The sequence below is a fragment of the Algibacter miyuki genome, from assembly GCF_030409805.1.
GTDB classification, from domain to species: domain Bacteria; phylum Bacteroidota; class Bacteroidia; order Flavobacteriales; family Flavobacteriaceae; genus Algibacter; species Algibacter miyuki.
This window is the reverse complement of record NZ_JAUFQP010000007.1, coordinates 461,373-519,043: the sequence shown is the minus strand read 5'-3', so window position 1 is coordinate 519,043 and position 57,671 is coordinate 461,373. Positions and strand designations below refer to the sequence as shown.

Sequence of the window (57,671 nt, the reverse complement as noted above, 5' to 3'; positions counted from 1 at the left end):
CGAAATAATACTTAGGTTTTCCTTTTTCTTATCGAAATATTGAATGAAAGCGGTAATGTCGGAACCTTTTCTCTGAGAAAAATCTAAAACCAAATCCAGATAAAACTGCACGTATGCATTTGATGTTTTTACTAAATTGAAATTTCGCACAATAGTTTCGGCTAAATCGTAAAGCGGAAGTTGTAACAAATGATCAGCATCAATAAAAATATGAAACGCTTCAAAACTTTTGAAAAACTCCGTAATATTTAGCTTAATATGATTGATAAAAAACGCATGCTTATCTTCAATATTAAATAGTTTGGCTAAATAGGTTAAAATTGAAATTTTAAGCTCGTCGTTTTTTGGTTGCATAAGTAAACCCAGCACATCATTAACAAATACGACTTCGGGTGCATTGTTGATAAGAAGGGTTTCCGAAGAAATAATGGGAATGTTTTGCTGACTTAAATAATTGGCCACCGCTACGCCTTCTTTTTTCTTGCGGACTAAAACACAAATATCTTCCAGTTTATAGCCGTTTGTTAAGCAATTCTGAATAATTTCATAAACTTTTTCGGTGAATTTCTCATTTCTATCGTCATCTTTTTCAATGTCTAAAAATGATAATTCCACATAACCTTCCTGTTTTTTTGTAACGTTTTGTGCCGCGTTTTGATATAAGTGTTGATAATCTTCTTTTTTGAAAATTTGATTTGAAAGAAATTGAAAAAAGCTATTATTAAAATCTACCACTTCTTTAAAACTTCGGAAGTTGGACGGCAAGTTTTCAACATGTTGCTCAATTGGGAACGGATGCGTTTTTTTATTGAATAAATCGATAAATTGCTCGGCCTTACCACCGCGCCAACGATAAATAGCTTGTTTCGCATCGCCAACGAGCATAGTGGTTCCGCTTTCTGAGGCAACAGAGTTTTCTAATAACGGAATTAAATTTTGCCACTGGCTTTCCGAAGTATCCTGAAATTCATCAATAAAGTAATGATTAAATTTTTCGCCAATACGCTCGTAAATAAATGGTGTAGGCTGGTTTTTAATTTCTTTACTGATAATGCTGTTAAATTCTGAAATCAGCATTTTGTTTTGATCTTCTTTCAGTAAAGTCAACTCGGTGTTGATTACGTTTAAAACAGAAAGAGGTGTAATGTTTCTGTAAAAAGCTTTCAGAAATTTATGATTAAATAGCGCTTGTTTGGTTTCGTTAAAAACAAAAAATATTTGTGGCTGCAAGCTATCAATGGTTCCGGCTGTTTCTGCGGTAACACGTTTTGGATATAATGTGCCGCTTTCTATATTATCTTGCCACTTAGTTTCAAAACCAACATTGAAATTTTGATTAGCAAGTTTTTCAAAATGTTTTGGTAAATAGGCTCCCGTAAAATCTTTAAACTCTAATCCCGATGTTTCAAACTGCGCTAAAAGTTGTTTGGCTTTTTCAACAATAATTTCCTCTTCCGAAGCAATACTTTTTTTTAACTGAATTTTTAAACCTTTAAAATCTTCTAAAGTTTTATCTTTTAGGGTATTTATAAAAGGAATATCATTTTCGTTAACCAACAGTTTGGCAATTTTATTAAAATCGAAGGCTACATCCCAGCTTTTATCGTCGTCAGCCTTTTCAATAGCAAAATCAACCAAAACTTTGGTGAGCATAGGTTCGGTTCCGGCCTTAGAAATTAGGCTATCTACAGCTTCGGTTAAAAGTGAGTCTTGGTCGAGTTCTACTTCAAAATTTAAAGGGAGTTTTAAATCGTGAGCAAAAGTTCTAATGAGTTTATGCGTAAAACCATCAATGGTGGAAATATCGAAGGCTGCATAATTATGGATAATGCTTTCTAATAGAAAAATGGCTTTTTGGTGAAGTTGGTCTGGGCGTAATTCTAATTCGTCGCAAATAGCAGTAAACATGGGATTGTTTTCATGTAAAATCTGTGCGTCGGAAAATTGTTTTAACGTATCAATAATACGTCCTTTCATTTCTGCAACTGCCTTGTTTGTAAACGTAATAGCCAAAATATTCTTAAATAAATAAGGTTTATTTGAGCTGAATAATATTTTTAAATACGCTTTTACTAAGGTGAAGGTTTTACCGCTACCGGCCGAGGCATTGTAAATAGTGAAAGGTGCGTTGGTTTGCATACAATTGAATTTGGATACAATATAAAAACTATCAATGGTTTGATAACAATATATTATTTTTAATTACACCGTTTTATCCGTAAATTTGAATTAAATTAAATATTAATTAAATAAAAAATAGAAATTATGGCTTTTGAATTACCAGAATTGGGATACGCTTACGACGCTTTAGAACCACATATTGATGCACGTACTATGGAAATACACCACGGTAAACATCACCAAGGATATACAAATAACTTAAATAACGCTATTGCTGGAACAGAATTAGAAGGAAAATCTATTGAAGATATTCTTGCTAATTTAGACATGGAAAATGGTGCTGTTAGAAATAATGGAGGTGGATTTTTTAACCACTCATTATTTTGGAGTGTTATGAACCCTGAAGGAAAAGGATATTTATCTGGAGAATTAAAAGATGCTATTGAAGCTTCTTATGGTTCTGTAGATGCTTTTAAAGATGCTTTTGCTAAAGCTGCTGCCACACGTTTCGGTTCAGGTTGGGCATGGTTATGTGTACATAAAGGTGGGAAAGTTGAAATTTGTTCAACACCAAACCAAGATAACCCATTAATGCCGGGTGTAACTTGCGGTGGAACTCCAATTTTAGGATTGGATGTTTGGGAACATGCATATTACTTAAACTACCAAAACAGACGTCCAGATTACATCAACGCATTTTTTAGCGTAATTAACTGGAATGAAGTTGAAAAACGTTATGCTGAAGCGAAATAATTAGCGCTTAAAGTATAAAGTAATATAACTTATAAAGTCGTCTAGGAACTTGTTTTCTAGACGACTTTTTTTTGCTTTAAACTGAAATGTAACGGTTGGTTTTTAGGTGAATAGCCAATGTGTTATTACTCATTAGATGATAATAAAAGTATGAATCGTAGATAATGAGATATTGATTTTTAAAGTTGAAACAGAAAAGAAATAAGGCTGTTTTTTGATGCTGAAAATAAGATGGAATATTGTTGGGAGTTACTTAAAAGAAAAGTAGTAATTTATATAAAATGAAAAAGGCGGACAGATGTCCACCTTTTTGCCCCAAATCTACCATGAACTTAACCTACTTATGTTATGGTGAGGCAAATATATACTTGTTAAAGGTCTTGTTGAAATATTTCAGTTAAACTACTCATATATTGGTTTAAGCGGTGTTGTTGCTTGTTTCAGTGGGTTTTGTTGTACGATGGAGCGTTGAGTTTATTCCATAAAAAAAGGTGAACAGATGTTCACCTTTTTTTGCCCCAAATCTACCATGAACTTAACCTACTTATGTTATGGTGACACTAAAATATACGTATTTGTTATAAATAAATTATATAATAGACAAAATACATTTTTTTTGGTTAAAGTACATTTTTATCAGTTAAAAGCTCGTATTCTGTTGATTTTGAATTTAATATGCACGTTCATTATTACCTTCGTAAAAATTGATAAACGCACGGTTAACAACACGGTTTCCACCATCTGTTGGATAATCGCCAGTAAAGTACCAGTCACCTAAATGTTCTGGGCAGGCTTTATGTAAATTTTCTACAGATTGAAAGATAATTTTTACTTCAGCAGTGATACTTTCATCACTTAACAATTCTGATATTTTGTCTGATAATTGCTCGTCTGTAAATTGCTCGTATATTTCTTTTACAAAATTTTGAACATGCTTATCATCTAAATCTGTTTGTTTGATACATTTATGATAAACTTCTTCTACAATATGGTATTGGTTAGTGTCTTTTAATAACGCTAAAGCAGCCTGGAAAGCAACGAGGCTCTCTAGGTTGGCCATATCAATACCATAACAATCTGGATAACGAATTTGTGGTGCCGATGAAACCACGATAATCTTTTTAGGATTTAAACGGTCTAGCATTTTTAAGATACTTTTCTTTAAAGTGGTACCTCGTACAATACTATCGTCTATAATTACCAGGTTATCTGTAGGCTTAATAACGCCGTAAGTTACGTCGTAAACGTGTGCTACTAAATCGTCTCGGCTACTGTCCTCAGTAATAAAGGTTCTTAGTTTAACGTCTTTAATGGCTATTTTTTCAACACGCGCACGTTCTGATAAAATTTCGGTTACTTTTTCTGCTGAAATAGAACGTTGGCCATTTAAAATAGCATCTGTTTTCTTTTGATTAATGAAATCTTCCGCAGTTTCAATCATGCCGAAAAACGACGTTTCAGCAGTATTTGGAATAAAAGAGAATACTGTGTTTTTTGTATCGTTATCAATCGCTTTTAAAACCTTTGGCATTAATAATCTACCAAGCATTTTTCGTTCTTGATAAATTTCAGCATCACTTCCTCTAGAGAAATAGATACGCTCGAAAGAACAAGATTTACGCTCTAATGGAGGTAATATTTGTTTTAGTCTAACCTCACCAGATTTTTTAGTAATAATGGCTTGTCCTGGTTCTAGTTCCTTAACATCTTCAAACTTAACATTAAAGACGGTTTGAATCACCGGGCGTTCCGAAGCAACTACAACAATTTCATCATCTTTATAATAATATGCTGGTCTAATACCTGCTGGATCACGTAAAACGAAGGCATCACCATGACCAATTAAGCCAGCCATAGCATAACCACCATCCCAGTTTTTGGCGGCACGTTTTAGTATTTTTCCAACCTTTAAACGTTTTGCAATAAGTGGTGATGCATTTTGCTTATTGTACCCTTCCTTTTTTAAATCGCGGTATATTTTACTAACGGCATCATCAAGAAAATGACCGATTTTTTCCATTATAGTAATGGTGTCGGTATATTCTTTTGGGTGTTGCCCAAGTTCAATTAAATTTCCGAAGAGTTCTTTAACATTCGTCATATTAAAGTTACCGGCCATAATAAGGTTGCGGTGCATCCAGTTGTTTTGTCTTAAAAACGGGTGTACACTTTCAACGCTATTCTTTCCGAAGGTTCCGTAACGTACGTGTCCTAATAAAACTTCACCTATATAAGGGATGTTCTTTTTTTGAGCAGCAACATCGTCCATGTATTCTGGATGTTCTTCAAACTCTTTGTTTACGCGATCGTTTATTTGTGCAAAAATATCCTGAATAGGTTGTTGCGCAATTGAGCGAACACGACTAATGTAACGTTCTCCGGGTTTTGTATCTAATTTAATGCTTGCAAGTCCAGCACCGTCTTGACCACGGTTGTGCTGTTTTTCCATCATTAGGTACATTTTATTTACACCGTAAAATGCGCTACCGTATTTTTCTTTGTAAAACTCTAGTGGCTTTAATAGTCTAATAACAGCTATTCCACATTCGTGTTTTAAGGCATCACTCATATTTTTAATATTTTCGCTTTATTAAAATGCTACAAAGTAATTTTTGTTTCATTTTTGATTGGCTAATTATAAATTGCTTTTTTTTAAAATTCTCATCTGATAACTATCAGGTTTTGTGAGAATAACAAAGGGTGTTCAATTAAAAACGCGCCCAAATTATGGGCGCGTTAGTTTATGTTAATTCTATTTCAAATTGCGTTAAATGTTTAAACTGCATCAGTCGTTTTTGCACTTCGCTATGCGATAGATTTTCCATGCGCTCGGTGCCAAACTTCTCAACACAAAACGATGCTAGGGCAGAACCGTAAATTACTGCGTTTTTCATATTTTCAAAAGATACGTCGCCTGTTTTTGCTAAATATCCTGCAAAACCACCTGCAAAGGTATCTCCAGCTCCGGTTGGATCAAAAACTTCAGCTAGAGGTAAAGCCGGTGCGTAAAACATTTGCTCATTATGGAACAATAGTGCGCCATGCTCTCCTTTTTTAATAACCACATATTTTGGGCCCATTTCATGAATTTTTTTCGCAGCAACAACTAGCGAGTATTCGCCGGTTAATTGTCTTGCTTCTTCATCGTTTATGGTAATCACATCAATACGTTTTATAACGTTTTTTAGATCTTCTAATGCGATGTCCATCCAGAAATTCATAGTATCTAAAACTACTAATTTTGGTGTCGTCGTCATTTGATCTAAAACACTTGATTGGACGAGTGGATGTAAGTTTCCTAACATTACCACTTCTGCATCTTTATAATCTTCTGGTACAACTGGGTTGAAATGCTCTAAAGTATTTAGTTCTGTTATTAAAGTGTCGCGAGAATTCATATCGTTATGATATTTTCCGCTCCAAAAAAACGTTTTACCTTCCTTAACAATTTCGATGCCAGAAATGTCGATGTTTTTGCTAGAAAGTAAGTCTAAATATTTTTGTTCAAAATCGCCGCCAACAATAGAAACAATGGCAGAATCTACATTGAAATTAGATGCAGATAGGCCAATATAAGTACCTGCTCCACCTAAAATTTTATCGGTTTTACCGAATGGTGTTTCAATAGCATCATAAGCTACTGTACCAACTATTACTAATTTACCCATGAAAGTTCTTGATAATTTTCTGCAAATATAGGTCATTTATATGCGCAATCCATAAAATTTTTAAGATTGAATGCATTAAGTGCTTTGTTGTTTTTTGTAGATAAAGTTGTAGTGGTAGCCTGTAAATTTCTGCTTTCTGTTAAAGAGAAAAAGGAAGGTTTTATTGGTTTTTAAATGTGATATTAGGTTTTACTTCCGTCCAAAATCGGCAGGAATTTCGCCCCAAGCTTTAGTTTCCCATTTTACAATTACGGTATTATAGCTATTGTTTTTTAACCAATCTACAGCACGATCTACTAAATCGAAAACGGGTTTGTTTTTTGCGTTGCGTTCTAATTTGGTGTTACATATTTTTTTTCGAACCCAACTCATGGCAGTTCGGGAATCGGTATATAAAATACGGTCGCTATTGTTTTTTTTAAGAATTGCTAAGCCATGCACAAGTGCTAAAAATTCACCTATATTATTAGTGCCTTCCGGAAAAGGGCCCTGTATAAAGATCTGCTTTTTTGTTTTGGTATCTACGCCGCGGTATTCCATAATACCCGGGTTTCCACTAGAAGCGGCATCTACCGAAATGGAATTATAATTAGGTTGTCCTATTTTTTTTAGTTGCTCGTGCGAGAGTTCACTTTTAAAACCTTTGCTTTTTCCAATATAATCAAAATAATTACCTTCAAAGGCGGCTTCTGCGGCTTCTAAAGAGGTGAACGATTTGTATTGTGCTCCATCAAAATTGGTTATTTGCTTTTTGCAGTCGTTCCACTTTTTAAAAACGCCTGTTTTTTTACCTTTCCAAACGGTGTAGAATTTCTTTTTTGTAGACATACTTTGGTATTTCCCTGTAAAGGAAAATGTTTAATTTAAGAATCTGTGTTTAAAAGCGCATCCACAACCTTTGGGAAATGCTCCATTTCTAAGGTGTGTATTTTTGCAGCAACATCCTCAGCGGTATCCTCGGCACTCACATCGCATTTTACTTGGAAAATAATAGCGCCTTCATCATAATGTTCATTAACATAATGGATGGTTATTCCGGTTTCTTTTTCTTTATTATTAACTATAGCTTGGTGAACATTCATACCATACATGCCTTTTCCTCCATAATTTGGTAATAATGCAGGGTGTACATTAATCACCTTGTTAGGGAAAACGTTGAGTATGTTTTCGGGGAATTTCCATAAAAAACCGGCTAAAATAATTAAATCTGGCTTTGCGGCTTTTAATATATTAAGGACGTCGTCGGTCTCTGAGAGTGCTATTTTATTGAAAGATAGCGCGCTAACTTTTAGTTTTTTTGCCCGATCTAAAACTTTGGCATGCGGATTGTTAGTTAGTACCTGAATAACAGAAGCATTTTCTCTGTTGTGAAAAAACTTTATTAGATTTTCAGCATTAGTACCACTTCCGGACGCAAAAATTACAATTCGTTTCATCTGTTGGTTTTATTATAAAATTAATGTCAGGTGTAATTCGAAATTCAAAATTACAACAATGTTCAGCAAAACTATCAAGCCATTCATTTTACAGACATTTTTGTTTGTGTTTATTCAAGCAAAAAAAAGAATAAATATTAACAATTAGAAGGTAAAAACTAAATACTTAAAGTATTTTTACTAAATTACCGACACATTTTTAGAGTAAAGGTGTGTTTTAAAAATAAAGTTTTTTATTTTTGCCAACTAATTAAAACTTAAAAATTAAAAAATTATGTCAGACATTGCATCAAGAGTAAAAGCGATTATCGTTGATAAATTAGGAGTAGACGAGAATGAAGTTGTAACTGAAGCTAGCTTCACAAACGATTTAGGAGCAGACTCTTTAGATACTGTAGAATTAATAATGGAATTCGAAAAAGAATTCGATATCCAAATTCCAGACGATCAAGCTGAAAACATCGCAACAGTAGGTCAAGCTATATCATACATCGAAGCAGCAAAATAAGCAGATAACTTTATGGAATTAAAGCGAGTTGTAGTCACAGGATTAGGTGCTTTAACACCAATTGGCAATACCAAAGATGAATTTTGGGACGGTTTAATTAGTGGTAAGAGTGGTGCTGCGCCTATAACATATTATGATGCCGAAAAGTTTAAAACGAAATTCGCTTGCGAATTGAAAAACTTTACTGTTACCGATTTTATGGACAGAAAAGAAGCACGAAAAATGGACCGATTTGCACAATATGCTATGGTAGCAGCAGATGAAGCCATTTTAGATGCTAAATTGAATCTAGATGAGGTTGACAAATTACGAGTAGGCGTTATATGGGGAGCAGGCATTGGTGGATTGGAAACCTTCCAAAACGAAGTATTAAACTTTGCGGCGGGAGACGGAACACCACGTTTTAACCCTTTCTTTATTCCTAAAATGATTGCGGATATTGCACCGGGTAACATCTCTATAAAACATGGTTTTATGGGGCCAAACTATACAACGGTTTCGGCATGCGCATCTTCGGCTAACGCTATGTTTGATGCTTTAAACATGATTCGTTTAGGGCATTGTGATGTAATTGTTACAGGCGGAAGTGAAGCGGCAGTAACTATTGCTGGTATGGGAGGGTTTAATGCTATGCACGCACTATCAACTAGAAATGAAAGTCCAGAAACAGCCTCACGTCCATTTGATGGAACACGTGATGGATTTGTTTTAGGAGAAGGTGCTGGCGCACTAATTCTAGAAGAATATGAGCATGCAAAAGCAAGAGGCGCAAAAATTTATGCGGAGTTTGTTGGAGGAGGATTATCTTCTGACGCACACCACATGACAGCGCCGCATCCAGATGGTATTGGTGTTGTAGCGGTTATGAAAAATTGCTTAGAAAATGCAGGTCTAAAACCTGAAGATGTAGACCATATTAATACACATGGAACATCGACACCTTTAGGAGACGTCGCAGAGTTAAAAGCAATTTCAGAGATCTTTGGAAGTCACGCTAAAAACATAAATATTAATTCAACAAAATCTATGACTGGGCACTTATTAGGTGCAGCAGGCGCTATCGAAGCAATATCGGTTATTTTGGCTATGCAGCACAGTATTGTGCCGCCTACCATTAACCACACAACGGTAGATGAAAACATAGATCCTGAATTAAATTTAACCTTAAACAAGGCACAAAAGCGTGAGGTAAAAGTAGGAATGAGTAATACGTTTGGATTTGGCGGTCACAACGCTTGTGTATTATTCAAGACAATAGATTAAATCCCGAATGAAATACATTCGTAACATATTTAATTCCCGTTTTAAACGCAACGGGAATTTTTTTATGCAAATAAATAAGATTCTTGGATTTAAACCTAAGAATATAAAGTTCTTCAAAAAAGCATTTACACACCGCTCCATGAACATAAAAGATAGCGAAGGCAATGCTATTAATTATGAACGTTTGGAGTTTTTAGGTGATGCTATGCTAAGCGCGGTAATTGCGTCGCACCTTTATATTGAAGTGCCAAGTGGAGATGAAGGCTACCTTACTAAAATGCGATCTAAAATAGTAAGTAGAGAGCATTTAAACGAGTTAGGAAAAGATTTAGAACTCATTAGTTTAGTTGAAAGTAAAATTCCGAAAGGTCAATTTGGAGACAACATTCATGGTAATTTATTTGAGGCTTTAGTTGGTGCTATCTTCTTGGATCGAGGTTATAAGTACTGCGAAAAATTTATTTACACGCGGATTATCTTACCTCATGTTGATATTGCAACCTTAGAAGGCAAAGTTATTAGTTACAAAAGTTTACTTATAGAGTGGTGCCAAAAAGAAAAAAAGAATTTCGGGTATAATGTTTATGAAGATACCGGGAATGACGATGTTAGGCATTTTTCTGTAAAACTATCTATAGATAATAAAGTGGTTTCAAAGGCGCGCGCAACTTCAAAGAAAAAGGCTGAAGAAAAAGCTTCAAAACGTGCTTTTTTCGTCTTTCAAAATAAGATTTCTAAGTCTGTTTAGACTAATTTTACACATTCGATAAAAAACGAGTACTATAACGTTTTAGTGGCTATTCTTGTTAAGATTCACTAAAAGATGTCTCTAGTGATTGTTATAAATATTATATTTACAAATATTAAAAGTAAGTTATGGCTGTGCATAAACTGATACTTGATGATGTTTTTGACGATATTTCATATTCGTTAATCGCAATTCATTGTACGCTTGAGGACTATCGTTTGGCCTATCTTATTAATAAATATTTAAAAACAAGGCTTGCTCGTAGATCAAAAGATTTAGATTTTGATAACGGACAGTCGGCTTATTCAATATTTGAATGGGAAGATGAAAAGCAACTTACAACCTGGAGTTTAGTTTCAAACACTTGCAAAACAGAGAGTTTTCAGCAAGCAACCTTTGAATCTTTATTCGAAAACCAAGAAAAAATAACAAGAATAACTCATTTGATACCAGAGTATAAGCGCGTTAACTATTTTTTGAAAATAGAAAACGAGTTCAGTTTAAGTAAAGAAAAATATATTTTAGATAGTATATTGGAGATTCCTCAAATTGCAACAGCTTACAGCGTTGATGCGAATGATTTAAAATCAAAAGACAATTTAATATTTAGCTAATGTCAACAAGAAAAAAAACCAAAATAGTAGCAACCCTAGGCCCCGCTACAAGCACAAAAGAAGTATTAAAGGGCATGCTTGAAGAAGGTGTTAATGTATTTAGAATTAACTTTTCTCATGCCGATTATAAAGATGTTGCAGAACGTATCACTATGATACGTGAATTGAACGAAGAGTTCGGTTTTACAGCTGCAATTTTAGCCGATTTACAAGGACCAAAACTTCGTGTAGGAGTTATGGAAGATGATGTATTTGTAAACCCAGGTGATGAAATTATTTTTGCTACAGGAGAACGTTTTGTTGGAAATAAAGAGCGTGTTTACATGACTTATGATAGATTTCCACAAGATGCTAAACCTGGAGAACGAGTACTTTTAGATGATGGAAAACTACTTTTTGAAGTGGTTTCTACAAATGGGGAAAATGAGGTTTTAACCAAAGTTGTTCAAGGTGGCCCATTAAAATCTAAAAAAGGTGTAAACCTTCCGAATACAAACATATCTCAACCTGCACTTACAGAGAAAGATATTGAAGATGCTATTTTCGCTATTAGCCAAGATGTAGATTGGATGGCCTTGTCATTCGTGCGTCATGCAGAAGATTTAATGCAGTTACGTGATTTAATTGCAAAACATAGTGCACATAAAATTCCTATTATAGCAAAAATTGAAAAGCCAGAAGCTGTAGAGAATATCGATAAAATTGTTACGCATTGTGATGGTATTATGGTAGCTCGTGGTGATTTAGGTGTTGAGGTTCCTGCTGAAGAAGTACCGTTAATCCAAAAGCAATTGGTGTTACGTGCTAAAAAAGCTAGAATTCCAGTTATTATTGCGACGCAAATGATGGAAACTATGATTGATAGTTTAACGCCAACAAGAGCTGAAGTAAATGATGTTGCCAATTCTGTTATGGACGGTGCTGATGCTGTAATGCTTTCTGGTGAAACTTCAGTTGGTAAATATCCAGTACAAGTTATTAGACAAATGAGCAACATTTTAAAGAATGTTGAAGATTCTGAATTAATTAAAGTACCACAATTACCACCACATATTAGAACCAATAGATATATTACAAAAGCGATTTGTTATCATGCAGCCCTTATGGCAAATGAAATTGACGCGAGTGCAATTTCTACGTTAACAAATAGTGGTTATACAGCATTTCAAATTTCTGCTTGGAGACCATCATGTCATATATTAGTATTTACTTCTAATAAACGTATTTTAACGCGTTTGAGTTTACTTTGGGGTGTTCGTGCATTTTATTACGATAAGTTTGTTAGTACTGATGAAACTATCGAAGACGTGAATGCTATTGCATGTAAGCAAGGGTATTTAGAAGTTGGAGATATGGTAATTAGTTTAGCGGCTATGCCAATTCAAGATAAAGGTATGGTAAACTCTTTAAGAGTTTCAGAAATTACAACATGTAATCTTTAATAGAATATACCAGTTATAAAAGTTTTATATATTAAAAAAGCTCCAATAGATTTAAATCTATTGGAGCTTTTTTTGTTAGGATTGGTATTTATTGGTTGTTATTAGAATGTTCCAATAAAGTGACTTCCTGTTGCATTTTTTAATTGAGCACCTTTAGTAACATTCCCAGTTTCGGTATCAACAACATAAATATTTCCGTCTTGGCCAATTGGCGCTACGGTTAAATATACTTCGTTTTCATAGATAGCAAAACCTTGGTATTGGTATAAATATAAATCTTCGCTTGAAGGAATGGCATCCAGTTTTGTTGCTGTTTTAGCGTTTAAATCAACTAAAGCAAAAAAGCCTTGTGTTTTATTTGCTGGTCCTGTTGCAGATCCTGCATGTTCGTAAGCTACAACTGCTTTTCCATTTGAAGCTGGTCTCCAAGCAACAATATAAGCGTCTTCTACACCTAAAGCATCGTCTAAGCTAAATACATAAGAATTATCATATTCATTATTTGAACCAATTTTTAAGATATGAGAACCGTTTGGATCGCCTTGATTAGCTTGGTAAACGCTACCGTTATATTCAAAAGAATTAATACTACGGTAACCATTGGTGTTTCCGTAACCAACTGTAGAAGTAATAACTTTTGGATTTGATAATGTAGGGTAATCTAATACAATAGTTTTAGAACCTAAAATATCATAACCACTATCACTTAATGCAGTGGTAGGGTCAACTTTACTTAAACGACCACTAATATATAATTTATCACCGGCAGCATTTAAAGTTGGCATATCAATTCTAGAGAAGTAATAACCTGCAGCTTCTTCTTCTGCGCTTAAAGGGATACTAAGCTCTTTAAAATTGTTAACTGAAGAATTTACTAAATCGAAGGAAACCACACCTATGGTAGCTTCTGTACGGATATAAGTATCATCGGTTACATCTTCTGGAGTGTCGTTATCATCAATTTGGTGCTCTGTTGATACATACACAGCAGACCCTGTTTGGTCTCCATCAAATAATTTTATCCATCTTGGAGCAGTTCCAACATAAGGTACTATACTTAGTTCAGACCCTGTTTGTATAAAATTTTGACCACCTCCTACAGTATATTTAGTATAGTTACCACCAGTATCTCCTGCATAACTAATGTTAAATATGGTGTTACCATCTTCTGAAGCTTGTAATCTAGCCGTTCTGTTAGAAGGTGCTACAAAACCATTATTGAAAACATCTACTACTATTTCTGGGTCTTTTGCATCGTCATTACTAATAGCGTATATTAATGTACCTCCGTTACCATCTCCTGGGTCTGTTCCCATTCTAGCGCCAGTAACTGTTATCCATCTTTCAGACTGTTCGGGTATTTCTATGTCAACACCATTGTCGTCGTCGCTGCTACAAGCTGTCATTAAACCAATGGTTGTAAATAAGGCAAGTGTTTTTAAAGTTAAAAAATTTCGTTTCATATCAAGTTGTGTTTATTGTATTTGTATTAAAAAATTAAAATTTATTTATTGTATAATTTAGTTTTAAGTAAAACGCTCTCCCCGGTTTTTGTATTGATTGGTTATCGTAAGCCGCTTTGTTAAAGATGTTTTTAGCATCGAAACTCACCACAAAATTTTCCTTTGGGAAGGTATAACTCAGTCCTAAATCTTGGATAAATTGAGTGGGTACTAAAAAGGCATCAAGACCAGAAACATTGGTGCCTTGACTCATGATATAAGAGAATTCTTCTGTGAAATAGGTGTTGTAAAATAAGTTTAAACGAGATTCTTTTTGAAGAAAGTTCTTAATAGAATACCGTAAACCAGAATTCATGGTAAATAATGGTGTATTAGGTATATCAACGATATTACCAGCTCTGTTTTTAGACTCTAATGTTAACCGCGAAAAATTAAAATTAAACCCTAAGTTGTTATTGTAACTGTAGTTTATTTCTGCTTCAACACCTTTTGATGTTGTGCCTTCATCAAAATTATCATAATGAACAAGTTCGTCACTACTCTCTATAATTCTATCGGCATTTGAAGCAAAACCAATTAAGTTTTCAATGTTTCGAGTGAAAAAATTGGTTGAAATAGTGAAAGCATGTTTTTCAATATGAAATTTACCGAATCGGAACCCGAAATTGTAATTATCGCTAACTTCAGCTTGAACATCTAAATTAGCTTCAACATTACCAGCAACATCACCAAAAACTTCAGTTTCATTAGGTAATCGGACAGCCTTTTCTGCGGAAGTTAATAGAATAATTTTTGGAACAATCGCATAAGAAGCCGCAAAGCCATATCCGTTAAAGTCTGTATCGCTTTTAAAAACTTCATCTATAACTTCAGTGTTGTCATTATTAAACACAGGCATTGTATTTAATACGTTTTGACGGTAGTGTTTCCCGAAAATATTAAGCTTTAGTTTGTTTTCAAAAGTATTTAGTTCATAACTTAAGGAGTAAATATTCTTATATAAATCACTAGTTTGTTTAAAAGTGTTTTCTAAAAGCGATTTCATTTCATCACTATCTTCTCTATCAAGACCACTATATATGTGGTTTACTAATACTTTATGATTGTTGTTAATTTTATAAGACAGTCCAGTTCTTATTGAAGCCACATTTCTTTTTGTAGTATTTAAAGTTGGCCCACCTTCTTGTTGAGAACCCCAAGTATAGTCAAGAAATTCTCCATCAAAACCAACTAACCGTTCTCCTTTCCAAGTATAAGCGGCAGCTACAGTATCGTTAACTACCGTGGTTCTCTTTCCGTATAAACCAGTTACATTTACATCGAAACCTTCAGTAAAAAGATCCTTTTTTTGGTATGTTAAATTAGCTAGTTTGGCATCTGTTTCGCTAAATCGTCCTTTATAAGGATGCAGCGTCATAAAAGCCCCATGTTGAATTTCCTTGTAATCCTCAGAACCTGTAAAGCCTATTAAAAATTGGTCGGCCCACTTTACATCGGTATAACCAATTTGTGCCATGCCACCTGTAGACTTGTAAGCATCGTAAAATCTTCTAGCTGTAATGGGAGTTTGACGTCCATTTTGGGCGATATCCATAACTTGGCCACCCCAAACCTTATAATCATTATCAGAATAATTATGAAATGCAGATGCTTTTACGGTAAAACCAGATTTTTCAAAACGATACAAACCATTTAAACTTGTTTGTATGGTATTAAAAGAGCCATAAGAAACCGAGGCGTTAAAATGAGTTTTTGTTCCTTTATGTAGTACAACATTAATAGCCCCACCCAAAGCATCGTCTGCCAAATGTCCTGGAATTACCCCTTTGTAAACTTCAATATTTTTAATCATTGACGGCGGGATACTGTTTAAGCTAAAAGAAGACCCATACATTGAAATAGGAATGCCGTCAATAAAAATACGAACAGAGCCACCAGACAGTCCATTTAAAGTGTATTGTACATGCGAGCCTAAACCACCGTTTTGGCGAATTTTAACACCAACAGTGGTGTTTAGTAATTCGTTAGTTTGAATATTTCTAAGGCTAGCTTCTTTAGTTTCTACAATGTTTACAGCAAAACCTTGGGTTTCTTTTTTGACTTTTTCTGTTTTTCCATTAACACGAATCTCCTGTAAATCTTGTTGTTTTGTGAATGCTAAAATCGCAGTAACCACTTTTTTATTGGAATCGAGTGTAACGTTAATCGTTTTTACTTTAGCGTCTAGAGAATGAAATTGAATGCTGTAAGTTCCGTAAGGCACATTTTTGAAGTAAAACTCACCATTTACGCCAGAGTTGGTTTCTTTTTTTATAGATGTGCCATTAAGCATAATGTAAGCCCCTAAAACAACTTCGTTATTGTCGAACTTTACGTTACCATAGATATCTCCGTTTTGGGTAAAAGCTGAAAAGCTTAAAGTGAACAATAAAAAGGATACCAATGTTTTAACTGAAACCATGAATAATTTTTTAACAAAATTAATCTTATTTGTATTCAGTCCAAATAAGAACAAGGGATTTATTGATAATTTATCGTATCAATAGTTATTGTGATTATTGTTAAATTTTAAAGGGCTAAAATTATTGATTTATTAGAATTTTACGGTTATTCTTAATCAATCTAAATAAGAATACCGTGATGTTTTGAAGGATTTGAAGAAGAATTCTATAGGAAAGTACCAGAAAACTTATTATAAAAGTTAAAATTTAGCTTTTTTGGATGCAGCCTTTAGGGAAATTAGAATCCGAATTTAAGCTGTACACTAACACTTTTTTGATCTGGAACTTTTTTGGTTTCAGTATTTAAATTAGAAAGTGAAATACCTAATAAACGTACCGAATTTGTCATTTTTTCCTGATACAATAAATCTTTTGCCGTATCTAAAATAAGGTGCTTATCACTAATAAAATAAGGCAAGGTTTTACTTCGGGTTTGCAGGGTAAAGTCGCTATATTTTATTTTTAAAGTAATGGTTTTTCCAGAGACCTTGTTTTTTGTTAGTCGTTTAGAGATTTCTTCAGCAATGAGTTCTAATTTTTCCATCATAAAAACTTCCGAAGATAAATTTTCGCTAAAGGTTTGTTCGGCGGCCAAACTTTTTCTAATGCGGTTGGGTTTCACCTCACTGTTATGAATGCCGCGAACCACATTGTAATAGTAACGACCCGATTTACCAAAATGCGTATCTAAAAATTCGAGCGACTTTCCTTTTAAGTCCAACCCTGTAAAAATGCCTTTTTGATACATTTTTTCGGCTGTAACTTTACCAACGCCATAAAACTTTCTAATTTCTAAGGTTTCCAAAAACGGAATCACCTCTTCAGGATTCACTGTTTTTTGTCCGTTAGGCTTGTTGTAATCACTAGCTACTTTGGCTACAAATTTATTAATGGATATTCCTGCGGAAGCGGTTAAACCAACTTCCTTATAAATGCGTTCTCTAATTTCTTCGGCAATTTTCGAGGCGCTTGGGTTGCCTTTTTTATTCACCGTAACATCGAGGTAAGCTTCATCTAAAGAAAGTGGTTCCACCAAATCGGTATAATCTAGAAAAATACTTCTAATTTTTTTCGAAATGGAGGTGTAGCGTTCAAAATCGGTTTTAACAAAAATGAGTTCTGGGCATAATTTAACAGCTAAACTTCCCGACATGGCACTTTTTACACCAAATTTTCGAGCCTCGTAACTGGCAGCACTTATCACGCCACGTCTTCCAATGCCACCAACAGCAATAGCTTTTCCTTTTAAATCCGGATTGTCCAACTGTGCCACCGATGCATAAAAAGCATCCATATCGACATGAATTATTTTTCTTATTGGTAGTTCGGTTAACATAGCGTAAATTTATCAATTCCAAATTAGGGAGGATTCCTAAACTTAATATTTTTAAAAAATTTTCGCTTTCGCGGAATATGTCATGATTGAGATAGAACGTAAATTTTTAGTAACATCGGAAGATTTTAGGGCAGCCGCTTTTAAAAAAACGCGTATTAGTCAAGGATTTTTAAATACGGATAAGTCGAGAACGGTTCGGGTGAGGTTGAAAGGAGAACAAGGTTTTTTAACCATTAAGGGAGCATCGTCTAAAACAGGCATGTCTCGTTTTGAGTGGGAAAAGGAAATTCCGAAGCATGAAGCCGAAGCGCTTTTAGAATTATGCGAACCGTCCATTATTGATAAAACACGTTTTGAAGTCAAACTAGGAAAGCATATTTTTGAAGTCGATGAGTTTTATGGCGATAACGCTGGTTTGATAGTTGCGGAAGTTGAGTTAAGCGCCGAAGATGAAACTTTTGAAATTCCCGATTGGCTAGGCGAAGAAGTTACAGGAACAGTAGCTTATTATAACTCGCAACTCAGTAAGCACCCTTTTAAAAATTGGAATAAATAACTTAAATATTATTTGTAATGAAAAATGTAATACTATCTGTTTTAAGTGTTTTTGTATTATGGTCGTGTAATAACGATTCAAAAAAAGAGAAATCAACTACAGAAGAAACAGTTGTTGTTAAAGACACCCTTAAGGTTGAAGTGCCTGTAAAAGAGGTGAAAAAGACAGCAAAACAAATTAAAGAAGCATTGGTCTCTAAAGGTTTTAAAGTAATGGATTATATAGATCCTGAAACGCAAGATACCATAGTGATGCAACAATATTTTATGGCGTTCTTAAAGCAAGGTCCTATACACACGCAAAACGAGGAGGAAAGTGCTCGTTTACAATCAGCACATTTAGAACATCTGTCTAAAATGTATGCTATGGGGTATGCTGATATTTCGGGTCCTTTTGGTAGCGATGGTGATATTAGAGAGGTTACCATTTATAATGTACCAACAAAAAAAATGGCCGATAGTTTAGCAAATGCAGATCCTATGGTTGAGGCAGGACAATTAAAAATTGAAATACATCCATGGTGGGCAGCAAAAGGGTTCCTTTTAAGATAATAATTAATGTTTTACAACAACTCGCATTTATTGTAAATGTGCTGTTGGTTTTGGCTTTGTTATTACTACATTTTGTAATTAAAGATTGCACGTTTAGGTTTGCAATTTGGTTTTATATGTTGCCGTTGCCTGTTATTATTTTAATTATTTTGGCTGCGTCTGTTTTTCTTGGGAAAAAACGAAAATATAACTTAATAGTCGCGGGATTATTAACTGTATTTTGGTTTTTTACTAGCTTTAGCATCAGTTTTACTGAACCCGTTGAACCTACCGATATTGAAGTGGTATTTTGGAATGCCTCTAGAGATGATGGCCTGCAAGAAGCTTTTATAGAAAATGGAGGTATCCCGGATGTTATGGTTTTAAGTGAATCTAAAAACAATAATTTCGAAAAATTAAAAGCAAAGTATCCCGATTATTACTTTTATAGCAACAAGGAACTTGTTGTTCTCTTTTCTAAACAACCTATTCATATTGTAAAAGAAGAAGTATCAAGATTTGGTTCTACTATAATTACTTTCAATACCTATGGGGTTAATTTTTATTCGGTAGATATGCAAGGGAGTCTTGATGTACCTAAGGCTTGGGAGTTTAAGTTTGAAAGCTCTATTATTAAAAACACCCAAAACACGGTGGTTTTAGGCGATTTTAATGCACCTTATGAATCTATATTTTTAAAAGGTTTTAAAAAAAATTACACTCATTTCTTTGATAAAAAAGGCAATGGATTTAGAGAAACTTGGCCGTGGAGTTTACCGCTACTTTCCATCGATCATATTTGGGTATCTAAAGATTTACGTATCGTAAACTCCGAGAAAATCCACTCCAAAAATTCCGATCATAGTATGATTAAAACAGTGATTAGGAAATAAAGTAATTTAATTTTGTATATATAATTAAAGACTTTCCTTTATAGCTTCAACTGTTTTTTTTGCGTTTCCTATAAAAATGGCATCTTCATTAATAATAACAGGACGACTTAAAAATGTGTAGTGCTCTAAAATATATTGTTTGTAATCATTTTCTGTGAGGTTTTTATTCTTTAGCTCCATCTTTTTATAAAGCTGAGCGCGTTTACTAAAAAGGGATTCGTAACTGCCAGAAAGTGCTGCCATAGCTTCTAATTGTTCAGCAGTTATGGGTTCTGTTTTTATATCTTGAAGTATGAATTCCGAAGGCAGATTAAGTTCTTTTAAAATACGAATACAAGTGCTACAAGTTTTTAAATAATATACTTTTTTCATGGTTTTTTATTTGGAGCAAAATAAGATTAATTTTCAGGTTTTACATATGCAATCAATAGAAGTTGTTAATAATTTTGAAAAAGCTTAGCCTTTTTTTGCTTTAAGAAGTATATTTATCAAAAAAATAAAACATGCAATTTACATTCGACATTTTATCTAATATTCGTCATATTTCAAAAGATCTTTTAGAAAAACATTCTTTAGAAGATTTAAATAAAATACCAGAAGGTTTCAATAATAATATTATTTGGAATTTTGGTCATTTGGTGGTAACAACTCAATTATTGGCTTACAAACTATCGGGTTTGCCAATGCATGTTAGTGATGCTATGGTTGATAAATATAAAAAAGATACCAAGCCTGAAGGTCCTGTTTCTCAAGCTGAGGTGGATGAAATTAAAGGTTTATTAATTTCTACTTACCAACAATTAGAAGCCGATTACAAAAGCGGATTATTTCAGAATTACAACGAGTATACAGTGTCTACTACCGGTAATACGTTAACTAATATTGATGGGGCATTACAGTTTAATACCTTACACGAAGGGATGCATATAGGTTATGTTTTAGCCTTATCTCGCGCTATCAAAAACTAAATACGCTTTAATATCACTATACGGAATTGCGAATTCTATAATACCTGTAGAATATGGCGCAATTTCGTAGGTGTTATATAGTAATACTAAACCATCGTCTGTATAGGCTATGTTTTCTGGCAAAACAAAATCGTTAGTGTCATCAAAAACATGTTTTTCTTTTATGGCTTGATCAAAATACGGTTGCGCCACTTTTTTGAAAGCAGGAAGGTCTCTTATTAAACTTGTATTAGGAATAACTTTTCCGCTAGAAGCATCGAAATTTAAAAAACTGATGTTTAATAAACCATGCGCGCCACCAGTATTTTGGTACGATGTTAATGCAACGCTGATAACATCTGGCGATTGGTACATAACTTCACCGTCTATTTGAGCTTCCCATAGTTGAGCCGCTTCTGGAAAGTCGGATTTAAAGTTCTCAAAATCGGTATGGAATGCCGTAATACTTTCTTCAATAGATTTTGAAGTGATTTTATCAGGATCTCCAACTTGTAAATGTGAAATAACAACACGTTCAATTTCAGAATTTATAACTTCAGAAATGGCTTCATTTCCAATAGCTTTCGGAATATTAACTTCAACAATAGTATTAGTTTCGGTTGAAATGTTTTGGTCGTCAAAAGTAAGAGCAATGTCTTTTTTACAGTTGAAAAGTAAGATAAAACAAAAGAATAATAGAAAGGAATTTGATTTCAGCATAAGGGATGTTATTTGCAACATTAAAGATAATTATTGCATTTGAATACACCGCATGAAAAGCTGGTAATATTTAATAATATATAGAGAAGTATGGTAAGTAAGCTAAAACAGTGCAGGTTAATCTAAATAAAAGATGTAGCCTACGTTAAACCAAAGCAGCCAATCATTATTTTTATTATACTCTAATTGATGGTCGAGGCCGTCCACACGATCGCTAAAATAGTATTGCCATCTTAAATCAATCATTAAATCCGACATTTTATCTAATTTATATCGCATTCCAAGACTTGTTACTGTAGACCATGTGCCACCTGGAGCTGTATCTATCGAGCCTGGATCCCAACTGGAATAAAAGTTGCTAGCATCCGTAATATCTCCAATGGCGGTTGGGTCTGCATTGGCGTATGTAGTTGTTGCTTTTGGAGAAAACGACGTGTAATGAATACCAAAACTTATAAATGGAGCTATTCGTGGTTGAAACGATTGAAACGATCTAATACTTAATGGGAAAAATTCTAACTGAGTACCAATATCAAAATTTTCGGCAACACCTGTATGGCCTCTTAAGCGTTTAGCTTCTTCGGATGTTTTACTCGGGTCTACCCATTGACCTTCGTGTTGTAAATTTGTTTTATTGTAAGATATTTCATTTCTAAGTTTGAAATGATCATTGAAATAACTATCCGTGGTATAGCAATTACAATCTGCGCTATAGGAAAAGTTTAAATAATGCACAATACCTATCCCGAAACCTGAGTTTCCGAAGTTGGTTTTCGTGTCGTCACGCTGTCCGAAATCTGATCGGAATTCAACGGGACCTGCTATAACACCTATTTCATGTGAAAATCCTAACTGCGCAAATGCTGTTTGGTAAGAAACAAGCAAGCAGATGAAACAAGCTAAACGTTTTAAGTTAAGCATAATAAGTGTTCTTGTTTTGAGGCATTAATAAAGACAAATATAAAGAAACTCATTGAACTACCAAATTTTAATATGAAACGTATTATATGTAAGAAATTACTCTTTGCGAATTATCAAATAAATTCGCTATATTTTTAAAGATAACGTATATTTGTGTCAAATAATTGTTTATTCTATAAATTATAACACCATTTATATTAAATGAAAAATAATATTAAAGCATTTTTAGACTTAGTTAAAGAACGAAACGGAGATGAACCTGAATTTTTACAAGCGGTAGAAGAGGTTGCAGAAACCGTGATTCCTTATATTGTAAAGCATGATATTTATTACGGAAAAAACATCTTGTTAAGAATGGTAGAACCAGAACGCGTTATTACATTTCGAGTGTGCTGGGTAGACGATTCTGGTGAAATTCAAGTAAATAGAGGGTATCGAATTCAAATGAATTCTGCCATTGGTCCATATAAAGGTGGTTTACGTTTTCATCCTACAGTAAATATGAGTATTCTTAAATTCTTAGCCTTCGAGCAAGTGTTTAAAAATAGTTTAACCACATTGCCAATGGGTGGTGGAAAAGGTGGAAGTGATTTTGATCCGAAAGGAAAAAGTGATAATGAAATTATGAGATTTTGCCATGCTTTTATGGGAGAATTATTTAGACATATTGGGCCAAATACCGATGTTCCTGCGGGAGATATTGGTGTTGGTTCTCGAGAAATTGGCTTTTTATTTGGGATGTACAAAAAACTTAGAAATGAATTTACTGGAGTTTTAACCGGAAAAGGCATGTCTTGGGGTGGTTCTTTAATTAGACCAGAAGCCACAGGTTATGGTAATGTATATTTCGCCGAGAAAATGCTTGAAACTAAAGGAGACAACTTTAAAGGAAAAAATGTAGTTATTTCTGGCTCTGGTAATGTAGCGCAATATGCAGCAGAGAAAGTGCTTCAATTGGGAGGAAGAGTGCTTACGCTTTCTGATTCTTCAGGTTATATCTATGATGAAGCCGGTATCGATACCGAAAAACTAGCTTTTGTTATGGAACTTAAAAACGTTAAACGAGGTCGAATTAGCGAGTATTTAGAAAGCTATCCCAATGCAACTTTCGTTAAAGGAAAAACGCCTTGGAATGTGAAATGTGATGTGGCTTTGCCATGTGCAACTCAAAATGAATTGGATGAAGCTGATGCTAAAGCATTAGTAGATAATGGTTGTATTTGTGTAAGTGAAGGAGCTAATATGCCATCAACAAAAGCGGCTATTACAGTGTTCCATAATGCAAAAATATTATTTGCTCCAGGTAAAGCGTCTAATGCAGGTGGTGTTGCTACTTCTGGTTTAGAGATGACCCAAAATTCTCTGCGTTTTAAATGGACTAGAGAAGAAGTGAATACGAAATTAAAAGATATTATGTCGGATATTCATAAATCATGTTTGGAATTTGGAGAAGATGAAGATGGCTATGTCGATTATGTTCGTGGTGCCAATATTGCTGGTTTCGTAAAAGTTGCCGATGCCATGTTAGCGCAAGGTGTTGTTTAAAATTTTAGAAGGAGTCACTTGTTTTCTGTATTGTAATTAGGACGAATTTTGTTAAGATGAATAATCTTAACTAGCGATACTTTTTTACGGCATACAAGTGATCTTAAATAATTTTAAAAGCTTTCTGCATTTTTGTAGGAAGCTTTTTCGTTTTCAGCAATCTGGGTTTGTAGTCGCAGTTCTAAAGTTTATTTGGTATAATATATTTTTTTAAAGCAAAACTCGTTAGTAATAAATATCTTTGAATCGAAAATAGTTCTCTTAGAGGGCTTTCCTCGATAAATTTCAAAATAAATATGCGAATTTAGCATAGCTATCGTCATGCTTAAATTCTTATTATAAAAATAAAACATGCTTAAAAGAGTTATACTTTTTCTAATTTATATGTTGCCTTTATTGCAATTTGGGCAAGATTTTTCCAATCTTTGGGAAGGTTATTTTTCTTACAACATTATAAACGACGTTGTTAAAGGAAATAACAAAATTTACGCGGCTTCAGAAAATGCCATCTTCAGCATCGATTTAGATTCTAATGTTTTAGATGAAATTACAACAGTACATGGCTTATCAGGCGAAACGATTTCTACTATCTATTACAGTGAAACTTATGAGTTATTGGTGGTTGGTTATGAAAACGGTTTAATCGAAATTGTTTTTGATAATGATGATAATATCCTGACAGTGGTTGATATTCTTGATAAAAACACCATTCAGGCTAATGATAAAGAAATTAAACATATAAATGCCGTTGACCAGTTTATTTATTTATCAACGGGGTTTGGTATTTCTGTGTTCAATTTAGAACGTTTGGAATTTGGTGACACTTATTTTATTGGCGATTTAGGAACACAAATAGAAGTAAACCAGACCACTATTTTTGAGGATTACATTTATGCTGCTTGTCGAGATGGTGGCGGATTAAAAAAAGCACCACTTTCTAGTCCTAATTTAATCGATTACAGAAATTGGGAGCAGGTAAGTGCTGGCGAGTTTCTTGCGGTCCAGGCTAACGCAGATAAACTCTACGCTATCCAAACAAATAGACGTATTTATGAAGTTAATAATAATGTATTAACGAGTTTGTTTTTGTTTACGAACACGCCGGTGGATTTACGCAGTGTTGAAAACCAGTTACTAGTTAGCACAGAGGATGATATATATATGTATAATGCTAGTTTTAATCTTATAAGTCAAGCTTCTGTAATTACCGATTTCGATACAGAATTTACAGTAGCTACAGTCGCTGGAGATGAAATCTTTATTGGAAGTCAAGATTTTGGTGTGCTAAAAACAGCAGTGTTATCTCCTACTATTTTTGAAGAAGTACATCCTGATGGACCGTTATTAAATTCAGTGTTTTCAATTGAAGCAGATGCTCGTGGCGTATGGGTTACTTATGGTGAATATAGTTTGTTTTATGAGCCTACTTTAAGAGCCCGTGGCGTAAGTCGTTTAAATGATGATGTTTGGGTAAATACACCGTATGCCGATGTGTTCGGGGCCAGAGATTTAAATACTATTGTGGTAAATCCATCTAATCGCAATCAAGCATTTGTGAGTTCCTTTTTTCATGGCTTATTGGAGTTTAATGATGATGTCCCTACAGTGTTATATAATCAAAATAATAGTGGGTTGGAGTCTTTATCATTATCACCAACGTCAACTTATGTCAGCATACGCGTTAGCGGTATCGCCTTTGATTCTAATGGTTTGCTGTGGAGCATTACAAGTTTGGTAAATCGTGCTATAAAATCATTTAATCCTACTAATAATCAATGGAATTCCTATAGTTTTGAGTCTATAATAGACAACCCAGTGTATGATAATTTAGGGTTTGGCGATTTAATTATTGATAACAATAATACAAAATGGATATCAAGTTTCTCTAAAGGAGTTATTGGTTTTAATGAAAATAATGGAAGTCCTTTATTAAAAAGCATTGGCGAAATCGACGGGAATTTGCCAACAAAAACAGTACGTGCTTTAGCTATAGATAATAGAAACCAATTGTGGATAGGTACCGATATTGGTTTAAGAGTATTGTACAATACCTCTAACTTTTTTACTGATGATGATGTAGCTGCTGACGAAATTATAATTCTTGAAAACGGTATTGCAAAAGAGCTTTTAGCCGATCAGTTTATTTCCGATATCAAAGTAGATGGCGCCAATAACAAGTGGATTTCAACCATTGGTGCTGGTGTGTTTTATTTATCCTCCGATGGGCAGGAAACCATTTATCATTTTACAGCCGATAATTCGCCTTTACCATCAAACAATGTCAACGGTATTTCTATCGATGATACCAACAGTCTTATTTATTTTGGAACCAGTAACGGCTTGGTGTCGTTTAAATCGGGTGGTTCAAAATCTACCGAAGATTTAGAAACCGTTTATGCATATCCTAATCCGGTAAGACCCAATTTCGATATCGTCGAAAAAAAGGTAACCATTAAAAATATTTCTGAGAATGTCAATATTAAAATTACCGATATTGAAGGAAACTTAGTAGCCGAAGCGCAGTCGCGAATTAACCTTAGGTATAATAATTATAACCTCGAAATAGATGGCGGTACTGTATTTTGGAACGGCAAAAATATGGCCAATAATGTAGTGTCTTCGGGTGTGTATCTCATCATGATTTCCGATTTGGATACCTTCGAAACTAAAGTACTTAAATTAATGGTGGTAAGGTAATGCTAGTTACAACTCAAGCCATAGTGTTGTCTAAGTTAAAATACCGCGACAACGATTTAATTGTTAAATGCTATACTCAGCAATTGGGCGTCGTGAGTTTTTTACTTCGAGGGGTTTTAAAAAGTAAAAAAGGAGGCGCTAGAACGGCCTATTTTCAGCTGTTGTCACAATTACAATTAACTCTTAATTATAAAGATAATAGGTCGTTGCAAACCTTAACCGATGTTAAGTTGAATCATTTATATAGCAGCCTGCATACTCATGTATTAAAAAGTGCTATCGTTATGTTTTTATCCGAAGTGTTAAGTAGCGGATTGCGTGAAGAAGAAGAAAACGAAACCCTTTTCAGTTATATTGAAACCACTTTGTTATGGCTCGATGTGCAATCGGAATATGCCAACTTTCACCTGTTGTTTTTATTGAATTTAACCAAGTATTTAGGGTTTTACCCCGATATTAAAAACAGCGATTCGCGTTACTTTAATTTGGTTGAAGGAAAGTTTCAAGACACACCTGATAATAGAAATACCATTACTGGTGAAGATTTAGGTTTGCTAAAACAGCTCTTAGGAACAACTTTTGATGACTTACCAACTGTAAAGATTAATGGCAAGCAAAGGCAGTCGTTTTTAAATATGATGTTACTATATTTTGAACTACATTTGGGAAGCTTTAAGCCGCCTAGATCCCTACAAGTTTTCAATCAAGTTTTTAATTAAAAGATGAAATTTTTTTATAGTATTTTTTTGTTGTTTTTTTCATGGAGCGTTTGCGCTCAGCAGGTAAAAGTGCTTAATAAAGTAACGCAAGAACCTATATTTGGTGTGGCTATTTACAATATTGATAAATCTAAATCGGTGATAACTAATTTTAGAGGCGAAGCGTCATTGCAAGCCTTTGCCGATGCTGAAATGATTTATTTCAAGCACTTGTCTCATGTTTTAAAACAAACTACAAAACGGAAAATAGGGACTTCAAACAAAGTGTATTTAAGCTCTAATACCGAAGGGCTTCAGGAAGTTGTTATTTCCGCGTCTAAATTTCAGCAGAATAAAAGAGATATTCCACAAACTATCGTCAGTTTAAACGCGAGCGATGTGCAGTTTTCAAATCCGCAAACTAGTGCCGATTTATTAGAAAGCACCGGCCAGGTTTATATGCAAAAAAGTCAAATGGGTGGCGGAAGCCCTATGATTCGTGGATTTTCAACCAATAGATTGTTAATAACGGTTGATGGTGTGCGTATGAATAACGCTATTTTTAGAGGTGGGAATTTACAAAATGTCATTGCTATCGATCCGTTTTCTATTCAAAACACAGAGGTTACTTTAGGCTCAGGCTCGGTAATTTATGGGAGTGATGCCATTGGTGGTGTAATGAGTTTTTATACTCAAAAACCACAATTGTCTTACACCGATTCTTTATTGGTTAAGTCGAATATTGTGGCGCGATACGCTTCGGCAAGTCAGGAAAAAACGGGGCATGTCGATCTTAATTTAGGCTATAAAAAATGGGGATTTGTAACCAGTGCGAGTTATACCGATTTTAGCGATTTAAAAATGGGAAAATATGGCCCTGACGATTATTTAAGACCAGAATATGTTGAAACCAACGTGAGTGGCGATGTGGTTATGGAAAATTCAGATCCATTAGTGCAAAAGCAATCGGGTTACAACCAATTGAATTTGATGCAAAAAGTACGGTATGAACCTTACGAGAATTTAAGTTTCGATTTAGGTTTGTTTTACACCACATCATCCGATATTCCAAGATACGATCGGTTAATTAGATACCGTAGCGATGTTTTACGCTCTGCAGAATGGTCTTACGGCCCGCAAAACTGGTTTATGTCTAATTTGCAAGTCACTAAATTAAGTAGTAATTCTAACTTATACGATAAAATTAAAGCCACATTTGCTTATCAGAACTTTAAAGAAAGTAGAATGGATCGCGATTTTCAATCGGCTATTAGAAGCATAAAAGAAGAATCTGTAGATGCATATTCATTCAACCTCGATTTAGAAAAAACGATAAACTCTAAAATGCAATTGTTTTACGGTTTCGAGTATGTGTATAACAATGTGTTTTCTAACGGAGAAGAAGAAAATATAGAAACTAATACCATCGTGCCAACGGTATCACGATATCCAAATGGGGCATCATGGCAGTCGGCAGCTGTTTATTCGAGTATAAAATATAAGCCGAATACGAAATTTGTGTTTCAGTCGGGTTTACGTTTTAATCGGGTGGTTTCTAATGCCGATTTTACCGAAAACAACGCTTATCTCAATTTGCCTTTTACAACGGCACATAACTCGGCAGGAGCACTTACAGGAACGGCTGGTATTAGTTGGTCGCCAAGTGCGCTAATACAATGGAACGTCAATGCATCATCGGCATTTAGAGCGCCAAACATTGATGATATTGGTAAGGTGTTCGATTCGGAACCCGGATCGGTTGTGGTGCCAAACGAACATTTAAAACCTGAATATGCTTATGGCGGCGAGTTGGGTTTAAAGTTGAATTTCGACGATACCGTTATTTTAGATATGAGCACCTATTATACCTATTTAGATAATGCTTTGGTGCGCCGCGATTATAGCTTAAATGGCGAAACCGAAATTATGTACGATGGCGAATTAAGTAATGTACAAGCCATTCAGAATGCTTCAAAAGCTTGGCTTTATGGGTTTGAAGTTGGGTTGAAATATAATATATCTAAAACCTTAGCCTTAACATCGCAATATAATGTTATTGGCGGAACGGAAGAAGATGAGGGGGGTGAAGTACCTATCAGGCATGTGGCTCCAAACTTTGGGAATACGCACATTACTTGGGATATGAATCGATTTAAGCTCGATGCATTTGCGAATTATAATAGCGAATTATCTTTTAATCAATTGGCACCTTCTGAAATAGAAAAAGATTATATCTATGCTTTAGATAAAAATGGAGATCCTTACGCGCCATCGTGGTACACGGTAAATTTAAGAGGGCAATATCAATTGCATAAATCTACGTCGGTTTCGGCAAGTGTTGAAAACATCACCAACCAGCGTTACAAAACCTATTCGTCTGGAATTGCAGCCGCTGGATTAAATGTTATTTTAGCCTTAAAGTATACATTGTAAAAAATTACCTCTTTATTGCTTTTTTAGTAATTACGGTTCCTGTAGATAATTCCGCTTTAGCGATATAAATTCCTGTTTTTATGTTTGGAATATTATATGTTTCCGAGCTGTTTTCGCCTGTAAACTGATACACTTTTCTACCAAACAAATCGTAAATAACAATAGTTTTAATTGTCGCGCTTGTGCCTGTTTTAAAGGTAACTTGCTCGCTATCATGTTGAATAATTTGAAATGCACTTTCATTATTTACAAGCGCATCAACAGCTAGTGTGTTTTCTTCTTTAAATACAATTTCGAAACGGTTTGTAAAGGCGCCTGTTTCTGATGTGAAATTGTAGTCGGTATCTGATAAATTATGTGTAATATTCAGTAAATTATCTTTTAAATAAATCGTGTTATTGTTTAAGAAATCACCTTGTAGTTGTGCTACGGATAGATTAAATATGGTGGAGACGTTTACATTTGTGTTAAATCCAATATTTATGATTTCATTTTCGTTAATGCTATTAATACTTTTGCCTTGTATCGCATATTTAGTATTCTCAGCATCTATAAATGTATAAAGCATAGCGGCAGAATTAGCTGATGCAAATTTTGGAGCATCATAATACATGCCGTCATTACCGTCTGTTGCACCATCTACATAACTTATTAATACTTGGTTAAAAATGCCATTGCCAGAAGTTAAATTAATCCATAGCTTGTTGGCAATAGTAGAATTTGAGTTTTTAGAGGAAGTTCCTTTAAAAAATTGATTGTTACTTGCGCCATCTGCCATGCGCATGGCGTTAGTAAAAGTTGCTTTGCCGACGCTTAAAGCAGGTATAAAGAAACCTTGAGCAGAAGCAATATAGCCAGTAGGTATTTCTGTTGAAACTCCACCAGCAGAAATTGCGCCGCTTCCAACAGTAAATACGGCATAATCGTTTAAATCAAAATTAAGAACTTCGTTGCCCGCGTTAGCAGCACTTGGAGGAGCTGCTTGAGACCAAAAATAAGCAGCACCATCAATAACGCTTGAGTTGGCTGCTTGAAAAGCAATAAAATCTATTGCAGAAGGGTATGGGTTTCCTATAAAATTCCAGTTTACGCCAGTGTTTGAGGGGTTTAATTCAATATCAACTTCAATATTACCGGTGTTAAATTCACCTTCAAAACTAGCTGTACCCGCTGAGCCAGGAACAAAAAATCTAGCCTCTGTTACAGCGTAGCCAACTCCAGGAATCATGTTGTTGGTTCCGTTTGAAGCTAAAGCATATTGCCAATCGTCTCCATTATCATCAATATCATCATTACCAACATTATCTACAAAATTAGCGGCATTGAACCAAAAACGTCTATCTCCATCAACATTTCCGAATACATTATCAGTAGTTTCATTTTCAACAGGTGAACTCCAATATGTATAATGAAACCAATCTGACTTTACGGCTGTTTGCTTATTTACTCTAGAGATACCATTATTGGTGAAAATACCTGCAATGTCATTTTGAACAAAATCACCTTGTGTTTCGACATAAAGTTCTCCATTAACGATAACATTGTTTTCAACTTCAACATAGGTGCCATTATCTACTGTTAATATGGCTCCATTGTTTATGGTTAAGCTACAAGCTCTAAAACTTCCAATACTAGCATTAGTGTTATAATTTGTATCAATTATTACGTTAGTAGTTAAATCTGGTGTACCACCACTCCAACTTCCATTCCATGTTACCGTTGAAGCACAAGATCCTGCAGCAGTACAAGTAAAAACACAAGTGCCTAATGTTTGAGGTATTGAGTTGTGACCTGACCAATTTGCATTATCAACAATAGCTTCTAATATTAAAGTTTGGTTATTAGTTACAGCACAGTTATAAGTGCTATGATCCATATTAAAAGCCACAGCATTAATGCCGTCTGTTAAGCCTGCGGGTACTGCGCTATACCGAGTTCCAAATGGTCCTGGGATTGTATTAGTCCAGCCAGTATTATTTGCTACATGAATAGCAAATAAAAAAACAGGGGATGCTGTTGTGCCTTGAAAAACAATTATTTGATCTCCATTTCCGGATAAATTAAACCCGGGATCAGTTTCAATTGCATCACCATTTGTAGCAGAGTAAGTGTCTGAGCCGATATCTTCGATAATAATTTGTGTGCCACATGGTAAATCAGATGTGGCTTCCCAAGTTACAATGCCTTCATTAATTCTTTGGCTTATAGGGTTGTAGCCTCTAAATCCTCCGGTTGCATACCAGCCGCAGTCTGTAAAATGTATTGTAGTTCCGGTTGTTACGTCTGTTAATAAAACAAATGAAAATTGATCAAAACTATCTGTATTTACGCCTGTAATCGCGATATCTCCTTCGGCTAGTGTAGTCTGCCCAAACCCAGAGAAAACCATTCCAAATAGGGCTGTTAGGAATGTAATGGATTTTAAAAAAGTAATTTTTTTCATAAAAAATAAGTTTGAATATTGAGAGCGTATTAAAACTTGCGATATTAATATATTGTTAATCTAATTGTTATTTTTGTTGGTGATGCAAAACACTACAAAAACATATACGGTACAGGAAGCTACAAAAAAAATGGAGCATTACTGCGCGTATCAAGAACGTTGCCATAAGGAGGTTAATCAAAAACTGTACGATATGCGCATGATACCCGAAGCTGCCGATGTTATTATTGTACACCTAATTGAAAACAACTATCTTAATGAAGAACGATTTGCGATGGCTTTTGCGCGCGGAAAGTTCAGAATTAAGCACTGGGGTAGAGTGCGAATATCGCTCGAACTCAAGAAAAGGGGCTTGAGTAAAATTAATATAAATCGGGCACTTTTAGAAATTGAAAATGAGGAGTATAACGAAGTTTTTAATGCCTTAGCCGAAAAAAAAGTGGATACACTAAAAGAGAGCGACGTTTTTAAGAAACGGAAGAAATTTATTGAATATTTTTTATACCGTGGTTGGGAGTCGCATTTGGTTTACGAAAAAGCTCATGAACTTATTAAATAGGTATAAAAAAAACCGATAGAATATGTTCTATCGGTTTGGTATTTAGACTTATACTGTAAGAAATTCAGTATAAGTGATAAGTGTTTTTCTACAATTACAGGCTGAAAACAGCTCCTAAATTAATTGTAAATTGGTTGTTTAATTTTTCGGCATCTGTTAAATGATCATCCGAATTGTATTTTGCTAAAGGCACATTAAGTTCGGTAAAAACACCAAAACCTTCAGAAAAGAAATAACGTGCTCCTAAATGTCCACCGAAGTTGTGTATGCCCAAGTTTAAACCTGGATAAAGATCGAAATTTTCGTCAAGATTAATTACGTTTCCAAGATTAGCATTAAAACGTGCTTTTAGATCGAAACGGTTTCCAAAAGTAGCATCTAAATCGTCGTCAATGTTATCTAGTAAGGCTTCATTTACACCTAATAGATAAGTGGAAGAAAAACCAACAGAAATATTATCACCAATACCTAAATCGTAGCTAATGTTTATCCCTGTTCCGTTATTTTGTAGGTTAGCGCCAACTTGAAATTTGTTGTCGTTTTGCCCTGTAAATGCTTGAGAATTAACGAATGATACACTAAGTACCATTAATGTTAATGCCATTAATTGTTTTTTCATGATTTGAGTTATTTTAATAAGTGGGCAAAGATATTATAAGTTTTTTGATATCAAAATATTAATTCATAAATGCTTGTTTGTGCGTGTAATGGCTTGCTCATTTTTCCAATCAATCCATTTTTGGCCTTTAAGGCGGCGCATCAGGTTATCATAGTTTCGCATTATAAACATGTTGTATATGGCGCGACCAAAATTTTTCGGATTTCGGGCAATGGCGCGTAAGCTCATCGAGAACCCGGGAGTGATATAACGCATGTAGTGCCAATAACCTTCGGGCATATAAAGTACTTCGCCGTGAGACAGTTCCGTTTTATAACCTGTTGCTTTTTTTAGAGCAGGCCAAGCGTTGTAATCGGGGTTGTTAAAATCGATGTCTTCTCTTGTAATTAGTGCATGTGGCACTTTGTATAAAAACTTGTTTTGCTTTTGGTCGAAGAGAATGCATTGTTTTTTTCCTTCAAAATGAAAATGAAAAATATTGGCTAAGTCAATATCATAATGCATAAAAGTATGCGAGTTTTCGCCACCAAAAAATAGCATCGGGATGCCTTTCATGAGGCGTAAACCAAAATCGGGAAAGGTGAAATCTTTTTGCAACGTCGGGATTTCCTTTAGGGCATTCCATAGAAAAATTCTAAACTTGGTAGGTTCCCGTTTAAGTAAGTCGACATAATCGGCCAGTTTCATTTTGGCGTGTGGCTCGTTAAAACCGTCTTTAAAATCAACGGGTCTATCGTCGTAAAGGGGCACGGTAATATGTCCGCCAACACGTTTCATATATTCTAAATTCCACTTGCTGTATGCCGGCCAATGGTCTATAAAATGCTCTATAACCACAGGTTTTTGCGGAATAAAATAATGTTTTAAAAAGTCCGCTTTAGTAATCGATTTTACTCGCGGAATGTCCTGTAAGTTCAACGTAAATGCTTGTTTAGTTTTCGGTTGCAAAGTTAACAAAAGGTTACGGATTTAAAAACAGAAAGCAGTGATGATTAATAACGAGCTATATGGTGTCGCTTATAAAGGCTTGTAAGTCCTGTTATGGTTTTAATTTCGAACTATAATTTTTTAAAACTCTGTTGGGCGGTTTGGTGCGATTATTGTTATATTTAGACCACTACAATGTGATTAATGAAAATAAAAAAACCATCTCTACGTACTCGAATATTTCTAGCCATGATTTTACTGGTTATATTGGCGTCTATCTTGATATCGGCTGTGGCCATTTATCAATACCAAGAAGAAACTCGAGACTATCATACCGAACGTTTACAGCGTAAGGAATTGAATACCAAAACCCATATAAAACGCGTGTTGAACGGGCGGCAGAATACCTGGGAAGTGAAAACTGAAAATATTCCTATTATATTTAAAGAAGAAATTTATAACATTGCCGACATCCATAAACTTCAAATTATGTTGTACGATTTGGAGGGCGGACTTTTAATTGCGTCTAATGCGGGCTTGAAAAAAGCGGCTATTGAGAAATGCTTATCAGCCGATATTTTGAATGCGATTTCCAACACGCCACAACATCGGCATGTGGATAAACATATGGAAAACGGACAAACTTTTCAGTCGTCTTTTACTTATGTTACCGATATGCGCTCTAAACCTATCGCTATTTTGAATATTCCGTATTTAGAAAATGATGATTTTCTGGCTAAAGAGCTTGAAGAATTTCTAGAACGTATAAGTTATGCATATTTGCTGGTGCTTTTAATGGCGGTGGCTAGTGCTTTCTTACTTTCAAAATATATTACAAAATCTTTAAAAACAATTAGTGAAAAAATAAATTCGACCCGATTAGAAAAACGAAACGAAAAAATTGAAATAAGTGATACGAGTGAAGAGATTTCAACCCTTGTAAATTCGTATAATAGCATGATTGACGAGCTAGAAGATAGTGCCGTGCAATTGGCTAGAAGTGAGCGTGAACAAGCTTGGCGCGAAATGGCAAAACAGGTGGCGCACGAAATTAAAAACCCGTTAACCCCGATGCGTTTAACGGTACAAAGTTTTCAACGGAAATTCGATCCAACAGATGTCGATATTCATTCGAAATTAGACGAATATAGCAAAACACTTATTCAGCAAATAGATACCATGAGTTCTATTGCATCGGCGTTTTCTAACTTCGCTAAAATGCCTGCACAGCAAAACGAAACGTTGAATGTAGTTGAAATTGTAAAGCTGGCTTTAGATATTTTTAATGAGCATTATGTGATGTTTTCTGCAGATAAAGAAGAGATTATTGCTGTTTTTGATAGAACACAACTTATTCGTGTGGTAACCAATTTGGTTAAAAATGCCATACAAGCTATGCCGGTAAAAGATGATGCTAAAATAATAGTACATGTGGCTTCGGTCGATGGTACTGTTGTTTTAACGGTATCGGATAATGGATCGGGCGTGCTTGAGGAGCATAAAGAAAAACTTTTTGAACCAAAATTTACAACTAAAACCAGTGGTATGGGACTCGGCCTTGCTATGGTAAGAAATATAGTGGAAACCTATGGCGGTGAAATTTCTTTTGTATCCGAAGAAGGTAAAGGCGCTGTTTTTAAAGTGGTATTTCCGCAATTAAATGAACATTCTAATACTTTTGGGAGTTAATTTCTTAGAAATTAATATCTTTTAAACTTAAAACCAATTTTTATGAGTTATCAAAATATTTTAACACAGACCAATAATGGTATAACTGTTATTACCATTAATAGACCGAACAAATTAAACGCCTTGAATAAAGCTACTATTAAGGAATTATCGGTAGCGTTTAATGAGGTTAATGCCGATAAGAATACTAAAGTGGTTGTTTTAACGGGTAGTGGTGAAAAGGCGTTTGTGGCTGGTGCCGATATTAGTGAGTTTGCCAATTTTTCCGAAGAAAAAGGTGGGAAGTTAGCAGCTAAAGGACAGAGGATATTATTTGATTATATTGAAAATTTATCTAAACCCGTGATTGCTGCTGTTAACGGTTTCGCACTTGGTGGAGGTTTGGAATTAGCGATGGCTTGCCATATTAGAATAGCTAGCGATAATGCGAAAATGGGCCTTCCGGAAGTCTCTTTAGGTGTTATTCCTGGTTATGGTGGTACGCAACGTTTACCGCAATTAGTAGGTAAGGGACGTGCAATGGAAATGATTATGACGGCCGGAATGATTGATGCGAATACCGCTAAGGATTACGGCTTAGTAAATTACGTGGTGGCTTTAGGGGAGTTGATGCCGTTAGCTGAAAAGTTAGCCGGTAAAATGATGCGAAATTCTCCGGTTGCTATCGGAAAAGCGATTAAGGCTGTTAATGCCGGTTTCCATATAGACAAAGATGGTTATGCTATGGAAATAAAGCAATTTGGAAAGTGTTTTGCTACGGCTGATTTTAAAGAAGGTACTACTGCTTTTTTAGGTAAACGCCCTGCGCAGTTTCCTGGAGAGTAAATTAGAATTTGTTAAATTATTATATAAAAAAAACTCAAAATATAGTTATATATTTTGAGTTTTTTTATTTCGTTAACTGAGATTTTTAGTCTGAAATTCAGTTATTTAGAAATGTTTTCAATTTCGTCACCAATGAGTTTGTCAAATATTTTAGAAGCTATAATCCAGTAAGCTGTGCAGTAAATAATACCGAATGCTAGGAAGAAAAATTCCCAAGGTGTACCGGTAATTATAGTTGAAAAATAGATTAATGCAGCAAGATTAATAACGCCCCAAATAATGTGTAAAACAATGCGTTTTAGTAACCAGTTGGCACGTTTGTTTGCTTTTTCAATAGTGTTCGAATGTCTGTTGTTGATGCTTTTTTTTTGAAATGTAGCGATGTTGAGAGCTTTCATCTAATAGGATTTTAAAGTAGAAAAAGGCGAACCGTTTAGGGTTCACCTTTATAATTGAGGGTTTGTTATTATTTAATGTATGTTGTAAAAGATCTTCCGTCTGTGTTGCAAATCACTTCGTATGTACCTTGCGATAAACCTTCTAATTTATACACTTTTTGGATAATTTTAGAGTGTTCAACAGTTTCAGTGTAAATTTCTTCAAGCAGACTAGCTGTACTGTTATCTTCAAAAAAGATGTTAATTTCCAAAGGCGTTTCTTCTAAAGAAAGCTTTGTAATGTAAAGTAAATCTCCTACTACTTTTGTAATTGGCTTGTAAACAATGTGTTCAGCCTCTTTATTGAAAGTTACGCCTTCCGCAGCTACCTTAAATGGTATTGTGCTTATTTCTACATCTTTATCAATTTCAAAAGTGTATGATCCGTTTGGAAGATCGGTTAAATCGAAACCTTTAGTATAGCTTCCTGTTTTTTCAATAAGTTCTTTATAGAGTACAATGCCTTGGTCGTCTTTTATAGAAAGTAAGTTACCTTGTTTTACATTTTTTAATGTAAGTGATGTTCTTTTAGCTTCATTTTTAGCTTTTGAAACAGAAACTTCATTTGCGAAACTTAATAATGTAGTAAACATAGCTACCATTAAAATTCCTTTTCTTGTGTTGTTTAATACGTTTTTCATAATTTGGGTTTTGTAACGTTCGACAGGTCAAAAATACAACCGATCATCCATTTGTAAAACATTGGTTTTGATATATTTATGTGTTATTTTAACCGTTATTATATTATTATGATTAGGTTAATTAATTTACCATAAATGGGGGGTAATTAAGTATAGATATGGCAAATGTTATATGGAGATGAATAGACCGTTTTGAAATTAAAATAATGAGGAAGTATTAAATTTTTGGACTTTAAGTGTATTTGGTTTTGTTGAAAAAAGGGATTATAAAAAAGAGATAATCCATCTGGTTTTTCATTTCAATATAAAGCAAAAAAAGTGAGCTATTATAGCTCACTTTTCAACAAATTGGTTAGTTAGTTATTTGTTAATGTACTCTATGTATTCGTGATTATCTGAGTTGAAGACAATTTTGTAACTCCCTTTTTCAAGTTTGTATGCTTTTTTTATGGTTTGTGTGTTTTCAATTTTATCCGAATGAAGTAATTCAAAGTCACCGTTATAATTGGCATAGATACTAATATCTAAAGCTTCAAAGTTTGGAGCCAATTTTGAGATTAAAATAAAATCGCCTTGTTCTTTAATATAAGGTTTGAAAACAGTGATTTCTTCAGTTTTGTTAAAAACAACGTTGTTATCTTTTACTGTAAACGGAATAGTTTTAACTTCTAGATCTTTATCAACTTCGAAAAAATAATCACCATTTGGTAAGGCAGTTAAATCGAATCCTTTTTTATAAGTTCCAGTTTCAGAAATAGATTCTTTATAAAGAATATTTCCGTTTAAGTCTTTTATAGATAGTAAGTTTCCTTCTTTAACATTGCTAATAATTAATGCCGTTTTGATAACTCCTTTATCTGCGATTGGATCTTTTTCAATAGCATGACCTAATGAGGCAGTGAACAAGGTTACTGCAAATAGGATTTTTTTCGAGTGTTTAATTACGTTTTTCATAGCTTGGGTATTTTAATGTTTGATAGGTCAAAAATACAACCGATTACCAAGGTGTAAAACATTGATTTTAATGAGTTTATGTGCTATTTTACCTATGTAAAAGGTGTCGATTAATCTACCATAAATAGTAGGTAATTACCTATATGTTTGATGAGGGTTTGTTTTTGAAATATCCAGGTAAATTAGTTTTTAATTGATCTTTTTTTTGAACGACTATATTTTGATAGGTATTTATTAAATAGAAAAATGCTTCGAGTATACTGGAACATTTTTTTGGAGAATTTTTTTTAAACCTAGAGGTGCGTGTCGTTCAGTTTAGGGCAAAAAAAAGTGGGCCACCACAGCCCACTATCAACTAAACTAAACTAAATAGACATTAACTAGTTGTTAATGAATTTTGTGTATTCTTTGTTATTACTATGTAATACTATTTTATAACTTCCTTTTTCAAGTTGGTATGCTTTTTCAATCGCTTGTGTGTTTTCAACTTTATCAGAATGAATTAATTGAAACTCTCCATCATAGTTAGCGTAAATGCTAATATCCAAAGTTTCATAATTTGGAGCCAGTTGTGTGATGTAAACAAGATTGTTTTGTTTTTTTACAAAAGGTTTAAATTCTGTTACTTCTTTAGTTTTGTTAAAAACTACATTATTGTTACTCACTGTAAAAGGAATGGTTTTAATTTGAAGGTCTTTATCAACTTCAAAAACATATTCGCCATCAGGTAAAGCTGTTAAGTCAAATCCTTTTCTGTAAGTTCCAGATTTAGAAATTAATTCTTTGTATAAAGTAATTCCATGTACATCTTTAATAGATAGTAAATTTCCTTCTTTAACATTGTTAATAGTTAAGGCAGTTTTAACAAGACCTTTCTTTTCAATCGCTATTTTTTCGTTTGCGTTACTTATTAATGCAGTTAACATGGTTACTGTTAATAAGGTTTTTTTTGCGTACTTTAATATATTTCTCATAATATGGTTTTCTCATTGTTTGATGGGGCAAAAATACAACCGCTTAACCAAAGTCAATGTATTGATTTTAATGCATTTGTATGCTATTTTAACCATTTGTTCTGGTTGAGGTAAAATAGCATATTTTATAGTTAAATGTGCTTATTATGATGCTATTACTGGTGTTGAAATGATGTATCTGAATATAGAAAAATCGGTAAACGGTAATAGTATTTATCTATGTAATAGGAGGAAAAAAGAAGTAGTAATATTATGGTGAAAAAAGTGACGTTTAAAAAAAAGGATGGTCGGTTCTAGTTCAAATTAAAGCAAAAAAAAGTGGGCCACCACAGCCCACTTTACCAACTAAACTAAACTAAATAAGACATTAAACTAATTATTAATGAATTTTGTATACTCTTGATTTTCAGAGTTAATTTTTATTTTATAATTTCCTTTTTCAAGCTTGAACGTTTTTTCTATAATTTGAGCATTTTCAGTTTTATCCGAATGTAATAACTCATAACTACCATTTACGTCTGCGTAAATTTCAATTTCCAATGGTGAAGCATTCAGAGATAATTGTGAGATGAAAAGAAAATTGTTTTCCATTCTAACAGTTGGTTTAAAAACCGTTACTTCTGCTGCTTTATTAAAAACAACCTCATTACTAATTACTGTAAAAGGTATAATTTTAATTTCAACATCTTTATTTATTTCAAAAACATAATCGCCATTTGGCAATGCGGTTAAATCAAATCCTTTATTATAGGTTCCAGATGCTTCAATAAACTCTTTATATAAAGTAGTGCCGTAGTTATCTTTAATAGATAAAACATTCCCTTCTTTAACATTGTTAATGGTTAATGCGGTTTTAACAACATCTCTTTTATCGAAGATGTTATTGTTAGTTCCGGCATTGGCTAATAAACCAGCACATAAAGTGGCAGTTAATACAATTTTTTTTGAGATGATAATAGCGTCTTTCATGATTTGGGCATTTAATGATGAATTACTCTGCAAAGATACAGGAGCATTACGCTTTAGAAAACATCAATTTTGACCACTTTATGTGCTAAATTATCTGTTAACGGAATGTTAACCTCGTGTTAAGTTAAAATAACACAGATTAAAGGTAAATAAATATATAATGTATGCATAATATATCGTAATTTTGCAGCAAATTGCTCTCTATGATTATTAAAAAACCTACATTAGAAAAGATTAGCCCTAGTTTTGGTAGCTCTATTTTGGTTAGGCAACACGGCGAAAGTGCGGATAAAAGCAAGGCTTTTTGGCATTTTCACCCCGAATTGGAACTTGTTTATGTAAACAAAGGACAAGGGAAAACACACATTGGAAATCACTTATCTTACTTTAATAATAGTCAACTTATTTTAATTGGTGCTAATTTACCACATAATGGGTTTACCGATAGGCTTACGGCTAACGGAACAGAAACTACGGTACAGTTTGCATCTAATTTTTTAGGTGACGATTTTTTAACAGTGCCAGAAATGGCCAATATTGTTGCTTTGTTTGAGCGCGCCAAGAAAGGCATCCGTTTTCAAATAGATACTAAAAAGAAAATTGGACTTAAAATTGAAAAACTTCTAGAACATGACGGTTTAAAGCGCATGATTAAGTTTTTAGAAATTTTGAATCACTTATCTAAGACAGATGATTATACCTTATTAAATGCCGACGGAATTGCTTTAGAAACCAATCCACAGGACAGTGATAAGATTAATACCATATATAAATATATCAATGCCAATTTTAACGAGCATATTGCTTTAGATGATATTGCCAACGAGGTAAGTATGACGGTTCCGGCGTTTTGTCGTTACTTTAAAAAAACCACAGGAAAAACATTTACGCAATTGGTAAACGAATATAGAGTTGTGCACGCCACGAAGCTTTTAAATGAAAGCCAAATGAGTATTGCCGATGTTTGTTTTGAATGTGGATTTAATAACTTTTCGCATTTCAATAAGCAGTTTAATGAAATTACCGGGAAAAGCGCATCGCAATACCGAAAAGAAATTAAACATATAATTCAATAGTAAAAATCATTTTAATCTGTCGTATTTTAAAGTGCGATAGATTAAAAAATGATTTATTTACGCTTCTCCTTCCCATTCTTTATAAAACTGGTCTAAAAAGCCTTGCATATAAATGTGCCTTTGGTTAGCAATTTGTTTGCCTGTTTCCGTATTCATTCTATCTTTTAAAAGCAGGAGCTTCTCGTAAAAATGATTTATTGTTGGTGCAGTGGATGTCTTATATTCTGCTTTGCTCATGTTGAGATTTGGCTTAATTTCAGGATCATAAAGTGCTCTATCTTTAAAGCCACCGTAATTGAAACAACGTGCAATACCAATTGCTCCAATAGCATCTAGTCTGTCGGCATCTTGCACAACTTTTAATTCTGGTGAAGTAAACTTTTGTTCTGTGTTTCCGCCTTTAAAAGAGATGTTTTCAATTATTTTAACCACGTGATCAATAACCTTTGGATCAACGTTTATTTTTAATAGAAACTCACGAGCCACTTTTGGGCCAACCGTTTCATCGCCATTGTTAAATTTGCTATCTGCAATATCATGGAGTAGGGCACCTAAAGCTACAATAAACCCATCTACTTGTTCTGTTTTTGAAATTAAAAGCGCATTTTTATAAACCCGTTCTATATGAAACCAATCGTGGCCACCTTCAGCATTTTTAAGTTCTTTTTTTACAAAGACGATGGTTTGTTTAATATGGTTTTCTTGATTGGTCATTTGTAACTATATGTTGTTAATTTGGTGGTGTGAGATGTAAGATTCGAGCAAAGTTTTTTTTGTTTAAAGCAAGAGCTTTGTTGTAAAGTTGTTAGGTCAAAAAAAAACATATTAAAATTTACTTTTTTTCCTCTCCTGACGATTCCAATAGGTTAATCTCTTAAATGCTTTTATTAATCTATATACTTCTGATAAATTTTTTTTAGGAAAATACAAATTAGTAGTCGAAAAAAAAAACTGTTGATTAGAATCGAAATCTGTTTGCAGAACAGAATCACCGAAGGTATAAATTGTTACGTAATTAAATTCGAACTTATCATCATTCCAATGACCAATATCATAACCAAACTCTATGTTACCTACATTGGATATTTTATTTAGATTCGTTTCAAATGATGATGTTGGAGTAATTGTAATTAATTTATTTTCTTCAATTTTTGTTTGATAATATTCACTACTCTCATGTTTCATAAGGTTAAAGTAAATAGTATTTTCTTTTATAAATTCAAGACATTCTTCTCGTGTAGCAGTACTTTCTTGTGAATGAGTTTTTTGAATGAAGTAAAAACTAGATAGTATAAAAGATATAGTGATTATTTTTTTCATTAACATTATTAAGTTTTTATTAAATGGCTTAAACAATAGGTATGTGAAAGTCAACAACAGCTAATCCTTCAGGATGTTGGCGCATATCGTTTTGGTATATTTCAAACGGAGCACCTTCGGCTTTTTTATAACCATTATCGTGCATCCAAATATAAAGGCTATTCCACGATTTTTCAAAATCTTCAATAGGTATTTCAAAATGACCTACAATATATTTTCCTGGTGTTGTACTGGTTTTCTGAATATCAGCATCAACTAAAAAATCCTTTTCAGTTAAAACACCAATACTCATACGTACTTTATCGGGAGTGGTAATTTTAAAGCTATCATGAAATAGGCGGACTAATTTTGTTTCCGGATCTTGCATTAAACCTTGTGGAATGGCCCATTTTATAATGCGTTCAAAAGCATTTTCAATATTATTAACACCAATATGTGTTACGCTGGCTAAATGTAATTCAGGAAGTGTTTTAATTTCTATTGTGGCATACATAGTAACCCAATTTAAATGATTATTGATGTTACAAATGTACTGTTCTGTATTGCTTTTCTCTTGACCATTCTTGCTTTCAATTGTACTTATCTTGCTAAATTTATGCGGATGATTTGTTCTAAATACTGAAGGGCTAACGGCATAAAATTTCTTAAAAGCTCTACTGAAACTGGAGTTGCTACTAAAGCCACTTTGCATAGCAATTTCGGTAACCGTCAAATCTTTTTTATGAATTAAAGCGGCTGCGGCTTGTTCTAAACGTTTCCGGTTAATGTAACTGTTTAGAGTTTCGCCAATAATAATTTTAAAAATACGATGAAAATGAAAAGGCGAAAACGAAGCCACTTCCGAGATGCTTTCTAAAGATAATACATTAGAATTTAAATGTGTATCAATAAAAGATAACGCTAGGTTTACACGTTTTATATAATCTTTATCTTGGTTAAATAACGTCATAATATATAAAAACCTCTAAAAAACGGAATTCATTTTTCAGAGGTTCATAAAATTTTATTCGTTTTTGTTCGGTTTAATTTTTAACCTAAACCAAACTATTTAATAATTGCTGGTTGCACCCATTTAAACTCAAACGAGTTTTCTGGAACTTTCATACGTTCTGCAACGCGAGTCATTCTAGAAGGTAATTTCATTAGGTAATCTCTAGCTTTTTCAGCTTCATCATTAAGGTTGGTTATTTTATCAATCTCCCAACGCTTAATTAGTTTATCTAAAATATCAATATAATCCATAGAAGTATAAACCCCAATACGTTGTGCTGTATTAGAAAACTCTTCGAATGCCGAACCAATTTTACCGCCAGTTTCACGTAAAAAGTGAGCAGGCATCGTGATTTTTTGTTTCATCATGTAATGAAACGCCATCATCATTTGGTTAGGATCTACTTCAAAAATACGTTCAACAAATTCCGAGTAAGCATGGTGGTGTCTCATTTCATCACCAGCGATAATTTTACACATTTTAGCCAAACGCTTGTTGCCCATGTCTTTAGCCATTTTAGCCACACGGTTGTGCGATACGTAGGTTGCTAACTCTTGGAAACTTGTGTAAACAAAGTTTTTATAAGGATCTCTATCGGTTCCAATATCAAAACCATCGGCAATTAAATGCTGAGTGGTAACTTCAATTTCGCGCATATTTACACGCCCCGAAAGGTAAAGGTATTTATTAAGTACATCGCCATGGCGATTTTCTTCAGCAGTCCATTGGCTAACCCATTTGGCCCAACCATTTTTACCATTAACTTGATCTACACCTTCCACATCCATCAACCACGATTCGTACGTTGGTAGCGCTTCTTCAGTAATCATATCACCTACTAAAACCACCCAGAAATCGTAAGGTAGCTCTTTTGCTAACTCTCTAATTTCTCTAACATCTTCAAAAAAGTCTTCATTGTTACCTTCCGAATTTGGTAAAAAATCTGTTGGTTGCCATATTTTTTCAATCGGAATTAAATATTTTTCCACTAAAGTGTCAATATCCTTTTCCAAGAATTTCATTACTTCAAATCTCTTATTTTTTAAGGCCATGATGTTTGTGTTTAAAGTGTTATATGTTCGGTAATAGTGGTCTCTATTTGGTTAATTAGGTCGTGTCTATTAGCAAAGGTACTAACTTTTATAGGCTTATGCACGGTAAATTTTATATGTGTGCCCAAACCCATAGGAAATTTGCCATAACGCAGTGTTTTCCAGGAGTTATTTATAGTAATGGGTACAATTAAAGCCGAAGGCATTTTTTTAATTAAAATTTCTAAACCTTTTGTTTGAAAAGGCTTTGGTGTACCATCAATACTGCGGGTACCTTCAGGGAAAATAACGGCCGCACGTTTGGTTTTTTCAATATACTCACCAAATTTCATAATGGCAGGCAGGGCTTGTCTTGGATTTTTTCTATCGATTAAAACCGAACCACCATGACGTAAATTGTAAGACACACTCGGAATCCCTTTTCCTAATTCTATTTTACTAATAAATTTAGGATGATGCTTGCGCATATACCACATAAGTGGAGATATATCGTACATACTCTGGTGATTAGACACCACAATAATGGGCTGATCGGTAGGGATATCATAAGGATTATCAAAACTAAAACGCGTACCTAAAATATTTAAACAGCGCATGAGGCAAAATTGCAGCGCATCTACTGTTTTTTTTAGTCCATGATATCCAAAAACTCGATGACCAATAGCTTGTATAGGGTGAAATATGACAATGGTGAGCAAAAACGCCAAGGCATAAATTAAGGTAATCGGATATGAGATTAATTTTAGCATGCTCCAAAAATAAGTAAAAACTTAGTCTTAAAAAACAGCCACGCACTTGTTATTTTCGCAAATTATTTCGCTTGGTGGGTTTGGTGTAGAACAATTTGATGAAATATTCCATTTTGTATTAAAATCAGCTTCAGCTTGGTTATAGTTTTCTACCATAGTTTTTAGGCTTTCTACGTCAATAGATGTAGAATACACTAAATAGCCTTGAGGGCCTCCACAAGCTTTACTGCCATAGGCGATAAACTCGCAATTATAAGTGTCATCACAAACCGAAGTATTTATAAGAGCATCGATTTCAGTTTTTAATTCAGATAATTTTAAACGATCACCATCAATAGTGTCATCATCATCTTCCTTGCGCCCAAAAGCCATAAACAGCATACTTAACAATAACAAGGCAGGCAACAAAATCGATTTTCTCATAAAATAATGTTTTACTTTATAGATGCAAAAGGCAATAAATGGTTGCGTATACACATAAAAAAAACCACGAAAAATCGTGGTTTAATTTATATTCTAATCAAGTTTTAACGCTTAGCAATTTGCATTGTAAGCATCCACAAGGTTTTCAGCAATTAACTCAGCCGGACGTCCTTCAATGTGGTGACGTTCTAGCATGTGTACCAATTCGCCATCCTTAAACAAAGCCATACAAGGCGAGCTTGGAGGAAAAGGAACCATGTAGCCACGAGCCGCATCTACAGCTGCTTTATCAACACCAGCAAAAACCGTAGTAATATGGTCTGGGCGTTTTGCATTTTGTAAACTCATTCTCGCACCTGGGCGCGCATTCGCAGCGGCACAACCACAAACCGAATTCACAACCACAAGCGTAGTTCCTGGTTTTGCAATAGCCGCATCCACCGCCTCGGCAGTTTGTAATTCCTCAAAACCAACGTTGGTTAAATCCTCACGCATCGGTTTTACTAATTCTGCTGGATACATATCTTTAAATTTTTTATTATATAATTAATACTTATGCAAAGTTAATCAAAAATCGTGCGAAATAAGACAACTCTCACCTTTAAGTCGGTGATGCACCCTAAAACCTGACAAAATTTCTGCTTTATTTTCTTGGGCGTTTCCCTGCGGGTCAGGCTTTTCGCTACAAGTCCTCGCACCTCCTACGTCGGGCTGTGGGCTATCCGCTACAATCCTTAACGCAAACCTCCGCTAATGTAACAAAACACCTAAAAAGTCAACTAACAATAGTATATTTGAAGCAGAAAAAAAATAACACATGAGTTTTACAAAATGGATAGGCGCCTCTTTAGGTTGGTCTTTCGGTGGGCCAATAGGTGCCATAATAGGTTTAGCCTTAGGAAGTGTAGTAGATGCACTTTCCGACGGGAAAAAAAGTCCCTTTCTAAATCAAGGGCAACCACAACAAGGTCGCACCACGTATGGCGGCCGAACACAACAACGCCCGCAAACCCAATCGGGCGATTTCGAAGTCAGTTTGCTTATCTTGTCGTCCATCGTGATCAAAGCCGATGGTAAGCAGGATCAACGCGAACTCGATTTTGTACGTCAGCAATTTGTAAATATGTATGGTAAAGAACGTGCAAATAATGCGTTTGCACTCTTTAAAAACATCAATAAGCAAAACAATATTTCAACCCGTCAAGTGTGTTTGCAAATCAGGCAAATGATGGATCATCCGTCGCGTTTGCAACTTATGCACTTTCTATTTGGTATCGCTAAAGCCGACGGTATGGTAACCGAAGATGAAGTGAGCCAAATTAATACCATTGCCAGCTATTTAGGTATCAGTTCGCGCGATTACGAAAGTATAAAAGCGATGTTTTACAACAGTAGCGACAATGCTTACAAAGTGCTCGAAATTACTAAAGATGCTGAGGTAAGCGATATTAAAAAAGCGTATCGTAATATGGCTAAAAAATATCACCCAGATAAGGTTATTCATTTAGGTAAAGAACACCAGCAAGGTGCTGAAGAAAAGTTCAGACAAGTACAAGCGGCCTACGAACAGATACAAAAAGAACGAGGATTCTAGGTGTTAAAAGTCTTGGTTTTTTATCTTTTTTAGGGTGCAAATGTTTGGTTCTGAGTTTGATAAGTGATAACTTTAATGCGTTAAACTTTTAAAGCTATTTGAAAATGAAAAACATGTTCGATTCGGCAGACACGGAAAGTGTTGTTGCTAGAATAAACAAACTAAATACCGAAGCGAAACCTTTATGGGGTAAAATGAGTGTTGATCAAATGTTGGCGCACTGTAATGTAACTTACGAAATGGTTTACGATAATATACACCCTAGACCGAATGCTTTTAAACGTTGGATGCTTAAAACGGTTGTAAAGCCTATAGTAGTTAGCGATAAGCCTTATAAAAAGAATAGCCGAACAGCTCCCTAATTTTTAATCACCGATGCTAAAAATTTCGACTTAGAGAAAAAACGATTGGTAGATTTTATTAATCAGACGCAACAATTAGGTGCAAATCATTTTGATAATAAAGCGTCGCATTCTTTTGGGGATTTGACTAAAAAGGAATGGAATACCATGTTTTATAAGCATCTAGACCACCATTTAAATCAATTTGGTATGTAATAAACAATAAAAAAAACCAACTGTAACAAGCCGTTACAGTTGGTTTTTAAATTTTTTATAAGACTATAAAAAGCAGTATTTATTACTTATTTTGTTTTGTAAGTCTTAGTTTCATTGCCTTTTCCGAAAACCATAACAAGGTTTTCTTCTTTGTCCGTGTAAACAGCTTCTAATTTCCAACCTTCACTTTTAGATGCTTCAATAAGACATTTACGAACATCAGGATTTAAAAGGTTTAAATTAGGGTTTACAGTATCTGCATTTACGTTTACAGAAAATAAAAGCATTGCTGCTACACTTAATAGTAATAGTTTTTTCATTTGGAGAGTAATTGATTGATTTTTAACTTAAGATTAAGTTACTAAAATACAACATATTATATTTATTCTCTAAAAATAATAGTTGATTGCTCTTTATTAACGTTAAAATTAACCTTTACACCATTATTATATGAAATTTTGTAAATTTATTTTGAGTAGCTATTATCTTTTAAAACGAGTTATTTTTTTAAAATTAATTTCGAAATCATTTCATTTTCACTTGTTATAGACATAATGTAAGCACCGCTAACTAAATTAGAAGTATTGACTGTGGCTGATGTGTTATGGATTTCTTGTTTTTTTAGAAGTTTACCGGTAATGCTATATAAGTTAATTTCATTCATTATAAATTGACTGCTTATTAACATGTTGTCATTTACGGGGTTGGTGTATGATACTTTAAATTGGTCTAGTTTGTTGTTTTGGGTATTACTGCCTAGAGTTGAAGAGGTGTTAATATAGCTTACTACTAAGTAAGATGCGGTTGATGGTGTTGCGCTGTCTTCTTTAGTAATAAATTTTAATTGTGCCGTACCATCATTTGATGTAGATTGTAAACCTAAAGCAACGGTAGTTGTGCCTAAGGCATATTGGTCTTTAATATAATCTGTTATGTCTGCTCCACGCTGGCGTAGGCCTTCGATATAAAAATTAGAATTACCAGAACTAATTAGGTTTGTGAAATTGGGAGCATTGTTAAAAGTGACTGTGCTTTCGGTCCAGTTGGTATCAATGTTGTAAAAATTAATATTCATAGCTTCTTTGTCGTCGCTACTGTCACTATCCGTAAGATCTGCATTAATAATTAAAGTAGTGTCTATTATTAATCGGTCTGTTGTGCTTGTTATAGAACTAATATCAAATTTAACCAAGCCTCTTCGGGTGTTATTTCCAATAGGGCTTGTTTCTTTTATACGTATATATTCGCTATCTATGGTTTGTTGTACGATATCTGCGCTTGTTCCTCCGCGCACAAAAGCATCTTCACTAATAGGAACAATTTCGTTTTGTACATAGGGAAAACCATATATCATTTCTAAAATTTTTGCAGCATAACGGTAGCCTAAAACACGTTGCGAGTTAGAAATAAAATGTGTTCTGTCTGAAGTACTTAATCCATCGGTTGTTACATAATCTGTATAAGGGATATAGTTGCTTACATTTAAAGGGTCGGTGATTGTTTTTATATTGGCATTAAATGTATCGTTGTCGGTTCTTTGTTTACTAATTTGTCCTACAATTACGGGTAGATTAGGGATGCCTAAATCTGTTCTTAAACTTGTAATTAAACTTTCTAGCGTATCTAAATAATCTGAATCATTTCTACTCGCTTCACCTTGGTGCCATAATATACCTTTAAGGGTTGATCCTCCTAAAGCTAGGGCTTCATTTATCCTTGTTATTGCAGCTTCATAATAACCAGCACCTGTGGTTGGTAACCACGAGTCAATGCTAGTACCTCCAATAGCGTTTACTACTAAGCCTATTTGATTTTCAGAAACAGCACTTACTGTTTTTCCAAATGTATAAGAAAAATTTAATCCTTGGTCTTGTGCTTCTTTTTGTACGGTAGAATACCTATTCATTCCGCCATCTGCAGCACTTGTGTTTATAGCTGTTTCCCAACTTGTGCCATTATATAAATCTACACCGTTTAGCGGAGCCATATCTTGGGCTTCTATAGCGCCACGTCCTGCGGCATTAGATTGTCCGATAACTAGGTAAACATCCCGTTGAGCAAATGCATAGACTTGCGTTAGAAATAAACAAATGATGAATAGTGTTTTTAATAAAGAGTATTTTTGTTTCATAAATGTAGAGCTATATAGTTTTTCTGTAGGAAAACAAATATAGAGCGATTAGAGGTAAAACACGTTTTTTTATCGATAAAATGTATAAATGAAATTATAGGTAAGAAAAAAACAGCTAAAATATGTTAATGAATAACAATTTTTCTAGTTTTTATTGAGTTATCCGAAAGTGTAATTTTAGCAATGTACGGCGCATTGTTTAATAGTTGAAAAGAGTAAGTTTCACTTATTTCGTTAAAACGATATATCTTTCTGCCATATAAGTCAAAAAGATCAATATGGTTTATTGTTAAGCCGTTTGAAGTGGTGAAGCTAAATTGTTTATTGCCAAGATGGACTATTTTAATGGTATTATCATCTACGGTAGTATGCGTATTTGCAGACAAAGAAGTTTGATTATTAAATACAATTTCAAAACGATTATTAAACTCTCCAGTTTCTGAAGTAAAATTATACTCACTTACAGATAAATCATGAAACGTATTGAGTAAATTATCTTTTAGATATACATTGCGCCCTGTTAAGAATTCTCCTTCGATTTTTTCTATGGATAAAGTGTAAGTAGTAGCAGATTCTATTGAAGTTAAAAAGCCTAAGGTAATTATTTCTTCCTCAGTAATACTGCTCGGACTTTTGCCTTGTATTGCGAATTTTTTATCATTTTTATCCTCTATAAGAGTATAGATAATTGAAGCTACACCACTCGATAGGTTTCTTGGTGCATCATAAACCATTCCATCATAATTATCGGTAGCCCCGTTGACATAAGCTATTAATACCTGATTAAATATGCCATTATCTGAAGTTAAATTAATCCATAATTTGTTTGAATCAGGCTGGACTACATTATTGTTTTTTGCATTTGAATTTTTAAAAAATTGACTATTACTGGCACCATTTTTAATTCGCATTGAATTATTAAACGTTACGATGCCGTTTGAGGTTCCTGCTATAAAAAAGCTTTGACCAGACGGTATATATTCCAGAAGCGTTCCAGGGCTATTGTTTACACTCCCGCTTCCAGTAGTCATGATAACATAGTCGTTTTGCGAAAAATTCAAACTTTCATTTCCACTGGTTGTCTCAGAAATAGGTGTGGAATGTGACCATAAATAAGCCGCACCTTCTATAACGCCTGGGTTGTTTGTTACAAAGGCATCAAAATCTAAAGCACTTGGGTAGGGGTTACCAATAAGGTTCCAGTGTCCTCCGGTGTTTAAAGGGTTGTGTGAGATGGGCGTAGTAATAATACCGTTGTTAAACTCACCAATAAACTCATAATCGTAAGGTTGAACTCCGGTATAGCCCGAAATATAATGCATAGCAGCAAAACCAACCCCGGGAGTCATTATGGTGGTGTCTGTGGCATATTGCCAATCATCTCCATTATCATCAATATCATCACTTGCTTGTATTACCTCAAACGTATCTGTGTTATTAATTTCTGTATATTGATCTAAATAGTTATTTGCATCAAACCAATAACGCCTATTAGTATGCTTTAATGGGCTTGCCGCAATAGTTAAATTTTTTATAGGGGAGCTCCAGTAGGTGTAATCGTACCAGTTGTTTAAAGGATGCGTGCTTCTTGTGAAACTAGTGGTGCCGCCAGAATTAGAAAATGTGGCGCTATCATTATTTTGCACTAGGGTGCCATTATTCTTAAGTATTAAGTTACCTGTAACAGTAATATTGTTTTCTACTTCAACATAATAACCGTCTTCAATAATTAAATCGTCATTAACGGTTAGGCTACATGCTGAAAAACTACCATTACTTGTATTGGTTGTATAAGGTCCGTTTATGGTAGCTATAGTTGTAATGTCAGGAATGCCATTACTCCATGTTGTGCCGTTCCATATAGATGTGTTACTGCAACTTGGTATTAGTGTTCCCCATATTTCAATGTTATCTATAGCAATGTCTTCGTCGTCGTTATTAAGTTTAAAATCAATAACCATATCCAAAGTATTACCTGTACCAGTAATAGGAGAGATAAATTGATTAAAAGTGTTTCCTATAGTACTTCCATCTCCAGTTTCATCGAAATCAGTATCTATACGTGCTATAGCATTATCTTCATTTGGAAAAACTCCAGAAGATTCAATCCATAAACATGGATTAAAAGTTCCGCTACTATTTATATCATAATCAAAATGAACGTAATCATTATTTCCTCCAATGTTATTATCCCATCCTCTAGGTGTTGTATTAACTCTTTCTGCTAAATAAACTCTCAATTCAAGGTTTTCATATCCTTCAATATTTATTTGTTCAAGATATAGTGTCGCAATTGAGGTGTTGCCATTTGTTGCATTCTGAACAGCAAAAAAATAATCTCCTAAATCATTTGTTTTACTAAAAGTTACATCGGGTATATTGTTAGTTGATCTGAAGAAGTATTCAGGTCTTGAAGCATCGCTGTAATCAAAAAACTCTGGTTCACTTGTGGTATAAGAAATATCCGTTATAGCAGGATCAGTATCCGTTGGATCGGTTTCAAAAGTTAATTTGGCTATTTTTGTTTGACTAAACCCAAAACTAAATATAAATACTAATGAAAAGAATACTATAGCTTTTTTCATTTCAGGAATGACTTTGTTTTGTAAGCAAATTTAGACAAAAATATGCAATAATAAAAGCCAACCAGTTTGGTGCTGAGCATTAGTGTTTTAAACAGGTTTTTTACTTAAAAACTATTGTTGATTTATCTTTAGTAACGTTTAAATCAATCGTTCGACCTAAAATTAGTGCGCGATTATCTTTTTCGTGACCAGCAGGAATATTAAAAGCAATTGGGAAATCATAATCAGCTAAGGCATCAAGAAATAGTTGTTCAATGCTAGTACCCCAATCGGTAGTGTTTTTTCTAACTTTACTAATGCCACCAATAATGACACCTTCACAATGATCAAAATAACCAGCACGTTTTAAACTCTGTAACATGCGATCTATATGGTATTTGTACTCGCCGACTTCTTCAATAAACAGAATTTTTCCATCGATATTAATACTCGTTTTGGAACCTAACATAGTGTGTAATAAAGTTAAATTACCGCCAACCAAAGGCGCTGTAACTTGCCCTGTGCGGTTGTATTTAGAGCCTTCAACAGTATAACTTAAAGGTTTTCCGAAAATGGCTGCTTTAAAAGTAGCAATAGGTTCTTTAATTTCATTTAAATCATTTGGTAAACTTAGGCACATAATACCGTGGATGCTTTCTATACCTTCATTATGAAATTGGTTGTGTAAACCTGTAATATCGCTATACCCAATAAGCCATTTTGGGTGTTGTTTAAATTTTGTGTAATCGAGTTTGTCTAGAATTCTAACTGTACCATAACCACCACGAGCACACCAAATAGCGCTAACCGTAGGATTGTCTAAAGCGCTTTGGAAATCGGTACAACGTTCATCATCAGTACCTGCAAAATGGTTGGCTTTGTTAAATACATTTTTACCAACAATGGTATGTAGTCCCCAACTTTTAAGTAAGGTTTTGGCGCTTTCAATTTCATCAATACCATTTTTTACAACACCAGATGGCGCTACAATGGCAACCGTATCGCCAGCTTTTAAATATGGAGGTTGTATCAAAGTACTTGGTTTAGTTAACGTTGTTTCTTGTGCTGTAAGTGTCGTTTTTCCGAAGAAAAAAATAACACAAATTAAAATTGTTATGTGTGTAATTCTTGTCATAATGTAAAAGTACATTTTTTTTCTAAATAGCAGGCAAAATGTGTACTTTTACGGCTTCAAAATACGTGTTACTCCGAGTGAAATATTAACGTCTTTAGATATTAAATTGAAATTTTAAGATGATTTTTAAATCTTGAAACACTCGAAATAACCAATAATTTTAATCATAATAATAGAATGAACACACCAAAACGATATACTATTACAGCGGCATTACCATACACCAACGGTCCTATTCATATTGGGCATTTGGCCGGCGTTTACGTGCCCGCAGATATTTATGCCCGCTATTTAAGATTAACCGGAAACGATGTTGCTTTTATTGGCGGAAGTGATGAACATGGTGTGCCTATTACGATTAAAGCGAAAAATGAAGGCGTAACACCGCAAGATGTGGTAGATAAATATCATGCGATTATTAAAAAATCGTTTGAAGATTTTGGAATTACTTACGATAACTATTCGCGTACCTCTGCTAAAATTCATCATGAAACGGCTTCGGAATTTTTTAAAACCTTAAATGATAAAGGGGAATTTATAGAAGAAACTTCAGAACAATTATATGATGCTAAAGCGAATCAGTTTTTAGCCGATCGTTTCGTAGTTGGAACTTGTCCAAAATGTGGAAACGAAGAAAGTTATGGCGACCAATGTGAAAACTGCGGAACCAGCCACAATGCAACAGATTTAATAAACCCAAAATCTGCAATTACTGGAAACGTACCAACGTTAAAGCAAACCAAACACTGGTTTTTGCCGTTAGATAGATATGAGGCCTTTTTAAAAGAATGGATTCTTGTAGGTCATAAAAAAGATTGGAAACCTAATGTTTACGGACAAGTTAAATCTTGGATTGATGATGGTTTACGCCCAAGAGCTGTAACCCGCGATTTAGATTGGGGAATTCCTGTACCTGCCGAAGGTGGCGAGGGTAAAGTACTTTATGTTTGGTTCGATGCGCCAATCGGTTATATCTCGTCTACCAAAGAATGGGCGGCAAGAGAAGGTAAAGATTGGGAACCGTATTGGAAAGATAAAGACACAAAAATGGTTCATTTTATAGGGAAAGACAATATTGTGTTTCACTGTATTATTTTTCCAGCGATGTTAAAAGCGGAAGGATCTTATATTTTACCAGAAAATGTACCGGCCAACGAATTTTTAAATTTAGAAGGCAATAAATTATCAACTTCGAAAAACTGGGCGGTTTGGTTGCCAGAATATTTAGAAGATTTCCCAGGTCAGCAAGATGTTTTGCGTTACGTTTTAACTGCAAATGCACCAGAAACTAAGGATAACGATTTTACTTGGAAAGATTTTCAAGCTAGAAACAATAACGAATTGGTAGCTATTTTCGGAAACTTTATTAACCGTGTAGTGGTTTTAACCAATAAATATTACGACGGATTTGTGCCAACACCTTCCGATTTATTAGAAATAGATCAAGAAACTTTGGCAACCTTAAAGGCATATCCAGATGTTATTGCTAGTTCTATTGAGCGTTACCGTTTTAGAGAAGCGGGACAAGAATTAATGAATTTAGCACGTTTAGGAAATAAATATTTGGCCGATGCTGAGCCTTGGAAAGTAATTAAGGTCGATGCGGAACGTACTAAAACCATTATGTATGTGGCGCTTCAAATTGCTTCAGCTTTAGCGACTTTAAGTGAACCGTTTTTGCCGTTTACATCTACAAAATTGAAAAACATATTATTGCATGCCAATTTAACTTCGGAAGCAGAATGGAATACCATTAAAACGAAAGAAGTATTACTTCCTGCGGGACATAAAATTGGAGAAGCAGAGTTGTTATTCTCAAAGGTTGAAGATGAAACCATCCAGAAACAATTGGATAAATTAACGGCGAGTAAAAAAGCAAACGAAGCAGCAAATAAAGTTGTAGAACCGCAAAAAGAGACTATTACTTTTGATGATTTTACCAAACTAGATTTACGTGTTGGTACTATTTTAGAAGCCGAAAAAATGCCGAAAGCAAAAAAACTTTTAGTTTTAAAAGTAGATACCGGTATCGATGTACGAACTATTGTTTCGGGTATTGCTGAAAGTTTTACTGCCGAAGAAGTGGTTGGTAAAAAAGTAACCGTTTTAGTGAATTTAGCACCAAGAGCTTTACGTGGCGTTGAAAGTGAAGGGATGATTTTAATGACGGAAAGTGAAGATGGTAAATTAGTATTTGTTAATCCAGATACACAGAATGTAACAAATGGATTGGCAATAAGTTAAAGAATTAGTAACTTTATAAAAAAAAACAAGGAAAATTATGTTATCAAAAGCAATAGAAACCGCATTAAACAATCAAATAAAAATAGAAGCAGAATCGTCTCAAATTTATTTAGCCATGGCTTGTTGGGCAGAGGTTAAAGGTTTAGAAGGTGTTGCTAGCTTTATGTATGCACAATCTGATGAGGAACGTGAGCACATGTTAAAATTGGTAAAGTTTGTTAACGAGCGTGGTGGTCATGCAAAAATTTCAGAATTATCAGCACCTAACGTAACGTTTACGTCGTTTAAAGAAATGTTTGAAAAATTATTCGAGCATGAAGTATTTGTGTCTCAAAGTATAAACGATTTGGTTCATATCAGTTTAGAAGAAAGAGATTATGCATCGCATAACTTTTTACAATGGTATGTAGCCGAGCAAATAGAAGAGGAGGCTGTAGCACGTACTATTCTAGATAAAATAAATTTAATTGGAGATGATAAAGGTGGGTTGTATCTTTTTGATAGAGATATAGAGAACTTAACTGTAACTTCCGCATCTGCAGAAGGTTTGCAATAAATTTAACATTTAATCTTATTTAGATTTAATAAAAATAGCTATTTTTGCCCAGATAAATTTGATGTTTATTTTAATTCAGATTCTATTTTGGGCAAGAAAAAGCAAAAAAAGGCGATTAAGATGTTACGAAAATCAGGAATTGAACTTCCTGATAAAGTAAAAAGTAGCTGTTGTAAAAAATTTAAAAAAGGCGAAAATAAGCGTTGTAAAAAATGTCCTTGTTTCGACTTGCTTAAAAAAGTAGCTTAATTACGTCTGCAAAATAAAAAAATCTTCATAGCAAAAACAGCCGTGTTTTGTTATTTTCTAAATTACTTATTTCCGATAGTGTTAAAAAAATAATTTATTGTGACTACCTATGTCTAATAGGGGTCTTACCTTGTGAGGGATAAAATATTTCTTTAGTAAGAAGAAGGAATAAAGTTTAAATCTCAAAAAAATCAACCTAT

General features: G+C 34.2%; 53 protein-coding genes (1 of these 53 only partly in view). 23 read left to right on the top strand and 30 right to left on the bottom strand.

What is annotated here, in order from left to right:
• On the bottom strand, positions 1-2,139 hold the 5' portion of the coding sequence (locus QWY92_RS05265; RefSeq protein WP_290269074.1) for a UvrD-helicase domain-containing protein. The gene continues 1,002 nt to the left of window position 1, outside the view; 2,139 of the gene's 3,141 nt are visible here — the first part of the coding sequence; it begins with the start codon at positions 2,137-2,139; the stop codon falls past the left edge of the window.
• A gap of 126 nt (positions 2,140-2,265) precedes the next feature.
• On the opposite strand from QWY92_RS05265, the gene QWY92_RS05260 reads away from it, so the two are divergent.
• Positions 2,266-2,874 (top strand): superoxide dismutase, encoded by a 609-nt coding sequence (locus QWY92_RS05260; RefSeq protein WP_290269072.1) that lies wholly within the window; start codon positions 2,266-2,268, stop codon positions 2,872-2,874.
• Positions 2,875-3,544: 670 nt separating this feature from the next.
• Here the strand turns inward: QWY92_RS05260 and QWY92_RS05255 are convergent.
• The 4 genes from QWY92_RS05255 to purN form a co-directional block, all read right to left on the bottom strand.
• Positions 3,545-5,443: an amidophosphoribosyltransferase gene (locus QWY92_RS05255; RefSeq protein WP_290269070.1), complete on the bottom strand. Its 1,899-nt coding sequence runs from the start codon at positions 5,441-5,443 to the stop codon at positions 3,545-3,547.
• Positions 5,444-5,615: 172 nt separating this feature from the next.
• On the bottom strand, positions 5,616-6,542 hold the full coding sequence (locus QWY92_RS05250) for a PfkB family carbohydrate kinase (protein ID WP_290269067.1): 927 nt from the start codon (positions 6,540-6,542) through the stop codon (positions 5,616-5,618).
• Between the two features lie 189 nt (positions 6,543-6,731).
• A complete protein-coding gene (locus QWY92_RS05245; protein ID WP_290269064.1) occupies positions 6,732-7,370 on the bottom strand; it encodes a ribonuclease H1 domain-containing protein in 639 nt (212 codons plus the stop codon).
• Between the two features lie 35 nt (positions 7,371-7,405).
• Complete coding sequence (gene purN / locus QWY92_RS05240) at positions 7,406-7,978, bottom strand: phosphoribosylglycinamide formyltransferase (protein WP_290269062.1); 573 nt, start codon at positions 7,976-7,978, stop codon at positions 7,406-7,408.
• Positions 7,979-8,252: 274 nt separating this feature from the next.
• On the opposite strand from purN, the gene QWY92_RS05235 reads away from it, so the two are divergent.
• The 5 genes from QWY92_RS05235 to pyk all read left to right on the top strand — a co-directional run bounded on the left by QWY92_RS05235 (position 8,253) and on the right by pyk (position 12,553).
• Positions 8,253-8,486: an acyl carrier protein gene (locus QWY92_RS05235; RefSeq protein WP_007647141.1), complete on the top strand. Its 234-nt coding sequence runs from the start codon at positions 8,253-8,255 to the stop codon at positions 8,484-8,486.
• 12 nt (positions 8,487-8,498) lie between these two features.
• Positions 8,499-9,749, top strand: coding sequence for a beta-ketoacyl-ACP synthase II (gene fabF, locus QWY92_RS05230; RefSeq protein WP_290269060.1), 1,251 nt, complete (start codon positions 8,499-8,501; stop codon positions 9,747-9,749).
• A gap of 7 nt (positions 9,750-9,756) precedes the next feature.
• Positions 9,757-10,497 carry a ribonuclease III gene (gene rnc, locus QWY92_RS05225; protein WP_290269057.1) on the top strand — a complete coding sequence of 247 codons (741 nt, stop codon included), beginning with the start codon at positions 9,757-9,759 and terminating at the stop codon, positions 10,495-10,497.
• 128 nt (positions 10,498-10,625) lie between these two features.
• Entirely contained in the window at positions 10,626-11,111 is a 486-nt protein-coding gene (locus QWY92_RS05220; protein WP_290269055.1) for an IPExxxVDY family protein, read from the top strand.
• On the top strand, positions 11,111-12,553 hold the full coding sequence (gene pyk / locus QWY92_RS05215) for a pyruvate kinase (protein ID WP_290269053.1): 1,443 nt from the start codon (positions 11,111-11,113) through the stop codon (positions 12,551-12,553). The genes QWY92_RS05220 and pyk overlap by 1 nt, the downstream gene beginning before the upstream one ends.
• Before the next feature lie 101 nt (positions 12,554-12,654).
• Here the strand turns inward: pyk and QWY92_RS05210 are convergent, their stop codons facing one another.
• From QWY92_RS05210 to dinB, 3 genes are all read right to left on the bottom strand, one after another.
• Positions 12,655-14,016, bottom strand: a complete 1,362-nt coding sequence (locus tag QWY92_RS05210) for a DUF4374 domain-containing protein (protein WP_290269051.1) — start codon at positions 14,014-14,016, stop codon at positions 12,655-12,657.
• Positions 14,017-14,050: 34 nt separating this feature from the next.
• Entirely contained in the window at positions 14,051-16,477 is a 2,427-nt protein-coding gene (locus QWY92_RS05205; protein ID WP_290269049.1) for a TonB-dependent receptor, read from the bottom strand.
• Between the two features lie 278 nt (positions 16,478-16,755).
• Positions 16,756-17,853, bottom strand: coding sequence for a DNA polymerase IV (dinB, locus tag QWY92_RS05200; RefSeq protein ID WP_290269048.1), 1,098 nt, complete (start codon positions 17,851-17,853; stop codon positions 16,756-16,758).
• Positions 17,854-17,935: 82 nt separating this feature from the next.
• Between dinB and QWY92_RS05195 the strand changes: the two genes are divergently transcribed.
• Genes QWY92_RS05195 through QWY92_RS05185 form a run of 3 tightly spaced genes read left to right on the top strand, consistent with a single transcriptional unit; the run spans position 17,936 to position 19,832 of the window.
• Positions 17,936-18,409, top strand: coding sequence for a CYTH domain-containing protein (locus tag QWY92_RS05195; protein WP_290269046.1), 474 nt, complete (start codon positions 17,936-17,938; stop codon positions 18,407-18,409).
• Positions 18,410-18,426: 17 nt separating this feature from the next.
• On the top strand, positions 18,427-18,960 hold the full coding sequence (locus QWY92_RS05190) for a YciI family protein (protein ID WP_290269045.1): 534 nt from the start codon (positions 18,427-18,429) through the stop codon (positions 18,958-18,960).
• Positions 18,927-19,832 (top strand): endonuclease/exonuclease/phosphatase family protein, encoded by a 906-nt coding sequence (locus tag QWY92_RS05185; protein WP_290269044.1) that lies wholly within the window; start codon positions 18,927-18,929, stop codon positions 19,830-19,832. The genes QWY92_RS05190 and QWY92_RS05185 overlap by 34 nt, the downstream gene beginning before the upstream one ends.
• Positions 19,833-19,856: 24 nt before the next feature.
• Here the strand turns inward: QWY92_RS05185 and QWY92_RS05180 are convergent, their stop codons facing one another.
• Complete coding sequence (locus QWY92_RS05180) at positions 19,857-20,204, bottom strand: arsenate reductase family protein (protein WP_290269041.1); 348 nt, start codon at positions 20,202-20,204, stop codon at positions 19,857-19,859.
• Positions 20,205-20,335: 131 nt separating this feature from the next.
• Between QWY92_RS05180 and QWY92_RS05175 the strand changes: the two genes are divergently transcribed.
• Positions 20,336-20,800: a DinB family protein gene (locus tag QWY92_RS05175; protein WP_290269040.1), complete on the top strand. Its 465-nt coding sequence runs from the start codon at positions 20,336-20,338 to the stop codon at positions 20,798-20,800.
• Here QWY92_RS05175 and QWY92_RS05170 read toward each other — a convergent pair.
• Both QWY92_RS05170 and QWY92_RS05165 read right to left on the bottom strand, forming a co-directional pair.
• Entirely contained in the window at positions 20,777-21,499 is a 723-nt protein-coding gene (locus tag QWY92_RS05170; RefSeq protein WP_290269039.1) for a DUF3298 and DUF4163 domain-containing protein, read from the bottom strand. The two genes, QWY92_RS05175 and QWY92_RS05170, sit on opposite strands and share 24 nt — an antisense overlap.
• Positions 21,500-21,616: 117 nt before the next feature.
• On the bottom strand, positions 21,617-22,420 hold the full coding sequence (locus tag QWY92_RS05165) for a THC0290_0291 family protein (protein ID WP_290269038.1): 804 nt from the start codon (positions 22,418-22,420) through the stop codon (positions 21,617-21,619).
• A 201-nt stretch (positions 22,421-22,621) separates the two neighbouring features.
• On the opposite strand from QWY92_RS05165, the gene gdhA reads away from it, so the two are divergent.
• From gdhA to QWY92_RS05145, 4 genes are all read left to right on the top strand, one after another.
• Positions 22,622-23,965 (top strand): NADP-specific glutamate dehydrogenase, encoded by a 1,344-nt coding sequence (gene gdhA / locus QWY92_RS05160; protein ID WP_290269037.1) that lies wholly within the window; start codon positions 22,622-22,624, stop codon positions 23,963-23,965.
• 351 nt (positions 23,966-24,316) lie between these two features.
• Positions 24,317-26,662, top strand: a complete 2,346-nt coding sequence (gene porZ / locus QWY92_RS05155) for a type IX secretion system anionic LPS delivery protein PorZ (protein ID WP_290269035.1) — start codon at positions 24,317-24,319, stop codon at positions 26,660-26,662.
• Entirely contained in the window at positions 26,662-27,381 is a 720-nt protein-coding gene (recO, locus tag QWY92_RS05150) for a DNA repair protein RecO (RefSeq protein ID WP_290269033.1), read from the top strand. Before porZ ends, recO begins: the two co-directional genes overlap by 1 nt.
• Positions 27,382-27,384: 3 nt before the next feature.
• A complete protein-coding gene (locus QWY92_RS05145; RefSeq protein WP_290269032.1) occupies positions 27,385-29,793 on the top strand; it encodes a TonB-dependent receptor plug domain-containing protein in 2,409 nt (802 codons plus the stop codon).
• Between the two features lie 4 nt (positions 29,794-29,797).
• Here QWY92_RS05145 and QWY92_RS05140 read toward each other — a convergent pair whose 3' ends face one another.
• The gene (locus QWY92_RS05140; RefSeq protein ID WP_290269029.1) at positions 29,798-32,236 is read right to left on the bottom strand and encodes a T9SS type A sorting domain-containing protein; all 2,439 of its coding nucleotides are present in this window, start codon (positions 32,234-32,236) and stop codon (positions 29,798-29,800) included.
• 130 nt (positions 32,237-32,366) lie between these two features.
• Here QWY92_RS05140 and QWY92_RS05135 point away from each other — a divergent pair, with 130 nt between their 5' ends.
• Positions 32,367-32,795 carry a regulatory protein RecX gene (locus tag QWY92_RS05135; protein WP_290269027.1) on the top strand — a complete coding sequence of 143 codons (429 nt, stop codon included), beginning with the start codon at positions 32,367-32,369 and terminating at the stop codon, positions 32,793-32,795.
• Positions 32,796-32,889: 94 nt separating this feature from the next.
• Here QWY92_RS05135 and QWY92_RS05130 read toward each other — a convergent pair whose 3' ends face one another.
• Together QWY92_RS05130 and QWY92_RS05125 are read right to left on the bottom strand one after the other, a co-directional pair.
• On the bottom strand, positions 32,890-33,414 hold the full coding sequence (locus QWY92_RS05130) for a DUF6646 family protein (protein WP_290269026.1): 525 nt from the start codon (positions 33,412-33,414) through the stop codon (positions 32,890-32,892).
• A gap of 63 nt (positions 33,415-33,477) precedes the next feature.
• Positions 33,478-34,332 carry a cupin-like domain-containing protein gene (locus QWY92_RS05125; RefSeq protein ID WP_290269024.1) on the bottom strand — a complete coding sequence of 285 codons (855 nt, stop codon included), beginning with the start codon at positions 34,330-34,332 and terminating at the stop codon, positions 33,478-33,480.
• 213 nt (positions 34,333-34,545) lie between these two features.
• On the opposite strand from QWY92_RS05125, the gene QWY92_RS05120 reads away from it, so the two are divergent.
• Positions 34,546-36,030, top strand: coding sequence for a sensor histidine kinase (locus QWY92_RS05120; RefSeq protein ID WP_290269022.1), 1,485 nt, complete (start codon positions 34,546-34,548; stop codon positions 36,028-36,030).
• A 42-nt stretch (positions 36,031-36,072) separates the two neighbouring features.
• Entirely contained in the window at positions 36,073-36,855 is a 783-nt protein-coding gene (locus QWY92_RS05115; protein WP_290269020.1) for an enoyl-CoA hydratase/isomerase family protein, read from the top strand.
• Between the two features lie 101 nt (positions 36,856-36,956).
• Here the strand turns inward: QWY92_RS05115 and QWY92_RS05110 are convergent, their stop codons facing one another.
• The 5 genes from QWY92_RS05110 to QWY92_RS05090 form a co-directional block, all read right to left on the bottom strand.
• Positions 36,957-37,253: a hypothetical protein gene (locus QWY92_RS05110; RefSeq protein WP_290269019.1), complete on the bottom strand. Its 297-nt coding sequence runs from the start codon at positions 37,251-37,253 to the stop codon at positions 36,957-36,959.
• Between the two features lie 68 nt (positions 37,254-37,321).
• Positions 37,322-37,933, bottom strand: a complete 612-nt coding sequence (locus tag QWY92_RS05105; protein WP_290269017.1) for a hypothetical protein — start codon at positions 37,931-37,933, stop codon at positions 37,322-37,324.
• Between the two features lie 360 nt (positions 37,934-38,293).
• Entirely contained in the window at positions 38,294-38,887 is a 594-nt protein-coding gene (locus QWY92_RS05100) for a T9SS type A sorting domain-containing protein (protein WP_290269015.1), read from the bottom strand.
• Between the two features lie 380 nt (positions 38,888-39,267).
• Positions 39,268-39,861: a hypothetical protein gene (locus QWY92_RS05095; RefSeq protein ID WP_290269013.1), complete on the bottom strand. Its 594-nt coding sequence runs from the start codon at positions 39,859-39,861 to the stop codon at positions 39,268-39,270.
• Between the two features lie 372 nt (positions 39,862-40,233).
• Positions 40,234-40,830 carry a hypothetical protein gene (locus QWY92_RS05090; RefSeq protein ID WP_290269011.1) on the bottom strand — a complete coding sequence of 199 codons (597 nt, stop codon included), beginning with the start codon at positions 40,828-40,830 and terminating at the stop codon, positions 40,234-40,236.
• 203 nt (positions 40,831-41,033) lie between these two features.
• Between QWY92_RS05090 and QWY92_RS05085 the strand changes: the two genes are divergently transcribed.
• The gene (locus QWY92_RS05085; RefSeq protein ID WP_290269010.1) at positions 41,034-41,906 is read left to right on the top strand and encodes an AraC family transcriptional regulator; all 873 of its coding nucleotides are present in this window, start codon (positions 41,034-41,036) and stop codon (positions 41,904-41,906) included.
• Between the two features lie 57 nt (positions 41,907-41,963).
• Here the strand turns inward: QWY92_RS05085 and QWY92_RS05080 are convergent, their stop codons facing one another.
• From QWY92_RS05080 to QWY92_RS05050, 7 genes are all read right to left on the bottom strand, one after another.
• The gene (locus QWY92_RS05080; RefSeq protein WP_290269008.1) at positions 41,964-42,620 is read right to left on the bottom strand and encodes an HD domain-containing protein; all 657 of its coding nucleotides are present in this window, start codon (positions 42,618-42,620) and stop codon (positions 41,964-41,966) included.
• Between the two features lie 111 nt (positions 42,621-42,731).
• Positions 42,732-43,226, bottom strand: coding sequence for a hypothetical protein (locus tag QWY92_RS05075; protein ID WP_290269007.1), 495 nt, complete (start codon positions 43,224-43,226; stop codon positions 42,732-42,734).
• 28 nt (positions 43,227-43,254) lie between these two features.
• Positions 43,255-44,175, bottom strand: a complete 921-nt coding sequence (locus tag QWY92_RS05070) for an AraC family transcriptional regulator (protein ID WP_290269006.1) — start codon at positions 44,173-44,175, stop codon at positions 43,255-43,257.
• Positions 44,176-44,270: 95 nt separating this feature from the next.
• The gene (locus tag QWY92_RS05065; RefSeq protein ID WP_290269005.1) at positions 44,271-45,269 is read right to left on the bottom strand and encodes an acyl-ACP desaturase; all 999 of its coding nucleotides are present in this window, start codon (positions 45,267-45,269) and stop codon (positions 44,271-44,273) included.
• Positions 45,270-45,280: 11 nt separating this feature from the next.
• Positions 45,281-46,018: a lysophospholipid acyltransferase family protein gene (locus QWY92_RS05060; protein WP_290269002.1), complete on the bottom strand. Its 738-nt coding sequence runs from the start codon at positions 46,016-46,018 to the stop codon at positions 45,281-45,283.
• 27 nt (positions 46,019-46,045) lie between these two features.
• Positions 46,046-46,441: a hypothetical protein gene (locus QWY92_RS05055; protein ID WP_290268999.1), complete on the bottom strand. Its 396-nt coding sequence runs from the start codon at positions 46,439-46,441 to the stop codon at positions 46,046-46,048.
• Positions 46,442-46,552: 111 nt separating this feature from the next.
• Positions 46,553-46,963, bottom strand: a complete 411-nt coding sequence (locus tag QWY92_RS05050) for a BrxA/BrxB family bacilliredoxin (protein ID WP_290268997.1) — start codon at positions 46,961-46,963, stop codon at positions 46,553-46,555.
• A gap of 295 nt (positions 46,964-47,258) precedes the next feature.
• Between QWY92_RS05050 and QWY92_RS05045 the strand changes: the two genes are divergently transcribed.
• The 3 genes from QWY92_RS05045 (at position 47,259) to QWY92_RS20415 (ending at position 48,592) form a co-directional block, all read left to right on the top strand.
• Positions 47,259-48,035: a TerB family tellurite resistance protein gene (locus QWY92_RS05045; protein WP_290268994.1), complete on the top strand. Its 777-nt coding sequence runs from the start codon at positions 47,259-47,261 to the stop codon at positions 48,033-48,035.
• Positions 48,036-48,139: 104 nt separating this feature from the next.
• Entirely contained in the window at positions 48,140-48,397 is a 258-nt protein-coding gene (locus QWY92_RS20420; protein ID WP_336622087.1) for a hypothetical protein, read from the top strand.
• Between the two features lie 45 nt (positions 48,398-48,442).
• Positions 48,443-48,592, top strand: coding sequence for a hypothetical protein (locus tag QWY92_RS20415; RefSeq protein ID WP_336622086.1), 150 nt, complete (start codon positions 48,443-48,445; stop codon positions 48,590-48,592).
• An 86-nt stretch (positions 48,593-48,678) separates the two neighbouring features.
• On the opposite strand, the gene QWY92_RS05035 is transcribed toward QWY92_RS20415, so the two are convergent.
• The 4 genes from QWY92_RS05035 to QWY92_RS05020 all read right to left on the bottom strand — a co-directional run bounded on the left by QWY92_RS05035 (position 48,679) and on the right by QWY92_RS05020 (position 54,422).
• Positions 48,679-48,912 carry a hypothetical protein gene (locus tag QWY92_RS05035; RefSeq protein WP_290268992.1) on the bottom strand — a complete coding sequence of 78 codons (234 nt, stop codon included), beginning with the start codon at positions 48,910-48,912 and terminating at the stop codon, positions 48,679-48,681.
• A 179-nt stretch (positions 48,913-49,091) separates the two neighbouring features.
• A complete protein-coding gene (locus tag QWY92_RS05030; protein ID WP_290268990.1) occupies positions 49,092-50,723 on the bottom strand; it encodes a sialate O-acetylesterase in 1,632 nt (543 codons plus the stop codon).
• A 125-nt stretch (positions 50,724-50,848) separates the two neighbouring features.
• A complete protein-coding gene (locus tag QWY92_RS05025) occupies positions 50,849-53,308 on the bottom strand; it encodes a DUF8693 domain-containing protein (protein WP_290268988.1) in 2,460 nt (819 codons plus the stop codon).
• 100 nt (positions 53,309-53,408) lie between these two features.
• Entirely contained in the window at positions 53,409-54,422 is a 1,014-nt protein-coding gene (locus QWY92_RS05020; protein ID WP_290268986.1) for a S66 peptidase family protein, read from the bottom strand.
• A gap of 147 nt (positions 54,423-54,569) precedes the next feature.
• On the opposite strand from QWY92_RS05020, the gene metG reads away from it, so the two are divergent.
• Together metG and QWY92_RS05010 are read left to right on the top strand one after the other, a co-directional pair.
• Positions 54,570-56,666: a methionine--tRNA ligase gene (gene metG, locus QWY92_RS05015; protein ID WP_290269989.1), complete on the top strand. Its 2,097-nt coding sequence runs from the start codon at positions 54,570-54,572 to the stop codon at positions 56,664-56,666.
• 37 nt (positions 56,667-56,703) lie between these two features.
• The gene (locus tag QWY92_RS05010) at positions 56,704-57,222 is read left to right on the top strand and encodes a ferritin (RefSeq protein ID WP_290268984.1); all 519 of its coding nucleotides are present in this window, start codon (positions 56,704-56,706) and stop codon (positions 57,220-57,222) included.
• Positions 57,223-57,671 lie beyond the last annotated feature (449 nt).

What these genes read in the sequence shown, in the direction of transcription:
- QWY92_RS05260 (WP_290269072.1), top strand. Translation starts at nt 2,266, where the DNA reads ATGGCTTTTGAATTACCAGAATTGGGATACGCTTACGACGCTTTAGAA.
- QWY92_RS05255 (WP_290269070.1), bottom strand. Translation starts at nt 5,443, where the DNA reads ATGAGTGATGCCTTAAAACACGAATGTGGAATAGCTGTTATTAGACTA.
- QWY92_RS05250 (WP_290269067.1), bottom strand. Translation starts at nt 6,542, where the DNA reads ATGGGTAAATTAGTAATAGTTGGTACAGTAGCTTATGATGCTATTGAA.
- QWY92_RS05245 (WP_290269064.1), bottom strand. Translation starts at nt 7,370, where the DNA reads ATGTCTACAAAAAAGAAATTCTACACCGTTTGGAAAGGTAAAAAAACA.
- purN (WP_290269062.1), bottom strand. Translation starts at nt 7,978, where the DNA reads ATGAAACGAATTGTAATTTTTGCGTCCGGAAGTGGTACTAATGCTGAA.
- QWY92_RS05235 (WP_007647141.1), top strand. Translation starts at nt 8,253, where the DNA reads ATGTCAGACATTGCATCAAGAGTAAAAGCGATTATCGTTGATAAATTA.
- fabF (WP_290269060.1), top strand. Translation starts at nt 8,499, where the DNA reads ATGGAATTAAAGCGAGTTGTAGTCACAGGATTAGGTGCTTTAACACCA.
- rnc (WP_290269057.1), top strand. Translation starts at nt 9,757, where the DNA reads ATGAAATACATTCGTAACATATTTAATTCCCGTTTTAAACGCAACGGG.
- QWY92_RS05220 (WP_290269055.1), top strand. Translation starts at nt 10,626, where the DNA reads ATGGCTGTGCATAAACTGATACTTGATGATGTTTTTGACGATATTTCA.
- pyk (WP_290269053.1), top strand. Translation starts at nt 11,111, where the DNA reads ATGTCAACAAGAAAAAAAACCAAAATAGTAGCAACCCTAGGCCCCGCT.
- QWY92_RS05210 (WP_290269051.1), bottom strand. Translation starts at nt 14,016, where the DNA reads ATGAAACGAAATTTTTTAACTTTAAAAACACTTGCCTTATTTACAACC.
- QWY92_RS05205 (WP_290269049.1), bottom strand. Translation starts at nt 16,477, where the DNA reads ATGGTTTCAGTTAAAACATTGGTATCCTTTTTATTGTTCACTTTAAGC.
- dinB (WP_290269048.1), bottom strand. Translation starts at nt 17,853, where the DNA reads ATGTTAACCGAACTACCAATAAGAAAAATAATTCATGTCGATATGGAT.
- QWY92_RS05195 (WP_290269046.1), top strand. Translation starts at nt 17,936, where the DNA reads ATGATTGAGATAGAACGTAAATTTTTAGTAACATCGGAAGATTTTAGG.
- QWY92_RS05190 (WP_290269045.1), top strand. Translation starts at nt 18,427, where the DNA reads ATGAAAAATGTAATACTATCTGTTTTAAGTGTTTTTGTATTATGGTCG.
- QWY92_RS05185 (WP_290269044.1), top strand. Translation starts at nt 18,927, where the DNA reads ATGGTGGGCAGCAAAAGGGTTCCTTTTAAGATAATAATTAATGTTTTA.
- QWY92_RS05180 (WP_290269041.1), bottom strand. Translation starts at nt 20,204, where the DNA reads ATGAAAAAAGTATATTATTTAAAAACTTGTAGCACTTGTATTCGTATT.
- QWY92_RS05175 (WP_290269040.1), top strand. Translation starts at nt 20,336, where the DNA reads ATGCAATTTACATTCGACATTTTATCTAATATTCGTCATATTTCAAAA.
- QWY92_RS05170 (WP_290269039.1), bottom strand. Translation starts at nt 21,499, where the DNA reads ATGCTGAAATCAAATTCCTTTCTATTATTCTTTTGTTTTATCTTACTT.
- QWY92_RS05165 (WP_290269038.1), bottom strand. Translation starts at nt 22,420, where the DNA reads ATGCTTAACTTAAAACGTTTAGCTTGTTTCATCTGCTTGCTTGTTTCT.
- gdhA (WP_290269037.1), top strand. Translation starts at nt 22,622, where the DNA reads ATGAAAAATAATATTAAAGCATTTTTAGACTTAGTTAAAGAACGAAAC.
- porZ (WP_290269035.1), top strand. Translation starts at nt 24,317, where the DNA reads ATGCTTAAAAGAGTTATACTTTTTCTAATTTATATGTTGCCTTTATTG.
- recO (WP_290269033.1), top strand. Translation starts at nt 26,662, where the DNA reads ATGCTAGTTACAACTCAAGCCATAGTGTTGTCTAAGTTAAAATACCGC.
- QWY92_RS05145 (WP_290269032.1), top strand. Translation starts at nt 27,385, where the DNA reads ATGAAATTTTTTTATAGTATTTTTTTGTTGTTTTTTTCATGGAGCGTT.
- QWY92_RS05140 (WP_290269029.1), bottom strand. Translation starts at nt 32,236, where the DNA reads ATGAAAAAAATTACTTTTTTAAAATCCATTACATTCCTAACAGCCCTA.
- QWY92_RS05135 (WP_290269027.1), top strand. Translation starts at nt 32,367, where the DNA reads ATGGAGCATTACTGCGCGTATCAAGAACGTTGCCATAAGGAGGTTAAT.
- QWY92_RS05130 (WP_290269026.1), bottom strand. Translation starts at nt 33,414, where the DNA reads ATGAAAAAACAATTAATGGCATTAACATTAATGGTACTTAGTGTATCA.
- QWY92_RS05120 (WP_290269022.1), top strand. Translation starts at nt 34,546, where the DNA reads ATGAAAATAAAAAAACCATCTCTACGTACTCGAATATTTCTAGCCATG.
- QWY92_RS05115 (WP_290269020.1), top strand. Translation starts at nt 36,073, where the DNA reads ATGAGTTATCAAAATATTTTAACACAGACCAATAATGGTATAACTGTT.
- QWY92_RS05110 (WP_290269019.1), bottom strand. Translation starts at nt 37,253, where the DNA reads ATGAAAGCTCTCAACATCGCTACATTTCAAAAAAAAAGCATCAACAAC.
- QWY92_RS05105 (WP_290269017.1), bottom strand. Translation starts at nt 37,933, where the DNA reads ATGAAAAACGTATTAAACAACACAAGAAAAGGAATTTTAATGGTAGCT.
- QWY92_RS05100 (WP_290269015.1), bottom strand. Translation starts at nt 38,887, where the DNA reads ATGAAAAACGTAATTAAACACTCGAAAAAAATCCTATTTGCAGTAACC.
- QWY92_RS05095 (WP_290269013.1), bottom strand. Translation starts at nt 39,861, where the DNA reads ATGAGAAATATATTAAAGTACGCAAAAAAAACCTTATTAACAGTAACC.
- QWY92_RS05090 (WP_290269011.1), bottom strand. Translation starts at nt 40,830, where the DNA reads ATGAAAGACGCTATTATCATCTCAAAAAAAATTGTATTAACTGCCACT.
- QWY92_RS05085 (WP_290269010.1), top strand. Translation starts at nt 41,034, where the DNA reads ATGATTATTAAAAAACCTACATTAGAAAAGATTAGCCCTAGTTTTGGT.
- QWY92_RS05080 (WP_290269008.1), bottom strand. Translation starts at nt 42,620, where the DNA reads ATGACCAATCAAGAAAACCATATTAAACAAACCATCGTCTTTGTAAAA.
- QWY92_RS05075 (WP_290269007.1), bottom strand. Translation starts at nt 43,226, where the DNA reads ATGAAAAAAATAATCACTATATCTTTTATACTATCTAGTTTTTACTTC.
- QWY92_RS05070 (WP_290269006.1), bottom strand. Translation starts at nt 44,175, where the DNA reads ATGACGTTATTTAACCAAGATAAAGATTATATAAAACGTGTAAACCTA.
- QWY92_RS05065 (WP_290269005.1), bottom strand. Translation starts at nt 45,269, where the DNA reads ATGGCCTTAAAAAATAAGAGATTTGAAGTAATGAAATTCTTGGAAAAG.
- QWY92_RS05060 (WP_290269002.1), bottom strand. Translation starts at nt 46,018, where the DNA reads ATGCTAAAATTAATCTCATATCCGATTACCTTAATTTATGCCTTGGCG.
- QWY92_RS05055 (WP_290268999.1), bottom strand. Translation starts at nt 46,441, where the DNA reads ATGAGAAAATCGATTTTGTTGCCTGCCTTGTTATTGTTAAGTATGCTG.
- QWY92_RS05050 (WP_290268997.1), bottom strand. Translation starts at nt 46,963, where the DNA reads ATGTATCCAGCAGAATTAGTAAAACCGATGCGTGAGGATTTAACCAAC.
- QWY92_RS05045 (WP_290268994.1), top strand. Translation starts at nt 47,259, where the DNA reads ATGAGTTTTACAAAATGGATAGGCGCCTCTTTAGGTTGGTCTTTCGGT.
- QWY92_RS20420 (WP_336622087.1), top strand. Translation starts at nt 48,140, where the DNA reads ATGAAAAACATGTTCGATTCGGCAGACACGGAAAGTGTTGTTGCTAGA.
- QWY92_RS05035 (WP_290268992.1), bottom strand. Translation starts at nt 48,912, where the DNA reads ATGAAAAAACTATTACTATTAAGTGTAGCAGCAATGCTTTTATTTTCT.
- QWY92_RS05030 (WP_290268990.1), bottom strand. Translation starts at nt 50,723, where the DNA reads ATGAAACAAAAATACTCTTTATTAAAAACACTATTCATCATTTGTTTA.
- QWY92_RS05025 (WP_290268988.1), bottom strand. Translation starts at nt 53,308, where the DNA reads ATGAAAAAAGCTATAGTATTCTTTTCATTAGTATTTATATTTAGTTTT.
- QWY92_RS05020 (WP_290268986.1), bottom strand. Translation starts at nt 54,422, where the DNA reads ATGACAAGAATTACACACATAACAATTTTAATTTGTGTTATTTTTTTC.
- QWY92_RS05010 (WP_290268984.1), top strand. Translation starts at nt 56,704, where the DNA reads ATGTTATCAAAAGCAATAGAAACCGCATTAAACAATCAAATAAAAATA.